This window comes from Candidatus Kapaibacterium sp., from assembly GCA_023957315.1.
Lineage (GTDB): Bacteria > Bacteroidota > Ignavibacteria > Kapaibacteriales > UBA2268 > PGYU01.
Map to the genome: position 1 here is coordinate 57672 of JAMLHE010000011.1, position 43531 is coordinate 101202.

The window sequence follows — 43531 nt, forward strand, 5'->3', positions numbered from 1 at the left end:
TTACAGTACCTGTTGGTGATGGGGCTCGGTTATTCCTTTTAATAGCGCTATGTACGATGCTTTGATTGCTTCAAACAATCTTAACATCTACGCTTCGAAAGTGACGCCGGTGATGGTTACAGATTTATCGAATTACGTTCTCTTCTGAATACAGCATTAAGAAATGCTGAAATTCAAGGAATGGTTAATTTACAAAGTGCTTATGATGCAGGTAATGAAATCGAAGTAGTTGTTGGATTCCCGGTTGACCTTACTGGTACCGGTTTAATCCAATCAGCAGCTTCAATTGCTGACATTAACACAAATGGTCCTTCAACATTGACTACAAAAGAATATGTTGATGACGCTATTGCTGCAATTTTCCCATTGCCACATATTACCGAAGGCGATGCGATTGAAATTTTACCCGATGGCTATTATGATGGTACAACTACACAATCTATTGGCGTAGCTGACAACACTATTACAAATGCCAAAATTCATGACAATGCTGAATTCGCAGAAGTCTCAGCTTTAGGCGATGGTTATGCTGAAGGTACTGACGTCGGTTCTTGGTCAGTTACTAATTCCAACAGAGTTTTAAATTTTGCCGGTGTGGGTTTGACGAATGTAACCCGCGATGGTAACACTGTTTTAATTGATGGTTCTGATAACTGGGGTATGCAAGTTGTTGAATCAGATGCTACTCTTCTTGGTGATGGTACAGTTGGTAATGAACTTGGTGTAAATGAAGATTTCCCATTTGTTTGGACTTCATACCACCAATTTATTCCTTCTACTGACGAACCTGCAATTGCCATTGATGGAAGCAACTCAACGACTAATCCTTCTTTGATTGCCGTTGGTAATGCTGACCCTACTGTGCCCGACTTCATGTTTGATGGAGAAATGGTAATCTTAGGTACAGATGATACTGATGTTAATGCAGAGTTAACTGTTTACGGTTCAACTCAATTGTTAGGTCAAAAAAATGACGCTCAACCTGAACTTTATGTAGAAGGTGATGTCGTTGTTACCGGTTATGTTGATGCTGAACGCGGATTCTTCAATTTTGATAATACAGGTAACGCGGGTGCATTTGCTCTTATGGTTAATGCCACGGGTGATACGCCTTCGAGCCCTACTTTCCCAACTGTAGCTCAAGCTGTTACCGGTGTAGCAACTTATTCAGGTGGTGCTCCAAATATGACTGATATGCTTTCTGCAAATGTTGGTATAGCTGTAGCCGGAGCCGGTATCTTAGCTATCGGTACATACGGTGGTTCACGCTCTGCTAACTTGGTTGCGAATGTCGGTACGGTTGGTCATGCTTATAATTCATTGAGTCCTTATAATTCTCATGGTCTTGTTGGTATGGTTACTACTACTTTATCCGGTGCTGCTGAAATTGGAACTGCATTAGGCTTAGGAATTAACTCCGGTGTTACGGGTATCAATTTAGGTGTTGCTGCTAATGATTATGCAGGTTACTTTATTGGTGACGTTAACGTTGATGGCGATTTTAATAATACAGGTAGTGCTGTATTTGAAAATGATGTTCAAATTGATGGTAATTTGAATGTTGACGGTACTATTACCGGTCATGAATTCTTGTTAACAAGTGGAAACTATCGTGTAGCAGAAGATGTTAACGATATTCCTTGGGTTAATTTTAACAAAGCATCAGGAACTGTAATGGAAATCGGTTTAGGTACTGATGGCGCTTCAGCTCCTGCAGGCTACGGATTACAAGTAAATAACGACGCCGGTGATATGAGAGCCGGAATCGGTCTTCATGAAGGCGATTGGGTAGTTGGCGTTACTGATGGTGTTAACCAAGCAGGCGCTATTTCTAATCCTTCAGTTACAATGTTAGCTGTATTAAATGCAGGTACTCCTATGTTTATTGCAGACAATGATGGTAACACTTATGTTGCAGGTGATTTGACAGTAGATGGTACTGTTTATGGTGCTACTTTGAATGGTGCATATACTGAAGGTTCTGTTCTTTTCGGAGCTGCTGACGGTAGCATTACTGAAAATAATGGCGAACTCTTTTGGGATGATGCAAGTTCTTATTTAGGTCTTGGCACTGATATGCCGGCAGCTAAACTCAATATATTTTCACCAACTGATGTAGCTTTAATTATAGAAGGTACTCAAGGCGACAGCAATCCTGACGTTTTGATTGACGGTGAAGTATTAATTTTGGGTGATGCTAATGGTGATGCCGAATTTTGGATTAATGGCGGCGACGGTATCCAGCTTGATGCTGGTGCTAGGTTATACATTAATTCCGGCGACGGTATCCTTTTAGAAGGTGGCGCTAGCATGATTATTGACGATCTTGGAACTCTTAACGTTGATGGCGACGGTACATTTAACAATGACCTATATGTATCGAATGAATTATTTGTTACTTTTGACGCTGATTTTGGTCAAAATGTTATCATTGATAACGATTTGTCTGTTGGTAACGATTTGACTGTAGGAGGTCTTGCTACTTTTGAAAATGTAATGGTTAATGAATTTGCTGAATCAGCTAAAACAGGTGCTGAAATAGCAGCCGAAGTTAGCGATAACTTGTTCGTTACTAAAGATTACGTTCAAGGTGGTCACTTCGGTACTTTCACAACTTTAATTGCTTTCAATCCATTATCGGGACCTGCAATTACAGCTACTTCATCGGATGCAACTGCTCCTACTGTTACAATCGAAAATACTCACCCTAATGGTACCGCATTGCAAGTTCAATCGAACAACGCTTCGACTACTGCAATTGAAATTCCAACAGGTAACATGAGTATTAGTAATGGTCAGTTAATCATCTCCGCTAATGCGGGTATTACTTCCGCTCCTCCAGAAGGACAAGGACCTGCGCTTATTGTAGGTAACTTTGGTAGTTCTGCAGGCGGAAATGGTGGTGGTTTGATGGTTCTCGAAGGTCATACTGCTTTGTCTTACAACGCTTATGATGAAACTACTACTGACTATTCAGAAGAAGCTCATTCAGTTCTTGATATTAATGCAGGTGCAGCTATGGCAATCACAGCTTTACCCGGCTCTAATGTTGCAGCCGATATGCCTGCTACATTGCTTTATATCATTAACTCAGGTACTTTTACTATTACTTTACCCGGTACTTTAGGTACTATCCTAGCCGGTGAAGTTGCTACTTTTGTACACAACGGTTCAGCTTGGTACAGAATTAACTAATTCTATTATTCGGAGCTGTCCGGCTTCTTGAAGTCGGATAGCTCTGAAATAATAAATCTCTCATATTGAGCTGAGATATTTGCTCATCTGAATATGGGAGATAAAGAAAATTATCTAAAACATGGATGAAGATTGGTGTATTTGAAAATTTTTCTTTGATTTTGTAGTAAAATTCATTATTTTTAAAGATTCATTTATGGGAAAGCTTATGAAGACAGATTTTACTTGCTTCAATTTTTACACGCAGGACATATCTAAAACAATTAAGGATATTTTGTTAATATTTGTGGGAGATTTTTTATGAAAAAATTATCAACACTTCTGACCCTTTTGGTGTGCTTCATTTTGTTTAGCACATCTGCATGGTCAGCAAATTGGATAGTAGATAACGTCGATGGACCTATCTATTCTATTCAAGACGCCGTCAATGCCGCTTCAGGTAATGACATTATCTATGTAAATGGTTCTGGTACCAGTTACACTGAAAATGTGAATATACCCGGTGGCAAAAACCAATTATCAATTATTGGTGTTAATGATGGTTCTGGTTTCCCGGTACTTGATGGTACTACGGCTGGAAACCCAAAAGTTGCTTTCAGAGTTAGCTCTGATAACGTGACTATTCAAAACATGGTGATTCAAAACTACAACTACGGTGGTGCAACTAACGTTGACTTCGGTAGCGCCCAACGCGGTGTGGGTATTGAATCGCTTATCGCTTCTTCCGGACACAATTTCTCAGATAATACAATTGATAATTGTAACTGGGGTATTTATGTTCGCGAAGGTAATAGTATTAGTGTTACTGATAACATTATTACAAATACTGTTGCTACCGCTCACGGTAGTGGCTATCCAAATACCGGTGGCGCCGGTATTGCTTTTGTTAGCGTAGGTGTTTCTTTGGATGAAAACACAATCGAAGATAACTCTATTACGACAACTGCTGTTTATGGTGTATTTTTTGGTCGCAGACTTGATGGTGGTGCTCCGGTTAATGGCGATAACGTCGTTATTAATGGTAACATTATTGCAGCTGCAGGTGTTGGAAACAACGGTTTCGCTATCTTTGTTAACAATATCAAGCCGAATGATGCCTTGAGAATTGAGAATAATGTGTTGAATAATAATGAAGCAGGTTTATTGTTAGACCAAAATGCTTCAGCTATGACTGACATTAATGTATTCAACAACGAATTTAATAATACTGTTTCTACTATTGAAGTTCAAACTGATGATTTATTCAGCGGTGGAACTTTATATGACATCATGTTCAATAATGGCAACATTTTTGACGAAGGTACTCCGACTACAACTCCGGGTGCTGTTGCTGCATTGGCAGTTTTAGTAGAAGAAGTGGTAAGCGATGGTAATAATCGTTTCATTCGCAATACTTTTGCTACTGCAATTGTTGACGGCGAAGCTTATTTGTCAGCTGCTGCTGCAAGTACAGACGTTAAAGTTTATGCTATGGCTGGACTTTATCCAAACGAAGTTGCACTTGTGTCAAATGACCCGTCAAATATGCAAAACATGTTGATTACAGGTGAAGTTAATGGCGGAAATCTTGCAACTGCGCAAGGTGATGTTGCCGGTACAACTATGTTTACAATTGACCCATTAAGTAATTTAACTGTTTCTTTCGAAAATTTGAATTTCAGTTTACTTGCAACTAATGCACAAGTAGCTATTGAAACAGAGTCTTCGAATACAAGTGTAACTGGAAGTGTATTCAGCACTGTAAACACAACTACTCCTGTAACAGGTGTAATTGCTACTGGCGCTGCAACTGCTGGTTTCGCTTTTGCTGAAAACGAAATGAATGGTAATTTTGGTACAGGTTTAATTATTGACCAAAATACTTTTACTATTAGTTGTAATGATTTCAATCCAACAACAACTGCTAACGTCATAATTGATGTTACTGATTGGAATGCTGATGTTGCTGATATCAACGGTGGTGAAATCATCAACAATACTTTCAATTCAGCTTTTGGTGCAACTGCTACTAACGTCAGAGTTATCTACCCAACTGTTCCTTCAGGTGGATTAGAAATAGGCGCACCTGCTAATGGTAACTTCTTCATGAATGGTGATCTTGCTATAGATTTAACCCTCATGGATAATAACCAAGTTACAATTGGATATAATAATTTCCAAGAAGCTGATTATATTGATTGGGTTAATAATTCAGCAGCTTTTGCAGTAAATGCAGGTTGGAATTATTGGGATATCCCAGGTACTGATCCTAACACTGAAATTAGTGCTATGATTACCGGTGCAGGCGCAGCTAATGTATCCTTCTTGCCAATCTTCACTGATGATACTGATACAGACTTAGATGTATGTGGTTTCCAAGTTGACCCAACTTCAGTTTGGGTTCCTGTTTATACAGCAGTTAATGTTGGTGACCCATTGACTCATCCGGATGCATTATTCTTCTGGACTTTGGAAGATGCGATTACAGATCCTAATACAGGTATCGGTTCCGGTGGTGCTCCTGAAAGATATGCAGTTTACATGTATAACACAGGTACATTAACAGAAAACAATGCCTTGGGAATTGGTTATCCAATGTTGATTGGTGGTGCTCCCGCTCAAGCTTCAAATGGTAATACAGACCCTGACCCAACTATGTGGACAGTAGAAGCTGCAAATGACATGGTTAATTTGTTTGAAATTTTCGAAACCGGTACAGCTATTAACCCTGTTGCTTTCGATAATTTTACATTGCACCCTTCTGATATCTCGCTATCATCAGATAATAATGCAATTTATATTGACATCTTTGGTGCTCCAAATATTATGTCATATTTGCAAGTTACTAATTGTATATTTGATGTTGCTCACATAAATCAATCAAGTGCAATTGTTGTTAATTCATCAACAGTTTCAATTGATAACTTCTTCATTTATAATAATACATTCATGAAGAATGATGACGGATTTGCTTTGCATGTAAATGCAGGTATCGTATCAACTGATATTGAATTCCTTCATAATAATATTTTATGGAATATTGCAGGTACTAATCCCGAATTTTCAATTTATTTTGAAGATGGTGTTGATGGTTTGATAGTTCTCGGTAATAATTTTGAAGCAGGTATCATATTAGAATCTGTTGCAAATAATATTGATAACCTTCAAATCGGTGCAGCGAAGATACTCATATGCTTGGATTTTTGCAAGGTAATACCTTCTTATCAAACGCTTCAGGTATAGATTACGGTATCTTCATTGAATCACCAATTGGTGGTGGCGATGTAAGCTCTTGCAAAGGATTTCAATCGAACAAAATTTGTTTGAAGATATTACTAGAGCAATTAATTTCCAAGTAGAGCCTTCTGAAATTACATTGCCAAATATCTTTATCAATGAAAACTGGTTCGTTAATATCGGTTCATCATCTATCAGACTTGATGGTACACCTCCTTACGCCGGTCAAATTGATGCAACAAACAACTACTGGGACACTGATGATGGTCCAATAGCTTTGATGACTGCTCCGGCTTGGAATGATAATTCTACATCACTTGACCCTGTAATTGCTAACTCATATAATTATGATGTTAATAATGCTGCATCTCCGAGTGGTGTACTTTACGAAGCTGATTACATTCAATTTGTTTATTGGTGGCAAAACTTCAATGTTAACATGGGACCGGGTTCATTTACAGGCGACCAATTTGCTCCAATTGTAAACTCACTTGGTGATGTTTATGCTTCATTAGTAATTGCTCTTGAAAATACACCAACCGGTGAAGATATCTTTATCACTGAAGGTGAATTTGTTGAGTCAAACACTATTCAACAACCAACACTTCCTTATGAAGTAAGTATTTATGGTGATGTTAATGGTGGTACCTATTTCAGACCCGACCAATTAAATGCTAATGGCGGCTATGCAAACCCATATATGTTCTATTTTGCTAGTGGTGCTAATGTAGGTGAAACAGTTGAAATTTCATTATATCACTTACATTTAGAAGATAACCGCACATTTATTAGTCAAGATGAAGATGTCTTTGCAGGAATTTATGTTGAAGGTAATGCAGTTAATTTAGCTACTGTGAGCTTCTATAATGGTTCAATGACCGGCTTAGACTTTGGTAATGATGGCTTCGGTTTCTATGCTGTTGACAACGTTGACGTAAGAGTTGAAAATTCTGATTTCACTGAAATCGAACATGCAGCTATTATGATAGAAAACGTCAGTATTGCACCAATAGCTAACTTGATTAACAACGTAATCGATGGTGCTAATGTTTCTCATTATGGTATTTATTTACTTGATGAAAGTGACGTAACTATCCAATACAACGTGATTTTGAACAATACAGGCGCAAGTGCAGGTATTTTCTCTTCAGGTATTGGAGCAGGAAGCTTGACAATCGAATATAACCAAATCTACTTAAACGGGTACGGTATTGAACTTGGTGTTGCTGGTGTAGGCGATGATTATTCGGCTGCTATTATCCGTGACAACGCTATCTATGATAACGTTACTGCAGGTTTGATTTACAACCCGAACGTTGCCTCGATGGTTTCAGCTAAAAACAACTACTGGGGTCATGACGCAGGTCCTGCTTCTTTAGGCGATTTGGGTCTTGGTATGTCACAACGTAATGCTTACTTTGATTTAGGAACTACTCAAGGCAACGCAGTTGTTGACGGTAACGCTAATTCAGAAATTGAATACTTACCTTACAGATTGACTTTGATGACACCAAACATTTCGATGATTGCAGGTGCAAGATTTGCTCCAATCATCAGAACAAATGCTGCAAACATTCCATTAGCTTTCTATGCAAACATGCTTTCTGTTGATGCTGATGTTTTGACAGGTTCAGATGAAGGTGTATATGTTTATGGTGGTAACTGGGCAGACTTGTTCTATGCAAGTAATGATGAAGTCAGATATATTGGTAAAAATAGAATGACTCCCTATTTTGCAACTTGGTTGATTAATCCGCAAGGCTCAGCTGCTGATGCTTGGGTTCCTTCAATTAAAGGTGCTGATGCTAATGGTCCTTTATTTATTACACATAATGTAGTTGGTTCACCTTTTAATGCTCAGATAACTACACTTCAAGAAATTTCAATTCAAGGTTTCACTTTTGATGCTAGAAATCAAACTGCTCCTTATGCCGGTAATTTCGATGACGGTATGTACGTAACAGGTGCAGCTGACCAAGTAACAGTAAATCAAAATACATTCCTTGGTGATGAAGATGATGCTTCAATTAATTTTATTGACGGCTACGCTACAGACTGGACTATTTCTAACAACTTGTTTGATGCAAGTTTGTCAACTCCGGCTAATGACCCGATTGCAGTAAATGTGACAAACGGTCTATTTGGTGGTCCTCATTCAGACATATTGATTGATAATAACGAAATAATCGGTGGCGCAGTAAATATTTTTGCTGACAATACTGATATTGCTGGTATTATGGTATCATTCAATGAGTTTACTGATGCAAAAGCAGGCGTAATAGCTTCAGGTGTTGGTTTACTCGGTGCCGGCGGACAATTGGAAAACATCTATATTGCAAATAACGTATTCTACGATTATCCAACTATTGACCAATTTGCTTTCGGTATCCCAACAGGAACACCTGATGATGCAGTTGTAAATGATTGGACAACAGACATCATGTTTACTGAAAACTATATTGGTGTTGACCCGCTTGATGGTGCTAATACAATGCCTTCAGTTGGTTTCCAAAACCCTACTCCACTTCTTACTTACACTTCAGCTATCTCAGCTACTTGTAACTGGTGGGGTTCAATCAATGGTCCTACTTATGCTCTTAACCCGGGTGGCGATGGTGCTACTGTAAGTGACAGAGTTTATATGGCTCCTTGGTTATCAGGCGCTAATAACAATGCTACATTTGGATTTGACCCAATGGATGCTTGCGACGGTGGTATTAGAGTTTGGGTTAACAATACTGGTGACCCATTAGACCAATTCATTATATTCCCGGGCTTACAAATGGCTGTGGATGACCCGAACGTTGTAAATTATATATATGATTTCATTTTCGTACATGATGATTACACAACAGGTGGAACTCCGGGCTTCTTAAACGAATCAGTTACTATTGATTGGATTAGTGCTGATACTTGGTTCTTATCAGCTGAAACAGCTACTAATGAAATCGGTTTAAGCGGTAATTTTGAATTAACGGGTCCTTTCTCATATGACTTAGTGATGGATTCACCAATGAGAGTTCAAGGTGACTTGATTCTTGACAATATTGGTTGCCAAGGTTGGTTAATATTAGCTGACCACGACTTTACAGTCGAAGGTCATATAACTGAAGGTTACTTCATCAATGTTGGTGTTAGTTGCCAAGTAGCTACAATTGGTGATGGTTATTTAGTTAAAGAAAACGTCGTAACCGGCGGTATAAATAACTTCCCTATCATTGGTCTAGGCGCTACAACAGGCACTCCAGCCGAATTCGTAGTGAACAGCGGTGGCTTTACTTTAGCTCAAAACAATATCTTAAAAGTTAGAGCAATGGGAGTTGACCCTGTAACTGCTAAGGGTATGGGACAAAACGGATTTGACATCAACAACTTATGGTCAGTTGATTTCACTAACAATGCCGGAACTAGTCCTAACTTTGCAATGCAATTAAGAGTTTACGATAACTCAATGAATGATGTTAACTTTGATAATATTACTTCATACGGTGCTTATTGGGATATGGATCCTGTGGCAACACAATGGACTACTAAGAAATCAAATTCATCATGGAATGGTTCTGACGGTATTCAAGTTACAAATTTTGACCTTGAAACAGGTCAAACTGATTGGGCAATTTTCTCAGGTCCAACTTCATTTGCATTGTCAGATGAACCAAACCAAGCTCGTAACATCATGTGGTACACTACTACAGACAGAAGCATTTCCTTCAAATGGACAAGAAATGACGCAGATGCACAATTCTATGCCATTCTTGCTCGCGAAGGTACAATGATTGCTGCTCCGTCGTCGTTTACTCCAACTCCGATTTCTACTTACGTTCCTTATACTTGTCCTCCATCACCAGATGGTCCTTGGACTTGTAATCCTGGTCACTTGAACTTTGCTGATGGTAATGTTAATATGGTTGACCCGAATTTCGATTGGGATGCTGCATTATTCCATGGAGACGCAGTTCCTAATGGTGTAAGAGTAATTAAAATTGGTGAATACGGAGCAGGTACTATATTTAACGCTAATGTTAATAACTTAGAACAAGGTACTTACTACGAATTCTTCGTTGCTAACTTTAACTATGGTGACGGTTCAACTCCTCTTGCCTCTATGGAATCAGGAGCTGACGGTATGGCTAACTACAATCTTGGACCAAACACTTTGAATCCAAGAACTCGTAAAACTATGCCTGCTGTTTATATGACGATAGACTTTAATGCAACATTCGCAGGTAACGTTTTAAATCAACCAAACAGAGTTTGGGCTTATACAGATTCAGACGGTAATTACGACCCAGCTGACATTTACAACAATATCGTAAGAGATAATGGTGTACTTGGCGCTTATGTAGTTCAAAATAATTACAACGGTGATAATTTGTTAGGCGGTCATGTTGCAGAAGTTTGTGATGATGGCGCTAACAGTTGGACAGCCAACAACGTCAGATTGCACTTTAAGAACTATGGTCGTTATACAGGTTCCGGTTGGATTATAAAATATTCAGAAAACAATGATACTAAGACATTTACTACTCCATCAACAGATGCATTTACTGATAGAACAAGAACTGCTAACACAGACTACTATTTAGTATCAGCTTATGATGGTGACGGTAAAGTTGCTTACAAATATGACAACATGCAAACAATTAGATTCCAAGTTGACGAAGTAACAGATGTAACTTTGACAGAAACACCTGCTGTTATGCCGACTTGCGAAGGTAACGCCGTAACTTTAGTTTCTGCTCCAAATAGCTATCCAAATGCTTCATTTGACAGATGGGAATATGATAGCGGTAGTGGTTGGACAACTTTCACTACTACATTACCGGGCGGTTCAACTGCTACTGGTGGTACTTCAAATACAATTACATTAAACTATTTAGACAACGGAACCTTCATTCGTGCGGTTTACACTAGTAATTCAATTTGCGACTTAGGTCTTGAATTTAATACTAATGCAATCGAACTTGAAATCTACGATGCTATGTTGACCGGTTTGCAACCTTACACAACTGCTCCTGCTGTTGTTGATAATGAAGCTCCTGGTGTATGCGAAGGTGCTAACGTAACATTCCAAGCTGATGATGGCGGTCCTTGGACTTCACCAAATAACTTAACCTTTATTGGTTGGGAATATTTTGATGGTGTATGGAATTCATTAGCAGACGGTTTATTAGTTGGTGCTACTATTTCCGGTTCAGCTACTCAAACAATGACAATTACCGGCGCTACTTTGGCTATGAACGGATATGATTTCCGTGCTATATGGAAAATGGTGACTGTGCTGTTGTTCCGACAGTAGAAACTAACCTTGAAGTAATCGAACAACCTGTTATTTCACAACAACCTATTGTTGACCCTGTTACAGTTTGTGCAGGAACAGCAATTGATGTTGATGCAATTGGCAGTCCTTTCACTAGTGTTCAATGGCAAATAAGTGACGATAACTCAACTTGGGTTAACCTCGTTGACGGCGCTGCATTTGTTTACATGGGTGGAACTGCTGAAATTGCAGGTGCAATGACTCAAAATCTTACTATTACTCCGGTTGATAATACTTGGGATAACTTCTACGTACAAATCGTTTATACAAACGAAGGTAGCGAAGGCGACGAATGTATTACAACTTCAAACTCAGCACAACTTGACATCTTGTTGGCTCCAATCGTAACTGCATTTACTTCTCCTGTTACAGTTTGCGAAGGTTCAAATAATAGCTACACAGCTGTTATTACTAACCCATACAATACACCTGTGACTTGGGAATATGATGACGGTATAAGTGGTTGGTTATCACTTGGTGCAGGCGTTGTTAATGGTACAACAGTATCATTCACAGGTGCAGGCGACGAAACACTTAATTTAGATGGTATTAGTTTATTGTGGGATGGCTATCAAGTTAGAGTAACTGCTTCAAACGGTACTTGCTCAGATACTGAAGGCTTCACAATCAATGTTGATGAATTACCTGTTGTAGTTACTAATCCTTTAGATGATGATGTTTGTGAATTCGGTGATTTACAATATGTTGTGGATTTCACTCCAACAACCGCTACTGTAACTTGGGAATTCTGGAATGGTGTTACTTGGGCTGATGTTGTTGATGGCGTTTCATTAACAGCTAACACGTTCAACATTCCTACAATCACAACAATAGGTGGAACAACTACTTTAGATGTTGCTAATGTAAATGTGGCAATCAATGGCTGGGATGTAAGAGTTGCTCTTGATAACGGTGTTTGTGGTACAGTTAATACTACTGCTGCAAATATGGGTATCTTCACAGTTCCTACTGTTCCTAACCCAATTGGTGCACAAAACATCTTGTCACATAAATTCGATGTAACTTATCCTGCTGACCCGAATGCACTTTCTTGGGATATCCAAGTTGCTGATGATGCCGGATTTACTAATATCGTATTCTCAACTACAGGCGTTGGTGCTTCACCATTTACAGGAATGACTGATTGTATTCTTGACCCTGCGTCAACTTACTACTTCAGAGTTCAAGCTGTTAATGCTTGTGGTGTTTCCGGTTGGAGTACTCCTTCGAATATCGTTACTTTAGACCCAACTGTTACAAATATGGCATGGTTAGGTGGATTCAGCGGTGACTTCGGTACAGGCGACCTTGGAACACCAACTTCACCTGAAACATTGAGATTGACTTATTATCAATTAGACGCTGACATTGCAATGACAATTCCTGCCGACTTCGAAGCATTTATCGGTGGTAATTGGGTTACTGGTGTTCAGAACTTAGGTTTGACACTTTATCTTGGCACTTCAGGTGTTCCTTTGAAAGAGATATCGATATTCGTTTCAACGCCACAGTTTGTGGAGTTATTGATGAAGATATTACAATTGCTTCTAACGAATTATGTCCGGGTAATACTGACATCATGGTTGGTTCGATAGCAGTTGAAGGATTTGGTAAAGTTCCCGAACCTACTGTTCAAGCGAGCGCTGTTTACTTTACAGCTAACGATGACAATGATTTCGACTTTACTTGGACTAATGGTGATGGTAATGGTAGATTAGTAACAATCGTTGAAGACGGTGCTACTGTTTGGTCACCAGCAGACTTTAATGATTATAGCGGTGTTGCAAGCACTACATTATCTGGTGGTAATGAAATTACAACCGGTAACTGGATTGTTGCAACAGGTAACGTATCAGGTCCGTTGAATGTTGATGGTTTGACTGCAGGCGTAGTTTACTATGCTTATGTATTCGAGTTCAACGAATGTGCTTCTGGTACTGAAGATTACTTATTACCAGGTGCTGTTGGACAAGTTTACCAATTGGCATTCTATACTGACGAACCTTCAACTCCAATGAATGGTATTCCTGACCAAACTTCAGGTGTAGCATTTACACAATCAGACGAAACAACTCCACTTGAAATCGAAGTAATGTTGCTTGACCGTGCTGGCGACCCGATTGCTAACCCATTTGCAGGATTTGGCGTTTCAATCGCCGGTGACCCGGCTCTTGGATCAGTATCAGTTGATGCCGGTTCTACAACAATTGCTAACGGTGCTGCAAGTACAGCAGGCACTCCAATGACAATCACTTGGACTTATGCTAACGGTATTTTGAATGCAAACTTAGTTGCTTCAACTGCTCAAGCTGGTGTCTTAACCGGTGAATCGAATGACTTCGTTCTTAACGTAGCTCCTCCGACTACACAAGCTAAGATTATCCTTTGGGTTGGCGTTCCATGTATTAACAATACTGAATTCAAATGGACTAACGGTGACGGTGCTTCCAGACTTGTTGTAGGTCGTGACGGTTCTTTACCTGAATTACCAACTGACTTGACTGATTATTCAGCACTTGCTAATACTGATTTCTCACTTGCCGGTACTCTCGGAACTGATACAAAGGTTCTTGCAGTTATCAATGGCAGTGGAAATACAATAACAGTTAGTGGTTTAACTCTTAACCAAACATACTACTTCCGCGTTTACGAATTTAACGGTACTGGCGGATTAGAAAGATACTTAACTGACAACGCATCATTCAACCCGCGTTCACGTAAGATTACTTGCTCAGATGGAAACAACTTGTTTGACCTCATCGTTGAAAACTTCAATGTTGTATCAGGCAAAGGTAAAGGAATCGTTTCTTGGAATACTGAATATGAACAAAATATCTCAGGTTTCGAAGTTTCGAGAATTGACCTTACTGAAGGTTCAAGCATGAATCCAATGCTCGTAGGTACTTATATGAATGCTGAAGAACTCGTTGCTGCCGGCAACACTACTACAGGTCAAACTTACAAATATACTGACAACACCGTAACTCTCGAAGTTGGCAGAACATACTTGTATCAATTGACTGCAGTTGCTTATGACGGCACACGCATCGATGTTGCTGAATCAGAAATTACAATTACTGACGATATCATTGCAGGTCCGGCTGAATTCAGCGTAACTCCTGTTCAAGTTATCAACAATGAAGCTACTTTCAAAGTTATCACTAACACTACTCAAGATGCTACTATCGAACTCTACGATGTAATCGGTAACAGAGTTGCTGTAATAGCAAATGGTATCATGTTGGGTGTTGGCGCTAACGAATTTAGCTGCCCGGTTGACAAACTTGTTAACGGTACATACATCATCTCCGTAAACGGTAAAGATGTATCAGCTATTCAGAAGTTCCAAATCGCAAGATAATCGCGAACTAAAGCATTTAAAAGCCCGCTCAATTGAGCGGGTTTTTTTTTGCTTTTATATTATTTTTGCATTGTATTATTAAGAAATATATTATATTGAATTCATGCACGATACAAGTTTGATATTAGACTTATTGATTGTATTCACGCTTTCGATAGCCGTTGTGTACATCTTCAATAGAATCAAAATTCCACCTATAGTTGGTTTTTTGCTGACGGGCTTATTAATTGGTCCAAACGGTTTCCATCTAATCGGAATGGAAGAAGAAGTTGATATTTTCGCTGAAATAGGCGTTATCCTAATCCTTTTTTCGATTGGGATTGATTTCTCGCTTAGCAAATTGCTCAATCTAAAGCGAATCATCTTATTAGGCGGTTCACTTCAAGTATTCTCAACAATTGCTGTGATTGCACTAATAAGCTATGGAATCGGCTTTGAAGTAAACGTAGCCATTTTCTTAGGATTCCTTGTCGCATTGAGTTCCACCGCTATAATACTGAAATTACTGATTTCCAACGGTGCTCTCGATACTCCGCAAGGGAAAATCTCTCTCGGCATTTTGATTTTCCAAGATATTATAATTCTGCCAATGTTTTTAGTTACCCCACTTTTGGCAGGGATGTCAGAAAATATCGTTTTATCGGTAGTGCTTCTAATTGCGAAAATAGTTGGAATTCTTGCCTTTCTATACATTTCAATTCAATTTGTGATGCCAAAACTTATCTTCGCCGTAGCCAAAACCCGTATCAAAGAGCTCTTCTTTTTCATCATCATTTTAATCGCACTCGTAGTTGTGTGGTTGTCCTCCGTACTTGGCATATCACTCGCACTTGGTGCCTTTCTCGCCGGATTAATCATTTCCGAATCCGATTATAGCCACGAAGCACTCAGCTTTGTAGAGCCAATGCGAGATGTCTTCGGTTCCATCTTTTTCATATCAATCGGAATGCTTTTCGACGTAAGTCTCGTATTCGAAAATTGGGAATTTGTGCTATTAGCAACTCTAATTGTATTAATTGTCAAATTCTTTAGCCTTAGTCTTGCTGTTTTAGTTTTGGGCTATCCCGTCCGAATCATCATGCTCGTCGGTCTAATGTTGGCACAAATCGGAGAATTCTCATTCGTCCTTTCCAAAATAGGCTTAGACAGCGGAATAATTAGTTTCGATATCTACAGCAAAGTAATAGCAGTTGCCGTTATCAGTATGCTTTTCACACCACTATATTTTGAATTCGCTCCCAAAATCGCATCCGCAATTGGCAAACTTAAAATTTTCGAAAAATATAATAACCGCGCCCAAACCGAAGGCGAACAACCCAAGAAATTGTCAAACCACATGATAATTGTCGGATTCGGACTAAACGGACGAAATCTGACCAAAGCTGCCTCAATCGCCGGACTCGAATACATTGTATTGGAAATGAACCCAATTACCGTCAAAAATGAAAAAGAAAACGGCGAACCGATTCACTATGGCGATGCCTCCAACGAAGCCATACTCGAATTTGCCTCAGTTAAAAAAGCAAAAATATTGGTCATTGCGATTTCCGACCCAACATCAACACGCGCCATAATTGCACAAGCCAAAAACATCAACCCGGACCTTTACATAATTGCCCGCACACGCTTCGTCCAAGAAGTTCAAGCCCTTTACACCTTAGGCGCCGATGAGGTAATTCCGGAAGAATTTGAAACATCAATCGAAATCTTTACCCGCGTACTGACCAGATATTTAATCCCGCGTCAGGAAATCGAACGCCTTGTGAACGACATCCGCTCCGACGGCTACGATATGCTCCGTTCCATCAGCCGCCGAGCAAGCTATACAGACATTGCCGAACACATCCCACATTTCGACGTATGCTCAATCCGCATCACCGACAAACACCATTTTATCGGCAAATCGCTCAACGAACTAAAAATCCGCAACCGCTACGAACTCACCGTTTTAGCCGTCAAACGTGGCTCTGAGTACATTGCAAACCCCCAAGCCGACGAAGTAATCGCCAAAGACGACATACTAATCACCTGGGGCGAAAGAAAGCAAATCAGCGAATTCAACACGGATATGGAGTAGGAAAATAGAATGAAGTGTTATCGTCAATGAAAATAGTAGTTAAAAATGGAGGATATATGTTAGAAATTAATGAAGTAATTCGCATTGCAAACAAGCATTTCGTGGATGCGATGAGCGTCAACGAAGGCAAAATGCGACAATGAATTATCTTATCTTCCTTATATTATTTTTTAATATACAGTTATTGACTTGTCAAGAAAATGATAAGTATATAAAATTTAATATAAGTTGTGAATATGATACATGGCTAAACAGTAACAGTATTTACTTTATTGATTCATTGGGAAACAAACAAGGTATATATATCATTGATAACAGGATTCATGATAATAATTTTTTAAAAATATCAAATCAGTTTAATAAATTTATAAATGAAAACACCTTGAATATATCTATAAAGACTAAAATAGGTATTGAAGATTCTGCAAATACTGAAATAAATGGAATGTATGAAGGAGAAAAAAACTTAAAAGTATATTTTACTAATGATAGTACAATAGTAAATTATGAATGGAAGTTGAAAGATTTAAAGCCAGTCATGTTTAAACATGGAGATTATTAGCTTGCTTATGAAAAGCACATACCCGAAAATCATTGACGCCAAAGCAAAATCACCTAATGTGATTGAGGTGCTGTTTGATAACCAAATCACCAAAATCTACGACTTCGAACCGTTGCTGAGTGATGCGAATTTCCAAATCTTGAATGAGTTCAATGTTTTCAAAAACTTCTCGATTTCAGCCGGTGGCTATGGTTTGGAATGGAATGAAGATTTAGACATCAGCGAATCTAAACTTTGGGTAAATGGCGTTACTGTAAAGTAACTCAGCACCCTCATTGTATTATTTATATGAAGGTGCGAAATTTTCTTTGATGTGCGTTTTTATAAAGTATTTGCCTAAAAATTCTCCTATATCACAGCTTCTCCAAAATCGTCTAATGAGGCGAGTCCGTTTCTGGCTTTTACGTCGTTGGGGTCTAATTCTAATGCTTTGCGATATGCAATCCGTGCATCATATTTTTTGTTCAAATTCAAATAGGCATCGCCAAGCAAAGCACATGCTGAGGGGCTTTCGGGGTTGTTGTCAACGACGTTTTTCAAGGCTGTCGCCGCTTCTTCGTAAAATCCCATACGTAAGCATACTACGCCAAGGTGAAAAAATGCGATAAGGAATTTTGGCTGTACTTTCGTGACGTGCGTGAAAAATTCTCTTGCTTCGGCTAAATGCCCGCAATGATAGCTTAATATTCCTGACCAGTAGTGTGCAATCAGGAAATTTTTGTCTAATTCGATACATTTTGCCAATGAGCGTAAGCCTTTTTTCAAGCTGCCCATCCGGTAATAGCCCAATCCCAATTCAAAATATATCGTCGGGAAACTTGGCAACTTTTCCGCACCTAATTCGAGGTAGTGAACGGATTGCTCGATGTCACCGAGCCTGTAGAGGGCGTTGCCGATGTGCTTGTAAACTATTCCTAAGTCGGGGTTGCGTCCCAATGCTTTTTTGTAATGCTCGATTGCGTCCAGATATTGCCCCTGAGTTTCGTGTTGGTATGCTTCCAAAATATCGGGGTCGTCCGAATCAAATCTAATATTAAGTCTATTCAAATCATTCATGATAAATTTTCGATATATTAAAAAATCAAATTTACGATATTTTCTGACAATGACAAATTACTACAATCATATTTTTAAAATTTATTGGCAACCGGGACATCTTGTCCGGCATAAAGGTAAAATCCGTTGCCGTTCTTGCGTCCGTAATGTCCGGCGGCTACAACTTTCTTCAATAATGGACATGGACGATATTTCGGGTCGCCAAGGTCGTTATGGAGCACTTCCAATATTGCCAAGCATGTATCCAAACCGATTAAATCTGCCAATGCGAGTGGTCCCATTGGGTGTGCGAAGCCTAATTTTGCGACTTCATCAATTGCATCAACTGTACCGACGTTTTCCATCAGAGCAAAGATTGCTTCGTTGATGAATGGCAATAGTATTCGGTTAGAAATGAAACCCGGATAATCGTTTGCTGTAACGGGTGTTTTGCCCAATTTTTTGCAAAGCTCGACTGTTGCGTTGTAAACTTCGTCGCCTGTGGTAAGTCCGCGAATTACTTCGACGAGTTTCATCATCGGGACGGGATTCATGAAGTGCATTCCGATTACTTGAGCGGGTCGCTTTGTTCGAGCAGCAATTTCAGTGATTGAAATTGTTGAGGTATTCGATGCAAGTATAGCTTCGGGCTTGGCAATTGCGTCAAGTTCGGCAAATATTTTGAATTTGAGCTCTTTGTTTTCTGTGGCAGCTTCGATTATTATATCAGCGTCAGCACAAGCGGACATTTCAGTCGTTGCGAAGATATTTGCCATAGTTGCATCCATTTGCTCTTGCGAAATTTTCTCTTTCTTCACTTGGCGGTCTAAATTTTTGCTAATAGTGCCGATTCCACGCTCAATAGCTTGATCATTAATATCGAATAATGTTACTTTGTAGTTTGCAAGTGCAAAAACGTGAGCAATTCCGTTGCCCATTGTTCCGGCGCCGATGACGGCAATTTTGTTGAATTCCATGACATTTTCTCCTTTTTTAATAAATTTTACTTACTTAATTTTTACAATACGAAAGGCTTTATTTTTTGTTTGATTGCTTACAGATAGAGCGTTTTTATGGCGAATCTAATCATATTTTTAGGTGTACCTGTTGTTGTAACTTTAAGCTACCCAAATTTGTTATTGTTATGTCAATAATCGCTAAAAGAATATTATATTTGTGTTTCATATAATTAAATTTTTTGAAAATTATATATATTCAAAGTTAACAATAACAAGGTTAATATCAAAGGGAAAAAGGTCATTTTTATGTCGTCGCTACAATATAAAGCATTTTATGTCGAAGAAGTCTCTCCCAATACATTTGTCAGAAGCATTATCGAATTGCCGATTGATAGTTTGCCGGATAACGATGTTTTAATCAAAGTTCATTATTCTTCACTTAATTACAAAGATGCTCTTTCATCAAAAGGGCACAAAGGTGTATCGAAATTTTACCCGCACACTCCCGGCATAGATGCTGCAGGAGTAGTTGTTGAATCAAAAGTGCCGGAGTTTGCATCCGGTGACGAAGTCATTGTAACAGGCTATGACCTGGGTATGAATACCCCCGGAGGATTCGGACAATACATCAAAGTTCCGGCTTCGTGGATTGTGAAAAAACCTGAAACTCTGACTTTAAAAGAATCTATGATTTACGGTACAGCAGGTTTCACAGCGGGAATTTGCATTACCGAACTTCAAAATCATAATGTAATGCCCGGAATGGGCAAGGTGTTAGTTACAGGAGCAACGGGTGGCGTTGGTTCATTGGCTATTTCGATATTAGCGAAAATCGGCTATGAAGTTGTTGCTTCAACAAGCAAATTGCATTACGAAGAATTTTTGCTCAAAATGGGTGCTACCGAAGTCATACGCAAGAATATGATTCTCGACCTAACGGCGCGACCTCTGCTTTCAGGGCAATGGCTCGGTGTTGTTGAAAATGTCGGAGGCGGGACACTATCCTCGGTGATACGTTCTACTCAACAGCATGGTTGCGTTTGCGTGGTTGGTAACGTCGGGGGAGACGTACTCACAACTTCTGTGTATCCGTTTATTTTGCGTGGAGTTACACTTTGCGGGATTGATTCCGCTTCACGCCCGATGCATTTAAGAACCAATATTTGGGATAAATTGGCAACTGATTGGAAAGTAGAACTGCCCCAATCATTTGTAAATGTTGTAAAATTAGATTCGCTAACACGCGAAATTGATAAGATTCTTGACGGAAAACAAACCGGAAGAGTAGTCTTAGAGCATGACCACTAATCCGGTCTATTTAATCTAAATAAAATTATTTCAGCAAACTTCTGGCGATTACCAATCTTTGGATTTCGCTTGTACCCTCGTATATTTCGGTGATTTTTGCATCACGATAATAACGCTCGGCATTGAAATCTTCCGTATAGCCAAAGCCACCGTGTATCTGGATTGATTTGTTGGCACAAAACATCGCTGCTTCCGAAGCATCTAATTTTGCCATAGCTGCTTCACGGGAATAATCCATTCCCTCGTTTTTCATCTTGCTTGCTCGCCAAGTAAGTAACCAAGCAGCTTCGTAGCGTACCCACATATCGGCTATCATCCATTGAATAGCTTGGAAATTGGAAATTGGCTGGTCGAATTGGAAGCGTTCTTTAGAATATTTAATTGCATCTTCTATAGCTGCACGAGCTATCCCCAATGCTTGAGAAGCAATTCCAAGTCTGCCGCCGTCCAAAGTCACCATTGCTACTTTAAAGCCTTTGTTGAGTTCGCCCAAAAGTGCTTCTTTGGGCAATTCGACATTCTCCAAGATAATTTCGGCTGTGGACGATGATTTGATACCGAGTTTTCGCTCTAATTTGCCCACATAGCAGCCGGGTGTCCCTTTTTCGATGATGAACGCCGAAATGCCTTTAACTTTTTGCGATGGCTCTGTAGAGGCTATCAAAATATAAATTTCGGCTTCGTTACCGTTTGTAGCCCATAATTTTGCACCGTTCAAAATCCATTTGTCACCTTGCAAAACAGCAGTCGTTTTCGTCGCACCGGCATCGGAGCCGGCACCGGATTCGCTGAGCGAAAATGCCCCGATTTTATTCCCCGAAAGCAAGTCCGGCAAATATTTTTGCTTTTGTTCCTCAGTCCCAAAACGATAAATCGGGTCGCAAACCAAAGATGAATGTGCCGAAATAATAACACCTGTCGAGGCGCACCATCTCGAAACTTCCTCAACTGCCAGCATGTACGAAATATAATCCATGTCGGCGCCACCATAATCCGAAGGGTAAGCAATTCCCATCAAACCGAGTTCGCCCGCTTCCTTGATAATGTCAGCCGGAAATCTGTGATTGCGTTCATTTTCCGCTGCCACAGGTCCTATGCGTTCTTTGGCAAATTTATGCACCATTTCTTTTAGCATAATTTGCTCTTCTGTCAACAAGTAATCCATATAATCCTCATCAGTAATAATTATTCTGAAATTTCATTTCCTAATTTTTTAAATATATCAAATCATATCATCTTACCAAAACTTTAAATTCGATTTGTTCATAAAATTTAACAAAAAAGTGATTCTTAAACGACATCATAAAGTAGAAAAGAGATTATATTTGAGCAATGGAAAGAAAAATTATCCATATTGATATGGACGCCTTTTTTGTGGCAGTAGAGCAACGCGACAACCCAAGTTTGCGTGGCAAACCCGTTGTGGTTGGCAGTCCTCACAAAAGAGGAGTTATTGCCGCTGCAAGTTACGAAGCACGGAAATACGGAATATTTTCTGCAATGCCGTCTATGGTGGCTGCTCGAAAATGCAAAAATTTGATTTTTGTTACAGGACGATTCCAAGCTTATAAAGAAGCCTCAGAGCAAATCATGCAAGTATTTTACGAATATACTGACCAAGTCGAGCCACTTTCACTTGACGAAGCCTACCTTGATGTCACTACGAACAAAATGAGCAATCCATCGGCTACAAATATTGCTAAAGAAATCAAAGCACGAATAAAGGAATCCACCGAGCTCACTGCATCTGCCGGAGTGTCCTTCAATAAATTCTTAGCAAAAGTAGGTTCTGATTTCAACAAACCCGACGGATTGTGCGTAATCACTCCTGCGACTTCCACAAAATTTATCGAAGCATTGAAAATTGAAAAATTCCCCGGAGTGGGCAAAGTGACTGCCCGAAAATTACATGAATTGGGGATTTCGACCGGAAAAGATTTGAAAAAGTTAAACCAACAATCATTAATAAATCAATTCGGCAAATTCGGCGAATATCTCTTCAACATGTCTCATGGTATTGACAATCGCGAAGTCATCGCAGAACGCATTCGCAAATCAATCGGTTCCGAAAGAACTTTTGGCGAAGACATTCTTGATGAAGCAAAATTGCTCGAATCATTGAAGCGAATTGCCGAAATCTTAGACAAAAGAATAAAAAAATCGAATTCGTCCGGCAAAACTTTGACACTTAAAATTAAATATTTCGATTTCGAGATTACAACACGTTCCAAAACAGTCTTCAATCCAATTTCGGAAATTAACGAAGTTTTCGCACTTGCCCAAGAACTCTTTTACACACCTAAAGCTCCATTCAAAAGAGTGCGTTTGCTCGGCTTATCATTATCCAATTTGGACAATCATGAAATCAATATTGGCGACCAGTTGAAATTGAATTTTCGTGAACATCATAAGTTGAAAGTTGGGCTGTAATGCTTTTAAAATATCCGATATTACAAATCGTACTTTTCAATAAGTGAATGAACAAAGGTGAAATATGCTTAGTGAATATCTAAATGAAGCAATCAAACAAGCTAAATATGAAATTTTAGAAGATGATAATTCCGTCTATGCTGAAATTCCTGCTTGTCCGGGTGTTTATGCAAATGCGAAATCATTCGAAGAATGCCGTACTTTACTAATAGAAGTTTTGGAAGAATGGCTTTTCTTGAGGTTACGGAAGAATTTGCAAATCCCCACAATTTCATAGGGTCGAGGGTTTATGGTCGAAACATTCAATTCTATTCCTTTGTGTCCTTTGCGGTAAAATGTATTCCTTTGCGTCCTTTGCGGTAAAATGTATTCCTTTTTCATCTTAATATCTTCACAATCAACTAAAAAAACAAGAAAATAAAATTAATTGAAATATATCTCGTTTACCGAAATTAATGACTTTACATAATTACGGTAGAATATGTCAATAAATAGGAATTTAACCAACGAACAAGTTTTTTTAAGAGATTCTGTTAGACGATTTGCCGAAGAGGTAATCAAGCCTCAGGCGAAAGATTTGGACGAGAAAGAGGAGTTTTCATACGAAATAACTGCACAAATGGCGGAAATGGGATTTCTGGGAGCCTTCTTGCCCGAAAAGTACGGCGGAAGCGGGCTCGACTATCTATCGTATATTATCATTGTCGAAGAAATTGCCCGTGTTGACAGCGCTCAAGCAGCAACTATTGCCGCTCATAACTCACTTGGCACCGGTCCTATTTATGATTACGGCAGCGATGAACAAAAGGAAAATTACCTCCCTCAACTTGCAGGTGGCAAATTATGGGGATTTGGTTTGACAGAACCCGAAGCCGGCTCTGATGCGGGAAATACCAAAACCCGTGCATATCAAGAGCAAGGCGATTGGACTATTAACGGGTCGAAAATCTTCATTACCAATGCTTCTACAGACATTACCTTAGGCTCTACGGTTTTGGCTGTGACAGGTCAGCAACCCGACGGCAGAAAAGAGTTCACATCCTTCATTGTCGAAAATTCAAATCCCGGAATGGAATGTCGCCAAATGAAAGGCAAAATGATGTGGCGTTCATCGAATACTTCTGAGCTTTATTTCTCCGATTGCAAAGTGACTAATGAGTATATCTTAGGCAAACGTGGTGATGGATTCAAGCAAATGCTGGCAACTTTGGACAAAGGACGACTTTCAATAGCCGCTATGGGATTGGGTTTGGCTCAAGGTGCTTTTGAATCGGCTCTTAATTATGCAAAACAAAGAAAAACCTTCGGACGTGCGATTTCTACATATCAATCGAATGCTTTCAAGCTTGCAGACATTGATATGGGAATCGAACTTGCCCGAAATTATTTATATGAAGTGTGTCGTATGGCGGCTCGCGGTGAAAAAATCACAAAAGAATCTGCAATTGCCAAATTATATTGCTCCGAATTAGCCCACAAAGCCGCAGACCATTGTGTCCAAATACACGGCGGATACGGGCTGATGAAGGAATATGATGCAGAGCGATTCTACCGTGACCAAAAATTGCTCGAAATCGGCGAAGGCACTTCCGAAATTCAAAGATTAGTTATTTCACGTATTATAGGATGTTTCGATTAATTATGCAACATAAGGTTTTGAGATGACTCGCATTATAGAATGTCCGCGTGATGCGATGCAAGGCATTGAGGAATATATCCCAATAGCGACAAAAGTAAATTACATTAATAAACTTCTGAAAGTAGGATTTGACACGATTGATTTCGGTTCATTTGTATCTCCGAAATCTGTGCCGCAAATGAGAGATACTGCTGAAGTTCTCAGAAAATTGAATCTGAACGGCTCAAGTTCGTTTCTTCTGGCAATTGTAGCGAATTTGCGTGGTGCTGAAGATGCTGTTATGTTCGATGAAATTGATTTTCTCGGCTTCCCATTTTCTGTATCTGAGACCTTCCAGAAAAAGAATACAAATTCTACGATTGACCAATCTTTGGCAAGGGTTGAAGAAATCCACGATACTTGTGTCCGTACAAACAAAGAATTGATAATTTATCTTTCGATGGCGTTCGGCAATCCTTACGGCGACCCTTGGAGTTTTGACGAAATAGGGCGGCGTGTAGAGCAATTGACCGATTTAGGCGTGAATACTATTGCATTATCGGATACTGTGGGAGTCTCTAACCCGGGAAATATCAAGCATTTATATTCAAATCTCACTGAAGAATTCCCATTTATTGAATTCGGGGCACATTTGCATAGCAGCCCGGACTCATGGCGCGAAAAAATTCAAGCTGCTTACGATAGCGGATGTCGCCGTTTCGATGCTGCTCTCAAAGGTTGGGGTGGGTGCCCGATGGCTCAAGATGATTTGGTCGGCAATATTGCTACAGAAAACTTAGTTGCTTTTCTGAAGCAACATGATGAAGATTTCGAGATAAATGAACATGAATTCAGCCAGGCTCTCGAAGCTGCCAATAGTATTTTCAAATAGTTAAACCAGGATTTATAATATTGCTAAAAGGGAATTCATAAAACAAATTCCCTTTTTTTCGTCTATGCAAAAATTATATTACCATTATTTGGAGCTTTGATGCAAAAGATAAGAATAGTTACAGCCGCAGCACTTTTTGACGGACATGATGTCTCAATCAATCTTTTCCGCAGGTTACTCCAAAAACGTGGTGCTGAAATTATTCATATCGGGCACAATCGTTCCGTTAGCGAAGTTGTTACTGTTGCCCTCCAAGAAGATGCTGATGCGATTCTTGTGAGCTCCTACCAAGGTGGGCATAATGAATATTTTCGTTATATGGTGGATATGCTCAAGGAAAACTACGCTGCCGACATTTTGATTTTTGGCGGTGGCGGAGGTGTAATTCTACCTTCCGAAGCTACTACGCTCGAATCTTACGGCGTTAAACGCATTTATCATGCTACCGAAGGGCAAAAAATCGGAATTGACGGTATTGCTGATGATATTATCAATTCAATTATCGAACATCGCAAATCAATCGCTAAATTCATTCCCAATGATAAATTAATCAAACAAAACAATGCCGCTCAGAGCTATTTAATCGCTAAACAATTATCTTTTTTTGAAAATTGCACCGAAGATTGCAATCGCGATACTTACCGTAAACTCTATGCCGACAACGACAAAGGCAAATCTATTGTGCTCGGTGTGACAGGCACAGGTGGAAGCGGTAAAAGCTCATTAAATGACGAAATAATCGGAAGATTTTTATCTACCGCTCAAAATTTTAAAATCGGGATATTGGCTGTTGACCCATCTAAAAGCAATACAGGTGGTGCATTGTTGGGCGATAGAATTCGCTATAACCAAATTTACAACGAAAATGTCTTTTTCCGTAGTTTTGCCACTCGTTCCAGCAAATCGGAAATTCCCGAAAGCATTATTGATTCTATTGCAATTATGAAATCTTGCGGATTTGATTTAATTATTGTCGAGACTTCGGGGATTGGTCAAGCAAATAGCGAAGTCGTTACGATTAGCGATAAATCAGTCTATGTGATGACCGCCGAATTTGGAGCTCCTACTCAGTTGGAAAAAATTGATATGCTCGACAAAGCGGACTTCATCGTAATCAATAAATTCGAGAAAAGAGGCTCCGAAGACGCTTACAGAGAAGTCAAAATCAATTATCTCCGCAACCGCAACGTCAAAACAGATAAGACACTTACACTTGGTGAACTCGAATTACCCGTTTACGCTTGCAGTAGCAATCATTTCAACAATCCGGGATTAAATCGTTTATTCAAAGATTTGACTTCAACTTATGCGGAAAAAAATGTCAAATTCGACCACGAATTCATTGCTAAAATGCCTACAAAGCATATCGTTGATTACAGTTTGATTAATAATGACAAAATCAGCTATTTATCAGAAATTGCTGAATCTATCGCACAATATAAAATTCAAGTAGCCCGTCAATCCGGCATCGCCGAAAAAGCGTACGCTTATAAGATTGCTTACGAAAGCACTAATGATAATGATTTGCGAAACAGATTGATTGCCGAATACGAAATTTTCTATGATGAATTGACCGAAGAAAGTAAAAAATATATCAATAATTGGGCAAAAGTCACCGAAAATTATTCACAAGATGAGATTAAATATACAGTTCAAGGCAAAGAATTTTCGATTAATTCATTTACCAAATCACTTTCAGGTTCGAAAATTCCCAAAGTTGCATTGCCAAAATTTAATGATTGGAAAAGTATTATTGAATTTTGCTATATGGAAAATTTGCCGGGCGAATTTCCCTATACAGCCGGCGTTTTCCCCTTCAAAAGGACAACTGAAGACCCCAAGCGACAATTCGCCGGTGAAGGAAGCCCCGAAAGAACAAATAGAAGATTCCATTATTTATCTAAAGATGATGCTGCCAAACGACTTTCGGTCGCATTCGACGGTATCACGCTATATGCAGAGGACCCTGCCGAACAACCCGATATTTACGGAAAAATCGGCGAATCCGGCGTTTCCATCTGTAGTGTCGAAGATATGGACAGATTGCTCGCAGGATTTGACCAAACTGACCCTTTGACGTCAGTTTCTATGACGATAAATGCTCCGGCGCCAATCATGGTGGCGTTCTATTTCATGACAGCATATAACAGAGCCTTGAAAAAACTCGAAAATGAAGGCATCACGTTGGACGACGCTGCAAGGGAAAATCTCAAAGTCGAGACTTTCAGAAAACTTCGCGGAACTGTCCAAGCTGATATGTTGAAGGAAGACCAAGCCCAAAACACTATCATTTTTTCTATTGATTTTGCAATGAAACTAATCGGCGATTTGCAAGAATATTTATCAATCAATAAAATTCGCAATTATTATTCGCTGAGCATAAGCGGTTATCATATTGCGGAAGCGGGCGCTAATCCCATTTCACAGCTTGCATTTACTCTCGCAAACGGTTTTACTTATGTCGAGTATTTCCTGAATCGTGGGCTTAAAGTTGATGATTTTGCCCCAAATCTTTCCTTCTTCTTTTCAAATGGCATGGACCCCGAATATTCGGTTATCGGGCGAGTCGCTCGGAGAATTTGGTCTGTAGCGATGAAAAATAAATATGGCGCCGATGAAAGAAGCCAAAGATTGAAATATCACATTCAGACATCCGGCAGGTCTCTTCACGCACAAGAAATTGACTTCAACGACATTAGAACCACATTGCAGGGATTGCTGGCATTTTACGATAATTGCAATTCATTGCACACAAATTCCTACGACGAAGCTGTGACTACTCCTACTGAGGAATCTGTCCGTCGCTCGATGGCTATCCAATTGATTCTATCCAAAGAATTCGGCATGTTGAAAAACGAAAATCCGAATCAAGGTGCTTTCATTATCGAAGAGCTTACCGAGCTTGTCGAAGAAGCTGTGCTAATGGAATTCCGCCGTCTGTCTCGTCGCGGTGGAGTTCTCGGAGCGATGGAAACACAATATCAGCGCTCAAAAATTCAGGAAGAATCAATGTATTACGAATATATGAAGCAAAGTGGCGATTTCCCGATTATCGGTGTCAATACATTCCTAAATTCAAGCGATGATAATCCCTACGAAAAAATGCAAATCATTCGGACCTCCGATGAAGAGAAATTGCAGAGACTTTCTGAAGTGCAAGGATTCAAGGAACGCAATGCCGAAAAAGTTGATGCAGCATTGAAAAATTTGATTGAAGTTGCAATTTCCGGTGGGAATATATTTGCCGAATTGCTCAACACAGTTCAGTATGCAACTATGGGGCAAATCACAGCAGTTCTTTACAAAATTGGCGGAAAATACCGCAGAGGGATGTAAAGTACAAATCATGCGTGGAAATTCATTCGGCTCTGAATACAACAAAATTGATTTCAATTTAATCAAAAGATTAATTGTTTTCCTCAAGCCATATAAAAAGTACGTTTTTGTTTCTATTTTCCTGACGCTTTTAGTTTCGGCATTGGCACCCTTGAAACCATATCTTATCAAAATCGCTGTTGATGATTACATATCATTGGGCGACAAACAAGGTTTGCTCAATATTATAGTGATTATTTTGGTTGTTCTCGTATTGCATGGCGCCATCAGATTTGGTCTGACTTTTATTATGCAATGGGTCGGTCAGAACTGTCTCAACGATATTCGAAATCAGCTTTATGCACACTTGCAAAAGCTTTCGATGAAGTATTACGATAAAAATCCTGTCGGCAGATTGGTTACGCGCGTCACAAACGATGTCGAAGTCCTTAACCAACTTTTTTCATCGGGACTTATAATGATGGTTGCCGATGTGATGCTGATTTTTTGGATTATTGGTTTTATGTTCTACACAGACGTTAAGCTGACTTTGCTCACCATCACAGTTTTACCGCTTTTACTTCTGCTAACTACATTTTTCCGACGCAAAGTACGAGTATTATTCCGCGATTTGCGAAATGAAGTATCCAAAATGAACTCATTTTTGAATGAATTTATTTCGGGAATATCTACCGTCAAAGTCTTTGGTCAGGAGAAAAAACTGAACAATGAGTTTGATGTTATAAACAAAAAAACACGCGAATTAAATATTGATACTGTTTTTTACTATGCCATATTTTTTCCGGCAGTCGAAATGATTGGTGCTATTGCAACTGCAATTGTATTGTGGTATGCAGCGGGCAACATTTTATCGGGTGTAATGACAGTTGGGGTTTTGATTGCATTCATTCAGTATTCGCATATGTTTTTCCGCCCGGTCCGAGATTTAAGCGAAAAATACACAACGCTACAAAATGCGATGGCTTCATCGGAAAGAATTTTCGGTCTTTTGGATACTGAGGAATTCTTGGAAGATGCTCCCGATGCTCTGGAAAAATTTGAATTTAACGACAAGATTGAATTTGAAAATGTCTCGTTCAGCTATGACGATAATAAATGGGTGCTCAAAGACATTTCCTTTGAAATTAAGAAAGGTGAAACAGTGGCAATCGTTGGGGCAACGGGCTCCGGCAAAACTTCTATTATAAATTTGCTCTGCCGATATTATGATTATCAGTCAGGCACAATCAAAATTGATGGCATTGAACTGAAAAATATTAAGCAAAAAGCCTTAAGAGATAAAATCGCTCTTGTAATGCAAGATGTTTACTTGTTTTCCCGAACAATCAAAGAGAATATCACACTTAGTACTGAGGAAATTTCGGATTTAGACGTTCGGAATGCTGCGATTGCTCTCGGCGCAGCACCGTTCATAGAAGCCAATCCCGACAGTTTTGATTATCTCTTGAACGAGCGTGGGCAATCCCTTTCCACCGGGCAAAGGCAATTAATATCATTTTGCCGTGCTTATGCAGCCAAACCTGAGCTTTTGATTCTTGATGAGGCGACATCAAGTATTGATACCGAAACAGAAAATGTAATCGAAAAATCTCTCGAAAAGCTTTTGGAAAATAGAACTTCGATTGTCATAGCTCATAGGCTTTCGACCATCAAACGCGCCAACAAAATTTTGGTATTGCACAAAGGTCAAATTCGCGAGCAAGGCACTCACGATGAACTCTTGCAGTTGAACGGGCTATATGCCAAATTATATATGCTACAGTATAACGAAGTGTCGGTTTAAAGCATTCCCGAACGTTTACGCACAAACCATTCGACTGACAGCAGCAAAATCGCAATTATCAACAACCAAGGCTGACTCCACAAGGCGAATTCGCTCCTTTCAGTAACGGGGCGAGCTTTGAAATTCTTGTGATTTTTAATTGCATCCAACAATTCATTTGCATTATCGGGAGTGAAGAATTCGCCACCCGAAATATATGCCAAATTACGCAGCAAACTTGTATTCATTCTCAAATTTAGATATTCCGCAGGAGTTTCCCCCACTGAAAATCTGCCGTCATCAGTGCCCAATAGATTTTGCCCCAATTTTGCAGTTCCCTTGAATTTGTGGTCACCCGCAGGTAAGGATTCCATTGCACCGAAATATCGCCCATTATTGATTGGCGACATAATTATGGTGCGAGTTTCATCCGGCGATTCAATTTGCAATTCAACTATCGCATTATCAACCGTTTGGTACGATGCATCATAAACTTGTGCAACGAATTCGATTCGTTCACCAACATTGTATAATTGTTTTGTAGGTTTTATGATGAGTTGCTTTGCCTTATCTTTCAATGACAGCCAACGAATTGAATTTTCCATAAACAGCGTAAATATATCCGTCGCTTCGTTTCGCCCGCGAGAAACTTCCAGAGCATGTCCGACTAATTTCCATCGGAATAATCCGTAGCCCATCACTGCAATACTCTTTGTTTGCTGGAACTCACGGGTCATGATTAAAGGCTCTGCAATCGGAACATTGTTCACTTTCATCGAAGCCACAAGTTCGGATTCCGATTTGATTCTGACAAAAGTCTCAGTTTTATATATTGGTGGCAAATTATTCCATAAAGTCAAATCTTCATCTGTACCGTTGATTCTAATCAAAGGATTGGACAAGGCTCTCGGATTGAGGTCAACATTGACCATGAATTCTTTTGCTCGAGAGGAAGCAACATTGAATGGCAAAAATTCTTCGAACTTTTTGAGTTTAGTGTAATCAGTTTCCCGTCCGGCAATAAATAATATTGATTTACCTTTGGAAATGTGGTTTACCAAATTCTGTATCGTTGCATCGGAAGTGTTGATTGTTGGGAAATTTACGAAAATAAAGACTTCGGTTTCGTTCAAATCTTTTTGAGTTGGCTCATTATAAAAGCTCGTTCCCAAACTTTGGATGAACTCTCTGATTTCGATGCCTTCCTGATTTTTAATCGCATTTTTAATGAACGAAATATCTGCCACAGCCGAACCCGAGAAAAATGAAATAATTCTCTTGTTCTTGAGCACTTTAACATATTTCGCCATTTGATTATTTTTGTGTGTAATCTCACCTGCGAGATTTTCCACTTTGATGCTCAATTTTTTGTTGCCTTCGGTTTTCGGCTCGTAGGTAAAATCAACCGAATATTCAGTCCTATTCGGAGTCAATTCAACGCTTGTTTCGCCAATTGAAATATTTTCCTCGAACAATTGCACCTTTACACTTTTGCCTTCAAAGCCATTTGCATCAAATCTGAGATTGACAGGAACTTTGTCGTTGATATAAACTGCGTCATTTGTGATTATGTTGACTATCGCAACATCTTTGGGATATGTCGAATCCCCAATTCCAACAATGAAAATCGGTTTACCAAGTCGCTCGGCTGTATAAATAGGATTGTCGCCACTATTGAATGCACCATCTGTAAATATTACGATGCTACGCAAATTTTCATCGGTCATTGAGCGATTAACATTGCCCAAAGCATTTGATAAATCTGTATTACTGCCGTCCAATTCTAACGCATCAAAATCAAATCCCTCGCTTTCTTGAACTGAACTCGAAAATTTCCGCACGATTAAGTCATCCTTCAGTTGCTCCAATTGCGAATCTTCCATAGATTTCTTATAGCCCGGTTTGCGGTCACCACCTGCATCATCTAATGACATCGAAAGCGAATTGTCCAACATTGCTACTACGACGGGCTCCTTCATGCTGCCACGGATAGCAGTATAAACCGGCTCGAATAATGCGAAAAGCAAGAGAACCAAAGCCACAGACCGCATGACCATTAGAAGGGTTTTACGGGCAGGAGTGATTTCAGGAACAGTTTTGCGATATGACCAAATCGAAAATGCTATCAAAGCCAGCGAAATTATGATTAATACTGCCCAACTGCCACTTATCCCGAAATAATATGAATTCATTTATGTATTTTCCGATTTTAAAATTTTGTTCATCAAGTACTAATCAATAACGTTGTAGTGTGCTATTTCTTTTGATTCTCAGCCAATAGTTGCATTGCAATTGACTCAAATTCTGTTTCTAAATCCATTTCCGAAATTTGCTTTCCGGCTCTCGAATACCAATACTCGGCATTCCAAATATCGCCTTCTTTGCGGTGCAAGTAAGCATGTACCCAAGCTGCATTCTTGCTGCCGAGATTTTGTACGATATTATGAGCCATGTCCCAATTCCCCTTGTAATCATACCAAAGCGCCTCAAGTTCCTTGCTGAAATCGCTACTCGGAGCATCAGTCATGAATATTTGAGCTATATCGTTTTTGGATTTCATTTCAAATTTGTAATATTAATTTTATATAGACGAATAAAAGCAATAAAATGTGACTAATTTGCCACTTTTTACTAAACATTTCTTGCAAATATGATGAATCTTTCTTAATTTAGAAAAATTGAAATGTCAATTTGAAAAAATGATTTTTAATCAATTTAGGAGAAATAATGTCAGAGAAAAAATTTGTACCGTTCGTTTCACCTGATTCCAATATGCTTGAGTTTTCAGTCAAAGCATTGCTCATCGGCTTAGTGATGTGCGTCATCTTGGGTGCTGCTAATGCGTACTTGGGTCTGAAAGCAGGTATGACAATCGCTGCGACCTATCCTGCGGCTGTAATTGGAATGGCTGTACTCAGAGCCTTCAAGGGAACAATCTTAGAAGAAAATTTTGCTCGTACAGTTGGCTCTATTGGCGAATCTGTCGCCGCCGGTGCTATTTTTACATTGCCTGCCTTTTTCATAGCAGGTATATGGACCGATTTCTACACTCCGACTAATTATTTGATAGCGGCTGCTATCATGACTGTTGGTGGTGTACTTGGTATTATGTTTGTCGCTTTGTTACGCCGAATTATGGTTGATGACAAAGAGCTTCCTTTCCCCGAATCTGTCGCTGCGGGAGAAATTCACAAAGCAGGTCAAACCGGAACCGGCGGCAGTAAATTCTTGTTCATCGCAATGATTGGCGGTGCTTTAATCAAAACGCTTGGCGAAATGAAATTATTCTTGTCAAGTTTCAAGCACTTTTTCGTTTTCTCACCTCAAACTATTCCCGGAACAACTTTTGTCGGCTCAGGAGGATTGCTCTTTACTTCGATGACTATCAGCCCTGCATATATGGGTGTAGGATACATTATCGGACCTAAGCTCGCAGGTCTTGCTTTTGGTGGTGGATTGATTGCCTGGGGCTTGTTGACACCGATTATTCAGTATTTTATTCAACCTCACTATGCCGGAGATGGTATTCTGACAGCACAAACTGTTTGGAACAACATCGTGCGTCCGATTGCAATCGGCGGTATGTTAGTAGGTGCTACTTACACATTGTTCCGTATGCGGAACAGTTTGATGACAGGTATTGCTCGCTCTGTCGGCGATGTGAAAAAAGCCGCAAGCGGACAAAATGTTGACCAAATCAGAACCGAGCGCGACATCAGCTTTACATGGATTTTAGTTGGTATCGCATTCGTTGCTATTTCTACTTTTTTCATCACATATCAAGTATTCAACACTTCATTTTTGATAGCTTTCGTCGCTGCAACTGTAATGATAATCTTGGCATTCTTCTTTGCCGCAGTTTCGGGCTATCTCGTTGGGATTATGGGCTCGAGTAATAACCCAATCAGTGGACTTACGCTGACTGCCCTCGTCGTTACTGCTCTGATTCTCGTAGCATTAGGCGCCACAGGCAACGAAGGTGTTGCAGCAGTACTCGGTGTTGCTGCAATCGTTTGCGTTGCTGCTGCAGTAGCCGGAGAAATGCTCCAAGACTTAAAAGTAGGACATATTCTTGGCGGTACTCCTTGGAAAATGCAAGTTGGTGACATTATCGGCGTTGTAGTTGCAAGTGCTATACTTTTCATTCCACTATTCATCTTGCACGAAGGCGATATCGCAACGGGGCTAAAAGAAGGCTATGTCGGTGGTTTCGGTAGCAAGGAATTGCCCGCACCTCAAGCAAGTTTGATGGCGATGCTCTCGCAAGGTATTGTTGGTGGCAACATGACCTGGCCCCTCATCATTGTGGGTATGCTCATGGGATTAGCGATGATTTTGATTCGCGCCGGAAGTCCGATGCTTATCAGCGTTGGTATGTATCTGCCATTTGGAACCGTATTTGCCATTTTTACAGGTGGCGTTATCAAAGGTGTGCTTGATTGGCTCACCAATAAATATAATATGAATGAGGCGCAAAAAGTTCGTGTGGAAAACATCGGAGTGCTGCTCGCTGCCGGATTTATTGCCGGTGAAGCCCTGATTGGCTTGCTCTTTGCGGGATTTGCCTTTGCAGAAATCGAGTTGTTCAATTTCTTTGCGCAACCTTCATTCCTCGTCAGTATAGTTGTATTGCTAATTATAGCTGCAGCTTTGATTTATCTGCCATTCAAAAATGCGGGTAGTCCTGACGAACCTGCTCCCCCTTCAGCCGGTGGGCATTAAGCCGATTATTTAGCATTGTACTTTCATGGGTTGTCCTATTTTGGGCAACCCTTTTTTTGTCCATTAGCTTTTACCCTTAAGATTTTTTGCAGTGCGAAATTATTCGTATATTTGCAGTCCGATATAGGGCATTTTTAGCAAATATCGAGGTTCGGGATGTAGCGCAGCCCGGTAGCGCACCACTTTGGGGTAGTGGGGGTCGGCGGTTCAAATCCGCCCATTCCGACCAAAACAAAAACCCATTCATGTAGGGACAGAACAGCGTTCTGTCCCTATATAATTTTATCATGGAGCATGATATTGACGATGTTGATAATAAGTTCCCTCTCATTTGGTTTACTGTTTGCGATAAGTAGAGTAAGTGATGCCAACAAATTATTATCAAGTGTCAAAAGTGACAATTTATCGCATTTTTCAAGAAAGTAAATAAAAACTACTGCAGCAATACGCTTGTTTCCATCTACAAATGAATGATTCTTTACTAAAAAATAAAGCAAATTTATAGCTTTATTAAGTATCGAAGGATATAAATCCTTTCCGTTGAAAGTCTGATAAATAGCTGAAATTGAGCTTTTCAAAGATTCATCTTTCTCTCTGCCAAACAAATCCAAATCTCCTGATTTCTGTTTCATTTTTAAAATAATATCAATAACTTCATCATATTCTAATCGGTAAGCTGATTCAACAGTATTCTCAAAAAACTTTATTCGTTGATTATCATAATCATCAAGAATCATTAACGCTGAGGAGTATTTGTCAAGGAGTTGTAGGAATCCAATTTTTGATTCAGATTCAATTTCAGATGATAAAGTCAAATCAGTTATCAACTTAATAGCATCATTAAGATTCTTTAGTTTATCTCGTTCTTTTCTTAGAATCGAATCATTTAATGCATAACCTTGTAATAAATAATTTTTCAAAACATTATTAGCCCAAATCCTGAATTGTGTTCCCTGCTTTGAATTTACTCGATAACCAACGGAGATAATTACATCTAAGTTGTAAAATTTAATTTTCCTCAGTATCTCTCTACCGCCTTCGATTTGAACTTGTGGTATTTTTACACAAGTTGAAGACTCCTCCAATTCACCCGTGGCAAAAATGTTTTGCAAATGTCTGACAATGGAGGTCCTTTCAGTCTGAAAAAGGGCTTCCATTTGATATTGGTTTAACCATAAAGACTCATCCTGCAATCTCACTTCTACTTGTGTTTTGCTGTCAGATGATTGATATATTACAATCTCGCCTTTCAATTCGATACTTCTTCTTTGTAATATAAAAAATTATTACAAAAATAGGGTTTATTCTGTGAAGAGAAGAAAAAATTTTGAAAATTATATGTTCCCGTCAGTTGATAATATAGACGAAACCTTCGGAAGGTTTCGAACCTTCGGAAGGTTAGGAAAGCATCCCTTCTCATGTCCCGTCAGTTGTTATAATTTACGGATAGGGATAAATCTGTAGTATAGTCGTTAGTTGTAACAAAGATGATACACTTACTTTGGAACAACTGACGGTACAGTAGCAACTTTTGTCTCAATATCAAAGACACTACATCTTCACAAACATTTGCGTCCGGCTGCCAATACGGAGATAATACACACCTCGAGGCAGATGCGAAATATCAATTCTTATATTGCCGCTCCCTGAGCCTGTCGAAGGGTGAGCAGACGGGGTGGTGATAACACATTCTCCAAGCGTATTGAAGATTTTGATGTCAGTAACTTCATCAACCCCACGGTTAACCGTAGGGTTGATATCTACGGCTATTTCAATATATTCGCTTGCGGGGTTAGGGAAAATATTGTACTGCAATTCATCAGCTCTTTCATTAACGCTTGTAGCAATATCGAATGTAAATTTGTATAATAAATGAGCTGCCCAAGTATTTCGTAGGAATATTGTATTTTTATTCAAGTAGGTGCCTGCATTTGGAGTTAATTGCATTATACTATTAACAAATTTAGGAAATTCTATCCAATCTTTTCCTCCATTGTTTGTTATAAATTGCCGTCCTCCTGAATAATTCAGCCAAATATTATCGTCATCATAATATATGAATGACGCCAAGTAAATACGCTCTGCATCCGCTTTTGTGATGAAGCTCCCAATATTAATTTTATTCCATGATATCCAACCATCTTTGGTATTTATCAGAAATATTTCCTGCTTAATAGTGCTATCATTTACCTCAGTTATTTCAAAGCTTGGAAACCATGCAACATTTTTGCTAGTGTATTTTACAGAGACATTTTTGAAAGGAATTTCGAATGAATTCCACGTTATACCGGAATTAAGAGTATGATAATTATAAATTATGGAAATTAAACTATCTTCTTGAACTTTTTGATAATGATTAACATTAAAATGATATTCTTTATCGTTGTAAATTCTTAAATTATATATATATGAGCTATCTTGAATAGCTGATAATGGTATCTCTTCCCATGAAATATTTGTTTTCGAAAATTTAAAAATACCCTTTCTGGTAGATGTCTTTTTTCTAAAATCCCAGTTTGTCCCGAGAATATATAGATTTCCCAATTCATCGAATTGTGGAGAACTAAGCAAAAGTTTTTCAGGAAAATTGTTTACCTCCCATGTTTCTCCAAAATCATAAGACATCATATACACTCCTGTATCAGCCGGAGGTTGTGGTCCAAAAAGTGCAAGATACGGTTGGGTGGTAATGCAAATGAAATCACCATAGCAGCTAATTCCGGTTACATTAGGTGGAGCTATGCCTTTCATTACCCAACGGTCGTATATGTCAATCTCACTTATTAATTCCCATGAATCACCTGCATTTGAAGTCCGAAATATATAAAATTCATAATCTTGATTTCTAATGAGAGCAACCCCATTTAGTGAATCTTTGAAGGTAATACCATTAAATGTTTTAGCTCCATCGGAAATTTGAAAATCCGCTACTTGCTTTATTTCATAATCTACAATTGGGCTGCTGAAAGCATTAAGAGTTGAACCAATAAGGTTTGCTAAGATGAAAGCGAATAGAAGTATAAATTTTTTCATAATTTAAAACTTTATAATTGTTAAACATAATTTACAAAATTGAAAATCGCAACACTTGGGAATGGGGTGTTCATCGCACAATCATAAGCAAGCTCTCTCGCAAATGAGTGGATTCGATATAAGCCCTATGTCGCAAATTCTCATTATCAAATTTCCATTTTGAAATTGAACTCTTTCATATATGTAATAAACAAGTCAAAGTTCGTTTTGTTACATTTCGTTGAAAAAAAAATTGAAAAAAGTTTCAAATTTCATGTCCCGTCTTTATTATAAAAACGGGAAACTTTTTGTCATTCTGAGCGAAGCGAAGAATCCATGAATTTTTCAAAGCTTCATTCTTCGACTTCGTCTCAGAATGACCAATACAATTCTTTGCGTTCTTTGCGGTTCTTTCTTTGCGAACTTTGCGGTTAAATGTTTTGGTTTTGATTTTAATCCTGTCCATCCTGCAATCTTGATAATCGTGTTCAAGATGGGCTTTGCGATTAAATTGTATTCTGTCTTGTCCTAAACTTCTCCACCCACGAATAAATTCATGGGCTATGTTTTAAAAAGAACGCTGTTGCAGTCCCTACAAATAAATTGTGGTTAAATAAAAAAAAATGGCTGCTCCAATCGGAACAGCCATTTTTGTAAATATTGTTTTGTAATTAATTCGATGGTTCGGCTAATAAACCACGCTTGCGTAGCAGTGGCTCAATCGATGGTTCTGCACCGCGGAATTTTACGTAAAGTTTCATCGGGTCTTCTGAGCGACCGCGTTCTAAGATGTTTTTGCGTAAGGAGGTTGCAGTCTTTTGGTCGAAAATGCCGTTTTGTTTGAATGCTTCGAATGCGTCCGAATCTAACACACCGGACCAAATGTAGCTGTAATATCCCGAAGAATATCCACCTGCAAAAATGTGGTTGAAGTATGTGCTTCTATATCTTGGAATTATTTCGTCAATAAGACCGATTTTCTTCATCTCTTTAACCTCGAATGAGTTAACGTCCAAAGTCAATGGGCTTGTCAATGTGTGGAATGCCATATCGAGGTACGATGCCGCAAGGTATTCGCCGGTAATAAAACCTTGGTTGAAGTGCTCGCTGGCGCGCATTTTATTCAATAATTCAAGAGGAATCACTTCGCCGGTTTTGTAGTGCTTAGCATACATTGCCATTACTTCGTCTTCCGCTGCCCAATGTTCCATCACTTGCGATGGCAATTCGACGAAATCACGCGATACGCTTGTACCGGAAATCGAGACATATTCGCATTGAGAGAATAGCCCATGAAGCGCATGTCCGAACTCGTGGAATAGGGTAGAGGCTTCGTCAAAAGTTAAGAGCGATGGCGTGTCTCCCGTTGGTGGCGAGAAGTTGCAAACTATACTTATAACTGGGTGAACTCGCTTTCCGTCTTTGTTGAATTGTTCGCGGAAGCTTGTCATCCATGCTCCGCCACGTTTGCTGGCTCTTGGGTGGAAATCTGTGTAAAACACCGATAAATGGCTTCCGTCTTTGTCTAAAACTTCGTAACATCTTACGTCTTCGTGATATACGGGAATATTCTTTAATTCTTTAAATGAGATTCCCCAAAGTTTATTAGCAACCGTGAAAGCACCTTCCAAAACATTGTCAAGTTTGAAATAGGGGCGGAGTGCTTCTTCGTCCAAATTGAATTTTTCTTGACGCACTTTTTCGGCATAGTATCTCCAATCCCATGGTTCGAGATTAAAATTGCCACCTTCGCGGTTGATAAGTGCTTGGAATTGCGTAGCTTCGTCCTTTGCAACTTTCAGTGCAGGTTCCCATAATTGGTCTAATAATTTGTAAACACCTTCCGGATTTTTCGCCATATTTTCTTCTAAGATAAAATGTGCATGGCTTTGATAACCGAGCAATTGAGCGCGTTGAATTCGCAAATTGACCAAATTTTTGATTACTTCCTTGTTGTCGTATTCGTTGCCGTTATCGCCGCGAAGCATATATGCACGCCAAATTTTCTCGCGTAATTCGCGTTTGTCTGCATATTGCAAAAAGGGCAAAAGGCTCGGATTTTGCAACGTGAACATCCATTTGCCTTTATGTCCGGCTTTTTCGGCTGTTTCGGCAGCAGCATCAATAAGCGATTGTGGCAATCCTGCCAAATCTTCTTTTTTATCCAAAATCATCTGGAAAGCATTATTTTCAGCTAGAACATTTTCGCCAAATTTAAGTGTTAGCGATGCTAATTGCTCATTTATTGTACGCAACTTAGCTTGGTCTGTGTCGTTGAGTCCGGCTCCGTTTCTGATGAAACCCTTGTAGGTTTCTTCGAGCAAAACGGCTTTTTCGCCAGTCAATTTCAATTTATCTTTTTGCTCGTAAACGCTTTTTACTTTGCTGAACAATATTTTATTCAATCTGATATTGTCGCCGTGCTTTGTGAGTTCGGGTGAAATTTCGCGGGCAAAAGCCTGAATATCAGGGTTCGTATTAGCTGAGTTGAGGTTGAAAAACACTCTTGAAACCGAAGTAAGTAAAGAGCCTGAACGTTCCAAAGCTTCGATAGTGTTCTCGAAAGTTGGGACGGCACGATTATTAGTGATAGCACCAATTTCGAGATTATGCTGGTGGAATGCTTCTTCAAAAGCGGGTTTGAAATGTTCTATTTTAATCTTCTCGAAAGGTGGCACACCAAAAGGCGTATCAAATGGCTTCAAAAGCGGGTTGTCACCTTTTGCATTTGCAGACATAATATTCATAAATAATATCCCAATAAACAGATTCACAATCATAAACTTCATAATTCTATTCCAATTTGTTAAACTTTACATATCTTACAAATTTACGAATAAAAAAGCTATTTGTTACACAAAATCGGATTTCAGAAACAAAAAAAGCCCCAAACGAATTTGAGGCTTTAGATTAATATTTTCCAAAGCTTGATTAATTTAAACGGGCTGTTCTAATTTTGAAACTCTGAATATCTCCGGCTTTTCCACCATCTATTAAATTATAGAACTCACCTGAACCCGATATTTCGAACATATCACCGACATTTTGGGCGAAATTGCTTATAACGGCAGTACCAATAAATTTATAGGGCATGCCTTTATACATAAAAATAAGACTTGTTTGAGACTCTCCTTCGAACACCAATGTCTGATTGCTTTTGTTCTCGATATTTTCTGCATAGATTGAAATCCCCAAATTGAAGGATTCATCACTATCATCATAAAGAAATACACCCACGGCTAATAATCCGCCCTCAACTAAATATTCAGCAGCACCATCTAACTTATCGTCTGAAAAATTGAGGCTTTCTCCGGTTATCATTGTCATTTTTAATTCCATAAAAGAATTTGACAATTCATCATCGGGGTCTCCATCATCTTCTTCATCTTCCACTCTGGTAGCTTTAAACGATGCTGAAGTCACGGTAAAAGTTTCGCCGCCTGTTATACTAACAAACTGAGCTGTGAAATTGCCTTCTATAGTTTGCCCAACTGCTCCATATTTTGTGATGTTGATTTTGCCCGAACCCGGCACTGCGTGATACACAATATAATTTTTCATTATAATTATACCGTTGTCATCATCGTCAAGATTGTATGAAGCTACTCCATTACCCTTGAAAGAAATAGACATAGCATATCCGGCTGCTGTTTGGTTATCGCTTGGCACAAATGAAGTGAATGCTAAATCAGTTACACCGTAATGCGTGTCGAAAATCCCCATTCCAAGTTTGAATGTGAATTTCTCTTTATCAGAATTGACAACAGCGGCATTATTGCCTGTGCCGTTGTCTATGTTGCTACCGTCAGTCGGGTTTGACGATTTTTTGCTGCATGATGCTAATAAAATCGCAGCGGTTAAGATAAATATCGAAAAATATTTCATCATAAGTTTTCCTAAAAAAGTTGTAAAAAATAGATTAGGCAAATATAAGTAATATTTTAATCAAGGCAAAACAAAGTTTGAAAAATCGGTATTTTTACTATATTATCACCAACGCTCAATTTTACTTTATAAATTTGTCATAGAAATATTTTTCTCCATTATATAGAATCATAAAATATGAACCGACTGCAAAATGTGAAATATCTATTTGCTTAGCAGATGATTCCTCCATTAAAACACCTCTAATATCGTAAATTTTGATTTTTATTTCTGATTCACTTATTCCATCAACAAGGTTTATAATATCATTATCAATGAATTTGATAGCATTTGATGAGTATCTTGATTCACCGGGTTCTATTCTAATATCGGATAAAGATGGTTCATATTTGAATACTCTACCAAAAAAAATGCTCGTTGCAAATGCTGTTAGAGTATCGGGTAATATTATCTTCTGATAACCATAGTTATACAAAGAGAACAAACCTACTGGATATAGACTATTGAAAATTTCAAAACCTTGAGTGATGTTAAGAATGCCTGCCTTGTTATTGAAACATATCATCCCGAATGAAAAATCTATAAAATCAAATGAATATTCGGGCAAACTAGCAAAGAAATCATAGTATATTTGTTTCCAACTTTCTCCACCGTCTGTTGAACCATTAACAAAAAAATTAAAAACATCATTAAACTCATTTTTCTGAAATCTAAAAGTTAAAGCTAAATTTTTATCAAAAAAATTAATATCTTGTGTCCCTTTCGGCATCCACAAATATTTCCATGATTCTCCCGAATCAAAAGATTGAGCTAATACTAATTCGAGAGTATCTGCATTGGT

26 protein-coding genes and 1 tRNA gene (1 of these 27 running past the window's edge) are annotated in these 43531 nt (G+C 39.0%); 17 read left to right on the forward strand and 10 right to left on the reverse strand.

Annotation, left to right across the window (positions count from 1 at the left end; genetic code table 11):
• The 8 genes from M9949_11430 to M9949_11465 all read left to right on the forward strand — a co-directional run.
• On the forward strand, positions 1–65 hold the final stretch of the coding sequence (locus M9949_11430) for a hypothetical protein (GenBank protein MCO5252013.1). Its footprint begins 220 nt before the window's first position; 65 of the gene's 285 nt are visible here — the last part of the coding sequence; its start codon lies beyond the left edge, outside the window; the stop codon is at positions 63–65.
• Between the two features lie 115 nt (positions 66–180).
• Positions 181–3195, forward strand: coding sequence for a hypothetical protein (locus tag M9949_11435; protein ID MCO5252014.1), 3015 nt, complete (start codon positions 181–183; stop codon positions 3193–3195).
• 300 nt (positions 3196–3495) lie between these two features.
• Positions 3496–6417 carry a hypothetical protein gene (locus M9949_11440; protein ID MCO5252015.1) on the forward strand — a complete coding sequence of 974 codons (2922 nt, stop codon included), beginning with the start codon at positions 3496–3498 and terminating at the stop codon, positions 6415–6417.
• Between the two features lie 76 nt (positions 6418–6493).
• Positions 6494–11710: a right-handed parallel beta-helix repeat-containing protein gene (locus M9949_11445; GenBank protein MCO5252016.1), complete on the forward strand. Its 5217-nt coding sequence runs from the start codon at positions 6494–6496 to the stop codon at positions 11708–11710.
• Positions 11711–13145: 1435 nt separating this feature from the next.
• Entirely contained in the window at positions 13146–15092 is a 1947-nt protein-coding gene (locus M9949_11450; protein ID MCO5252017.1) for a T9SS type A sorting domain-containing protein, read from the forward strand.
• A gap of 103 nt (positions 15093–15195) precedes the next feature.
• Complete coding sequence (locus tag M9949_11455; protein MCO5252018.1) at positions 15196–17169, forward strand: cation:proton antiporter; 1974 nt, start codon at positions 15196–15198, stop codon at positions 17167–17169.
• A 139-nt stretch (positions 17170–17308) separates the two neighbouring features.
• Positions 17309–17731, forward strand: coding sequence for a hypothetical protein (locus M9949_11460; protein MCO5252019.1), 423 nt, complete (start codon positions 17309–17311; stop codon positions 17729–17731).
• A 7-nt stretch (positions 17732–17738) separates the two neighbouring features.
• Complete coding sequence (locus M9949_11465; protein ID MCO5252020.1) at positions 17739–17993, forward strand: DUF2442 domain-containing protein; 255 nt, start codon at positions 17739–17741, stop codon at positions 17991–17993.
• Positions 17994–18079: 86 nt separating this feature from the next.
• Here the strand turns inward: M9949_11465 and M9949_11470 are convergent, their stop codons facing one another.
• Together M9949_11470 and M9949_11475 are read right to left on the reverse strand one after the other, a co-directional pair.
• Complete coding sequence (locus M9949_11470) at positions 18080–18787, reverse strand: tetratricopeptide repeat protein (GenBank protein MCO5252021.1); 708 nt, start codon at positions 18785–18787, stop codon at positions 18080–18082.
• A gap of 74 nt (positions 18788–18861) precedes the next feature.
• A complete protein-coding gene (locus M9949_11475) occupies positions 18862–19743 on the reverse strand; it encodes a 3-hydroxybutyryl-CoA dehydrogenase (GenBank protein MCO5252022.1) in 882 nt (293 codons plus the stop codon).
• A 288-nt stretch (positions 19744–20031) separates the two neighbouring features.
• Between M9949_11475 and M9949_11480 the strand changes: the two genes are divergently transcribed.
• Positions 20032–21033, forward strand: a complete 1002-nt coding sequence (locus tag M9949_11480; protein MCO5252023.1) for a YhdH/YhfP family quinone oxidoreductase — start codon at positions 20032–20034, stop codon at positions 21031–21033.
• A 25-nt stretch (positions 21034–21058) separates the two neighbouring features.
• On the opposite strand, the gene M9949_11485 is transcribed toward M9949_11480, so the two are convergent.
• A complete protein-coding gene (locus M9949_11485) occupies positions 21059–22198 on the reverse strand; it encodes an acyl-CoA dehydrogenase (GenBank protein MCO5252024.1) in 1140 nt (379 codons plus the stop codon).
• A gap of 167 nt (positions 22199–22365) precedes the next feature.
• Here M9949_11485 and dinB point away from each other — a divergent pair, with 167 nt between their 5' ends.
• From dinB to M9949_11515, 6 genes are all read left to right on the forward strand, one after another.
• Positions 22366–23463 (forward strand): DNA polymerase IV, encoded by a 1098-nt coding sequence (dinB, locus tag M9949_11490; protein MCO5252025.1) that lies wholly within the window; start codon positions 22366–22368, stop codon positions 23461–23463.
• A 64-nt stretch (positions 23464–23527) separates the two neighbouring features.
• The gene (locus M9949_11495; protein MCO5252026.1) at positions 23528–23740 is read left to right on the forward strand and encodes a type II toxin-antitoxin system HicB family antitoxin; all 213 of its coding nucleotides are present in this window, start codon (positions 23528–23530) and stop codon (positions 23738–23740) included.
• Positions 23741–23950: 210 nt separating this feature from the next.
• Entirely contained in the window at positions 23951–25102 is a 1152-nt protein-coding gene (locus M9949_11500; GenBank protein MCO5252027.1) for an acyl-CoA dehydrogenase family protein, read from the forward strand.
• A gap of 22 nt (positions 25103–25124) precedes the next feature.
• Positions 25125–25973 (forward strand): hydroxymethylglutaryl-CoA lyase, encoded by an 849-nt coding sequence (locus tag M9949_11505; GenBank protein ID MCO5252028.1) that lies wholly within the window; start codon positions 25125–25127, stop codon positions 25971–25973.
• Between the two features lie 99 nt (positions 25974–26072).
• Positions 26073–29309, forward strand: coding sequence for a methylmalonyl-CoA mutase family protein (locus M9949_11510; GenBank protein MCO5252029.1), 3237 nt, complete (start codon positions 26073–26075; stop codon positions 29307–29309).
• A complete protein-coding gene (locus M9949_11515; GenBank protein MCO5252030.1) occupies positions 29242–31092 on the forward strand; it encodes an ABC transporter ATP-binding protein/permease in 1851 nt (616 codons plus the stop codon). Before M9949_11510 ends, M9949_11515 begins: the two co-directional genes overlap by 68 nt.
• Here the strand turns inward: M9949_11515 and M9949_11520 are convergent.
• Both M9949_11520 and M9949_11525 read right to left on the reverse strand, forming a co-directional pair.
• Complete coding sequence (locus tag M9949_11520) at positions 31089–33263, reverse strand: hypothetical protein (protein ID MCO5252031.1); 2175 nt, start codon at positions 33261–33263, stop codon at positions 31089–31091. The genes M9949_11515 and M9949_11520 overlap by 4 nt on opposite strands.
• Positions 33264–33325: 62 nt before the next feature.
• Positions 33326–33631 (reverse strand): hypothetical protein, encoded by a 306-nt coding sequence (locus M9949_11525; GenBank protein MCO5252032.1) that lies wholly within the window; start codon positions 33629–33631, stop codon positions 33326–33328.
• Between the two features lie 167 nt (positions 33632–33798).
• On the opposite strand from M9949_11525, the gene M9949_11530 reads away from it, so the two are divergent.
• Positions 33799–35793 (forward strand): oligopeptide transporter, OPT family, encoded by a 1995-nt coding sequence (locus M9949_11530; GenBank protein ID MCO5252033.1) that lies wholly within the window; start codon positions 33799–33801, stop codon positions 35791–35793.
• Between the two features lie 152 nt (positions 35794–35945).
• Positions 35946–36022: transfer RNA gene (locus tag M9949_11535), tRNA-Pro, on the forward strand.
• A 43-nt stretch (positions 36023–36065) separates the two neighbouring features.
• On the opposite strand, the gene M9949_11540 is transcribed toward M9949_11535, so the two are convergent.
• From M9949_11540 to M9949_11560, 5 genes are all read right to left on the reverse strand, one after another.
• Positions 36066–37046, reverse strand: a complete 981-nt coding sequence (locus M9949_11540) for a virulence protein RhuM/Fic/DOC family protein (GenBank protein ID MCO5252034.1) — start codon at positions 37044–37046, stop codon at positions 36066–36068.
• Positions 37047–37344: 298 nt separating this feature from the next.
• Positions 37345–38826, reverse strand: a complete 1482-nt coding sequence (locus M9949_11545) for a T9SS type A sorting domain-containing protein (protein MCO5252035.1) — start codon at positions 38824–38826, stop codon at positions 37345–37347.
• A gap of 650 nt (positions 38827–39476) precedes the next feature.
• Positions 39477–41594, reverse strand: a complete 2118-nt coding sequence (locus tag M9949_11550; GenBank protein ID MCO5252036.1) for a M3 family metallopeptidase — start codon at positions 41592–41594, stop codon at positions 39477–39479.
• 142 nt (positions 41595–41736) lie between these two features.
• On the reverse strand, positions 41737–42693 hold the full coding sequence (locus M9949_11555; protein MCO5252037.1) for a hypothetical protein: 957 nt from the start codon (positions 42691–42693) through the stop codon (positions 41737–41739).
• Positions 42694–42811: 118 nt separating this feature from the next.
• Positions 42812–43531, reverse strand: a 720-nt coding sequence (locus M9949_11560) for a T9SS type A sorting domain-containing protein (GenBank protein MCO5252038.1), incomplete at its 5' end; no start/stop codon positions are given.

Excerpts from the sequence above, each read along its gene's own strand:
- M9949_11550 (MCO5252036.1), bottom strand. The coding sequence starts at position 41,594 with ATGAAGTTTATGATTGTGAATCTGTTTATTGGGATATTATTTATGAAT.
- M9949_11475 (MCO5252022.1), bottom strand. The coding sequence starts at position 19,743 with ATGGAATTCAACAAAATTGCCGTCATCGGCGCCGGAACAATGGGCAAC.
- M9949_11505 (MCO5252028.1), top strand. The coding sequence starts at position 25,125 with ATGACTCGCATTATAGAATGTCCGCGTGATGCGATGCAAGGCATTGAG.
- dinB (MCO5252025.1), top strand. The coding sequence starts at position 22,366 with ATGGAAAGAAAAATTATCCATATTGATATGGACGCCTTTTTTGTGGCA.
- M9949_11530 (MCO5252033.1), top strand. The coding sequence starts at position 33,799 with ATGTCAGAGAAAAAATTTGTACCGTTCGTTTCACCTGATTCCAATATG.
- M9949_11510 (MCO5252029.1), top strand. The coding sequence starts at position 26,073 with ATGCAAAAGATAAGAATAGTTACAGCCGCAGCACTTTTTGACGGACAT.
- M9949_11455 (MCO5252018.1), top strand. The coding sequence starts at position 15,196 with ATGCACGATACAAGTTTGATATTAGACTTATTGATTGTATTCACGCTT.
- M9949_11545 (MCO5252035.1), bottom strand. The coding sequence starts at position 38,826 with ATGAAAAAATTTATACTTCTATTCGCTTTCATCTTAGCAAACCTTATT.
- M9949_11555 (MCO5252037.1), bottom strand. The coding sequence starts at position 42,693 with ATGATGAAATATTTTTCGATATTTATCTTAACCGCTGCGATTTTATTA.
- M9949_11495 (MCO5252026.1), top strand. The coding sequence starts at position 23,528 with ATGCTTAGTGAATATCTAAATGAAGCAATCAAACAAGCTAAATATGAA.
- M9949_11435 (MCO5252014.1), top strand. The coding sequence starts at position 181 with ATGGTTAATTTACAAAGTGCTTATGATGCAGGTAATGAAATCGAAGTA.
- M9949_11525 (MCO5252032.1), bottom strand. The coding sequence starts at position 33,631 with ATGAAATCCAAAAACGATATAGCTCAAATATTCATGACTGATGCTCCG.
- M9949_11470 (MCO5252021.1), bottom strand. The coding sequence starts at position 18,787 with ATGAATGATTTGAATAGACTTAATATTAGATTTGATTCGGACGACCCC.
- M9949_11460 (MCO5252019.1), top strand. The coding sequence starts at position 17,309 with ATGAATTATCTTATCTTCCTTATATTATTTTTTAATATACAGTTATTG.
- M9949_11465 (MCO5252020.1), top strand. The coding sequence starts at position 17,739 with ATGAAAAGCACATACCCGAAAATCATTGACGCCAAAGCAAAATCACCT.
- M9949_11515 (MCO5252030.1), top strand. The coding sequence starts at position 29,242 with ATGCAACTATGGGGCAAATCACAGCAGTTCTTTACAAAATTGGCGGAA.
- M9949_11480 (MCO5252023.1), top strand. The coding sequence starts at position 20,032 with ATGTCGTCGCTACAATATAAAGCATTTTATGTCGAAGAAGTCTCTCCC.
- M9949_11440 (MCO5252015.1), top strand. The coding sequence starts at position 3,496 with ATGAAAAAATTATCAACACTTCTGACCCTTTTGGTGTGCTTCATTTTG.
- M9949_11520 (MCO5252031.1), bottom strand. The coding sequence starts at position 33,263 with ATGAATTCATATTATTTCGGGATAAGTGGCAGTTGGGCAGTATTAATC.
- M9949_11485 (MCO5252024.1), bottom strand. The coding sequence starts at position 22,198 with ATGGATTACTTGTTGACAGAAGAGCAAATTATGCTAAAAGAAATGGTG.